Consider the following 54,276-nt stretch of genomic DNA (forward strand, 5'->3'; position numbering starts at 1 on the left):
GTCCGGGCGATGGGGGGCGTGAGACTGTCCTGCTGTGGTTGTACACCGCAATCAGCTGACAAACGCGAACCCTGTGGGAGTGAGCTTGCTCACGAAGAGGTCTGCCCATTTAACGTATCTTCATCGCCTGTAACCCGGCATTCGCGAGCAAGCTCGCTCCCACTGGGGCCAGGGGTGTCAGACAGCCTACTTGTATAGAACATGACCCTTTCCCGCCTCGCGCTCGCCTTCTCCCTCATCCCCGCCACCCAAGCCTTCGCCGATCAGCCTGATCGCGAAAGCGCCTTGAAGCTGGACAGCGTGGTGATCAGCGCCAATCGCCAAGTCGAGCAGCGTGATGCCAGCACTGCGGCGAGCACCGTATTCACCCGTGCCGACATCGAGCGGCTGCAACCCAGCAGCGTCACTGACCTGCTGAGTCGCGTGCCCGGCGTGCAAGTGGCGCCCAGCGGCGGCCGGGGCAGTTTGCCGGGGATTTTCATTCGCGGGACCAAAGCTGCGCAGAGCCTGGTGCTGGTCGATGGGCAGCGCATTGCCAATGCGACGTCGGCGGACAGTAACCTGCAATACCTCAACGTCGAGCAGATCGAGCGAGTGGAAGTGCTGCGCGGATCACGCTCGGTCATCTACGGCGCAGACGCCATTGGCGGGGTGATTCAGATCTTCACTCGACGGGGCGCCGAGCAAGGCCTCCAGGCCCGCCTGCATACGAGTTTCGGCAATCGAGGCACGCAGCAGCAGAGCCTCGGCGTGTCGGGCGGTGATCAGCAAACGCATTTCAACCTCAGCACCAGCCTGGATGAAACGGCAGGCATCGACCGCACCGGCCCGTCCTTCTCCAGCGATGACGATCACGACGCCTACCGCAATAAATCCCTGAGCCTGAACCTCAGCCACTGGCTCAGCGACGACGTGGAAATGGGCCTCAACGCTCTGGATAATCGGGGCAAGACCGAGTTCGACAACCCGTTCGGTCTGTTCGACCCGGTCACGTTCAACACGGTGGGTCAGCAGCAATACAGCAAGTTTGACCTGAGCAGCCTCGGCACCTACGTCGACGCCCGCATCAACCAGACCTGGAAAACCCGTCTGGAGCTGGGCCACAGCGAGAATCGCGAAAAGACGGTGGATAAGCTGAGCAACGATCACTACGAGTTCAACACCTACCGCGACTCGTTCAATTGGCAGAACGACCTGACCCTGGACGAGCGCAACAGCCTGATGCTGGGAGCCGACTGGTACGAAGACCGCGTCAACAGCAGCACGCCGTTCGACGAGGACAGCCGCTGGAACCGCGCGGCGTTCATCCAGCATCGTTTCAAAGGCGAGCACTTCTCGACCGAGCTCGGCCTGCGCCATGATCAGAACGAGCAGTTCGGCAGCCAGAACACCTGGAGCGGCACCCTCACCGTTCCGCTCAATGACGCCAACGACGTGCTGCTGTCCTACAGCGAAGGCTTCCGCGCGCCGACGTTCAACGACCTGTATTACCCGGACTTCAGCAACCCGAATCTCAAACCCGAGCACTCCAAAAGCTACGAGCTGCAATGGCGCAGTCGCCTGAGCGAAACCGCCCGCCTTGAGGCCTCGCTGTATCGCACTGATCTGCAGGACGCGATTGCCCTCGACAGCGACTTTCGCCCCCAAAACATCGGCTCGGCACGGATCAAGGGTGTCGAAGCGTCCCTTGAGCAGCAATTGTTCGGCTGGACCGGCAAGCTCGGCGCGTCGGTCATCGACCCGCGTGACCGTGACACTGGGCACACGCTCAACCGTCGCGCTCGCCGCACCCTGAACCTCGATCTTGATCGGCAGTTCGATCGCCTCGGTGTCGGCGCCAGTTGGCAGGCCGTCAGCGACAGCTACAACGACGAGGCCAACACCCAGCACATCGGCGGCTATTCGTTGTTTGGATTGCGCAGCAGCTGGAAAGCCAGCGACGAAGTGAAGCTTGAGTTCAAACTGGATAACGCCCTGGACAAACGCTACAGCCGCACGCTGTACAGTTTTGATGGCAGCAACTACGGCTATCGCGAAGAGGCTCGAACGTGGATGTTTGGCGTGACCTGGACGCCTGAGCTGTAGATTTGCAGCCCGACTGTTCAGCGTTCCGGCGCTATTACGCTGCACACCTTCGCCACCGCTTCCACCATCTGCCCGCTTGCTCGTTCGAAGCCTTTATCGGGCACGGCAAAAAGGCGACCGGCTTTTACGGCCTTCAACTGCGACCAGCTTTTCCATGCCGGCAACAATGCAGCGTCGCTGGCGAGAATCACGTCCGGATCTCGCTGCAGCACTGACTCGATACTCACCTGCGGCGCCGGCAGGGTCAGGTCTTCAAACACGTTGCGTGCGCCGCAGACGGTCAGTGCATCGCTGATGATCTGGCCGCCGCCTACGGTGTAAAGCGGCTGATCCCACACTTGGTAAAAGACTCTCAGCGAGACATCGCGGCGATAACGCTCACGCAATCCGGCCAATCGCTGACGGAAATCCCCCGCTACTTGTCGTCCACGATCGGCGAGGCCAAGGCGTTCGCCCATCTGCTCGATCTGATCAGCCAGTTCTTTCAGCGTGTGAGGCTCGGCGGTGTAGGTAGGAATATTCAGGCGCCTCAGTTGGTCGCGCTGGGTTGCACTGACGCTGCCGGGCCATAGCAGCAAAAGATCGGGCTGCAAACTGAGCAGGCGCTCGATGTCGAGCTGCCCGTAGCGACCCACCGAAGGCAGGCGTGCCACCTTTGTCGGACGTGGACCGCCGTCGACCACACCGACCAGCAGATCGGCGGCATCCAGTTCGATAACAATTTCAGTAAGAGAGGGTGCGAGGCTAACGACCCGCTGCGCAGCGCCGGCCTGAAAAGCAACCAGCAACAGGAGAAAGGCAACCCAGCGGCGCATCAAGCGCGTCCAGCCTGCGCCAGACGACGGCGCAGACTGCAAAGCATCACGCCGGATCGACTTCGCTCTGATGCTCGTTACCCATCATGTGACCCAGCTTGCCGGCCTTGGTCGCCAGATAGAGCTTGTTGTGCGGATTGTGGCCGGTGTGCAGCGGCACACGCTCGGCGACAGTGATGCCCATGTCTGTCAGCGCTTTGACTTTGCGGGGGTTATTGGTCATCAAACGCAGGGACTGGATGCCCAGATGCTCCAGCATCGGCAGGCAAATGCCGTAATCACGCTGGTCAGCGGCGAAGCCCAGACGCTCGTTCGCTTCAACGGTGTCGGCACCGCCGTCCTGCAATTCATACGCGCGGATCTTATTCATCAAGCCTATGCCGCGGCCTTCCTGGCGCAGGTACAACAGCACGCCGCGGCCTTCGGCGGCGATGGCGCGCAACGCCGCCTCAAGCTGGGAACCGCAGTCGCATCGCTGACTGAACAGCGCATCACCGGTCAGGCATTCGGAATGCACACGGCCGAGTACCGGGGCCCCGTCTGACACATCGCCGAGGGTCAGCACGACATGCTCGCGACCGTTTTCCTGCTCGAGAAAGCCGTTCATCTTGAAAGTGGCAAAAGGGGTAGGCAGCTTGGAAGCCGCGACAAATACGACGGGCACCGGGTGCTCCTGATCAGTATGAGGGTTGGAAATTCGCAACATTGTAACAGCAGGTTCCGGCAGACGCTTAGGCTGAATTGTCGGCCAATCAGATCAACAAGTTTGATCAGTGGGCAGCGTCATTACCGGATTGACGACCGTCTGTGTCGAACGGATACGCATGCTTCCAGCGTGCAAAGATCGGCCGCAGCTTGCCGCTGTGCACAAGTTCGCCCATCCGTATGTCAAACAGATCCCGCAGCGCGTGCCCTCGCGGGGTATCGGCAAAGCTCAGGTACAACGGAATGGAGGTGAGATAGGTCAGCCGATAACGCTGAGGATCGTCGCTTTGGGCAAGGACAAAGTCCATTTCCGGTTTGGCATCGATATACAGATCTGCGCGCCCGTATTCGAGCATCGGCAGAACGTGATCGCGCCGGGCGACCTCGTTGAAGTGCGTCACGTTGGGCAGATAGTGCTGATACTCGTAGCCACGCACCCAGGCCAAACGGTATTTGCCCAACGTCTGCAGAGAAGGAAGCGGCTTGGAGGCCAGACCCAGCGTGTAAATCTCGTCGGTGTCGTAGTTCCACTTCGAGTAGAGCGTGCCCTCGACCTCATCCTTGTAGGCGGCAATCCACGCGTCGGCCTCGCCCCGCTGCACCAGCCCGACCGCGCGGGTGTACGGCTCGATGCGCTGCTCAACCCTGACGCCGGCCGGCTCGAAGATCTCCCGCATCAAATCCCAACCCAGCCCCGTGCCGTCGGTTTCGGTGTAACCAATCCAGTGCTCGCTGACCAGCTGGATGTCATTAGGCTTGTCAGACATCGGCGCAGGAGTTGCCCCATCGGCAGTCGCCCAGACACTTGTCATCAGCAACCACACAGCGAGCAGCCATCCCACCCCTGAACGCCTCATGAGCGTAGCCCCTACATCACGGCCCACAGCCAGACCAGCCCTTGCATCGCCAGCCATGCGAACACACCGGCCAGGACATCATCCAGCATGATGCCGACGCCGCCGTGCACGTGCTTGTCGATCCAGTGAATGGGCCAAGGCTTGAGGATGTCGAAAAAGCGGAACACCAGAAAACCCACCAGCAGCCAAGGCCAGCCTTCAGGTACCAGCCACAAAGTGATCCACATCCCGACCATCTCGTCCCAGACGATGCCTTCATGGTCGTGAACGCGCAGGTCGTCCGCCACTTTGCCGCACAGCCAGAAGCCGAACAGTATCGTCAGGCCGAGCACCAGCCAGTAGCCCCAGTCCGGCAGCATCTGCCACAGGGGAATAAACGGCACTGCGACCATTGAGCCCCATGTGCCGGGCGCTTTGGGCAATGTGCCGGAGCCGAAGCCGAAAGCCAGGAAATGCCACGGATTGGTCCAAACGGACGGAGGAACGTTCTCCGCCGGGACCTGATTAGGATGATCTGTCACCGTGTCTCCTGAAAATGTTGATAGCCCCGAATCAACGGGGTGACGTCCTGCCCAAGTGCGTCGATCAGCGCCACGCCGTGGCCTTCGACCACCCGACCCAGAACGAAAACAGGCAAGCCGGCGGCCTGCAGTTCAGCCAGCCATGATGGCGGCAACGTGAAAGCCAGTCTGTAGTCATCGCCCCCACTGAGCGCCGCATTCAACGCCGCATCAGGCCCGAAAAAACTCAGCAGCGCGTCAGACATCGGCACTTTTTCGCGCTCAACGAGCAAGCGCACGCCCGAGGCGGTGGCGATATGTCCGCAGTCGGCGAGCAGTCCGTCAGAGATGTCCAGCGCCGCGCTGGCCTTGCCGCGCAACGCGATGCCCAGCTCGAACTGCGGCTGCGGCGACCAGTAACGCGCCAGCAAGGCCTGAGTGGTAGACGCCTCGGTGCTGCGCTGGTTCAACACCAACGGCAGCGCTCCGGCCGCGTCGCCCAGCGGACCGCCCACGCACAACAAATCGCCGGGCCGTGCGCCGCTTCTGGTCAGGGCCTGCCCGTTGGGGACCGTGCCGAAAACGGTGACCGTCAGGCTGAACGGCCCGCGCGTGGTGTCGCCACCGATCAGGCGCAGGCCGCAGCCTTGGGCCATGGTGTTCAAACCACGGGCGAACGCTTCCAGCCAGTCGGCGGAAACCTGCGGCAGGGTCAGAGCAAGGGTAAAAGCGAGAGGACTGGCGCCCATGGCAGCCAGGTCGCTGGCCGACACGCCGAGAGCGCGCTGGCCGAGCAGAAAAGGATCGCAGACGTCGGGGAAATGCACCCCGGCGACCAGCGTGTCAGTGGAGACGGCGAGTTGCTCGCCAGCGGCCACCGACAACAGGGCGCAGTCGTCGCCGATCCCCAAGGCAACGCCTTCGCCGGGCCGCGCGCAGGGCGCGGCGGCAAAGTAATTGCGGATCAGCTCGAACTCGCCCATGGCGGAGACGCTCAGGTTCTGGAGAAACCCAGAAGCCTCAGCGCTTGTGCGCCTTCACTTCGACTTCGCGCAGACGCGGAGCCAGCTTGTCGAGCACGCCGTTGACGAACTTGTGGCCGTCGGTCGAACCGTAGACTTTCGCCAGCTCGATACCTTCGTTGATGACCACGCGGTACGGCACGTCGACGCGCTCCAGCAGCTCCCAGGTCGACAGACGCAGAACCGCCAGCTCAACCGGGTCCAGCTCGTCGATGGTCAGGTCCAGACATGGCGCCAGCGCTGCGTCGATCTTGTCCTGATTGCCCGGAACACCGTGGAGGATGTCGTGGAAGTAAGCGGCATCGACGGAGGTGAAGTCATTGTCGACGCGAAATTGTGCTTCGATTTCGTTCAGCGACTGGCCAGCCATGTGGCGCTGGTAAAGGGCCTGCATCGCCATCTGGCGAGCGGCACGACGCTTTTCGCTTTTCGATGGCTTGCCAGCGTCTGCCGCACGTGGATCACGCGGGTTGAACTGATCGCTTTCGTCGTTAATCACTTGGCCTCCAACTGCGCCAACAGGCTGACCATCTCGATGGCGGACAAGGCAGCTTCAGCGCCTTTGTTGCCGGCCTTGGTGCCGGAACGCTCGATCGCCTGCTCGATGGAATCGACAGTCAGGACGCCGAACGCGACCGGTACGCCGAACTCCATGGACACCTGGGACAGGCCCTTGGTGCATTCGCCAGCGACGTATTCGAAGTGCGGGGTGCCGCCACGAATGACGGCGCCGAGGGCGATGATGGCGGCGAATTCGCTGCGTTGAGCGACCTTCTGCACGACCAGCGGGATTTCGAACGCGCCCGGTGCGCGGATGATGGTGATGTCGCTTTCGCTCACGCCATGGCGAACCAGGGCATCAACGGCACCGCTCACCAGGCTTTCGACGACGAAGCTGTTGAAGCGGCCAACCACCAGGGCATAGCGACCTTGGGGGGCGATGAAGGTACCTTCGATGGTCTTCAGGGTCATTCGGCTGAGTCTCGTGTTCTCGTATTAAAGAGCATGAAAGCGCGCATCGGGCGCGCGCTTTCAGGGATTTTAGGCCACGAATGGGCGACTGCAGGGACCAGAACCACCCACGGCTGAACGCTGTCGGGGCCTGTCACCTGCCGGTCTTTATTCGGAGGGCACGTATTCTACAACTTCCAGATCGAAACCGGATATCGCATTGAACTTCATTGGCGAACTCATCAGGCGCATTTTGCGCACGCCGAGGTCACGAAGGATCTGCGAACCGGCACCGACGGTGCTGTAAGTGGTCGGCGTCTTGATCGGTGTGCCGCCAGCGGTTTCACGCACATGGGCCAGAACCGTGTCGCCATCGAGCGGGTGACCGAGCAGCAGCACGACGCCGCTGCCGGCCTCGGCCACGGTCTTCATGGCAGCGCGCAGGCTCCAGCGGCCGGGCTGCTTGACCATCAGCAGGTCGCGCAGCGGGTCCATGTTATGCACGCGAACCAGTGTGGCTTCTTCCGCGCAGATCTTGCCCAGCGTCAGCGCCAGGTGCACGTCACCTTCGACGGAATCGCGGTAGGTCACCAGATTGAAATGGCCCAGTTCGCTGTCGAGAGGCTGCTCGGCGATCCGCTGAACGGTACGTTCGTGGATCATCCGGTAATGAATCAGGTCGGCAATGGTACCGATCTTGATGTTGTGCTCGGCCGCGAAAGCTTCCAGTTCAGTACGACGGGACATGGTGCCGTCGTCGTTCATGACTTCGCAGATCACGCCGGTCGGCTCGAAACCGGCCATGCGCGCCAAGTCGCATGCCGCTTCGGTATGGCCTGCGCGGGACAGTGTGCCGCCGGCCTGGGCCATCAGCGGGAAGATGTGGCCCGGGCTGACGATGTCTTCGGCCTTTGCATCCTTGGCAGCAGCGGCCTGAACGGTGCGCGCGCGGTCGGCGGCGGAAATCCCGGTGGTCACACCCTCGGCGGCTTCAATGGACACGGTGAACTTGGTGCCGAAGCCCGAGCCATTGCGCGGCGCCATCAACGGCAGTTTCAGGGTTTCGCAGCGCTCGCGGGTCATCGGCATGCAGATCAGGCCACGGGCGTAACGCGCCATAAAATTGATGTGCTCGGCCTTGACGCACTCGGAGGCCATGATCAGATCGCCTTCGTTCTCGCGGTCTTCGTCATCCATGAGGATGACCATCTTGCCTTGGCGAATGTCTTCAACCAGTTCTTCGATGCTGTTGAGCGCCACGCGGCACCCCCTTCGATTCAGGATTTGAGGTAGCCGTTGGCGGCCAGAAAGCTTTCGCTGATGTTGCCGCCCTGGGCTGGGGTCGGATCGGCCGCTTTGTCACCGAGCAGCAAACGCTCGAGGTAACGCGCCAGCAGGTCGACTTCCAGGTTGATCTTACGGCCGGGGCGGTAGTCGCCCATGATGGTTTCGGCGAGCGTGTGCGGCACGATGGTCAGCTCGAACTCGGCGCCGTTGACGGCGTTCACGGTCAGGCTAGTGCCGTCGACAGTGATCGAGCCCTTGTGGGAGATGTACTTGGCCAGCTCGCGGGGGGCGCGCATGCGGAACTGGATCGCACGGGCGTTTTCTTCTCGGGACAGTACTTCGCCGACGCCGTCGACGTGGCCGCTGACCAGATGGCCGCCCAGGCGCGTGGTCGGGGTCAGGGCTTTTTCCAGATTGACCCGGCTGCCGGTTTTCAGATCGACGAACGCAGTGACGTTCAGGGTTTCGCGGCTGACGTCGGCCCAGAAGCCGTCGCCTGGCAATTCAACGGCTGTCAGACAGACGCCGTTGACGGCGATGCTGTCGCCCAGTTTGACGTCGGAAAGGTCGAGCTTGCCGGTCTCTACGTAAACGCGGACGTCGCCGCCTTTCGGAGTGATGGCGCGGATGCTGCCGATGGATTCGATGATGCCGGTAAACATGGGTGCTCCTGGAAAACAGGGCCAGCGCTGAGCGCGGAAGCCGGAATTATACGCCGGGGTGCGACGCGGGTATCGCAATGACTCGCCAGTCATTGCCGACCGCGCGCATTTCGACGATCTTGAGTTCGAGCGCCTCGCTCATCTGCGCCAGCGGCAGGTCCAGCAACGGTCGCGCCGACGAGCCCATGAACTTGCCCGCCACGAAGATCTGAAATTCATCCACCAGGCCCAGTCGGGTAAACGCGCCGGCCAGTTTGGGACCGGCTTCGACCAAAACGTCATTGACGCCCCGGGCCGCCAGTTCAACCAGCAGTTTGCGCAGGTCGACATGCCCGCCGCTGCTGGGCAGTGCCAGCAGTTCGTGGCCTTCGTCGTGGTAGCGCTCGCGGGCCGATGCAGCGGCGCAGGTCACCACCAGCGCGTTGCCCGCTGTAAAGAACGGCGCGTCGAGAGGCACACGCAAACGGCCGTCGATCAACACGCGCAACGGCGGTCGGGTCGCGGCCAGGGCGCTGAGTTCGGCGTTCAGGCCCAACTCGTCAGGGCGCACGGTGAGCCGCGCGTTGTCGGCGAGCACGGTATCGGCGCCGGTCAGCACCACGCTCGACTGCGCACGCAGGCGCTGCACGGCAGATCGCGCTTCAGGGCCGGTGATCCACTGGCTTTCGCCGCTGGCCATGGCCGTGCGTCCGTCGAGGCTCATCGCCAGCTTGACCCGCACGTAGGGCAGGCCGTGTTCCATGCGCTTTAGAAAGCCTTTGTTCAGCGCTCGCGCTTCGCTCTCAAGCACGCCGCTCTGCACCGCGATCCCGGCGTTCATCAGGCGCAACAGGCCACGGCCGGCCACATCGGGATTGGGGTCTTGCATGGCAGCGACCACACGCGCCACGCCGGCGTTGACCAGCGCGTCGGCGCACGGCGGGGTGCGGCCATGATGACTGCAGGGTTCGAGGGTGACGTAAGCGGTGGCGCCCTTCGCCTTGTCGCCCGCCTGGCGCAGCGCATGCACTTCAGCGTGGGGCTCGCCGGCGCGGACGTGCCAGCCTTCGCCGACAATGGCGCCATCACGCACGATCACGCAGCCAACACGCGGGTTGGGATGCGTCGAGTAGACGCCTTTGCGCGCCAGTTCCAGCGCCCGCGCCATGTAGGCTGCGTCGAGCACGCCTTGCTCTGTCGAGGTCATGCTCACTCTTTAACCGGCTCGCGGGCCAGTCGGTCGATTTCTTCGCGGAATTCGTTGAGGTCCTGAAACCGCCGATAAACAGAAGCAAAGCGGATGTAGGCCACTTCGTCGAGCTTCTGCAATTCGCCCATGACCAGCTCACCCACGATCAGCGATTTGACCTCGCGCTCGCCGGTCGCACGCAGTTTGCTTTTGATATGGGCCAGGGCCGCTTCGAGACGCTCGACGCTGACCGGGCGCTTCTCCAGCGCGCGCTGCATGCCGGCGCGCAGCTTCTCTTCGTCGAAGGGCTGACGGCTGCCGTCCTGCTTGATCAGCCGGGGCAGAACCAGTTCAGCGGTTTCGAATGTGGTGAAGCGTTCTTCGCAGGCGACGCATTCGCGGCGGCGGCGAACCTGATCGCCTTCAGCAACGAGGCGCGAGTCAATGACTTTGGTGTCGTTGGCACCGCAAAAGGGACAGTGCATGGTGGCAGGCAACAAAAAAAGGGAGGGCCATGGTAGCGCATCTCGCTGGCAAGACAAGTCCGGGGCTTTAAGGTATATAGACGCGCATTCAGTGCGGTGAAACCCGTCGCACTCAGCGATACTGCGCCATCCCGTGCGTATCTCGCCCGCATTCTGCTTTGTCTGGAGCTGTTCATGACGCTACGTACGCTTGCTGTAATCAGCCTTGTGGGCCTGCTCGCTGCCTGCAGCACGGCCGAAGCGCCAAAACCTGCGGCGCCCGCCAAACCTGCGCCCAACGCCATTACGCTGCCGGAAGGACAAGGTCCGTTGCAGCCGTTCCAGCGCGAATTGAGCGGCCAGTTGCTGGGCGTGCCAGCCGGCGCGGAAGTCGAGCTGGCGCTGCTGGTGATCGACGATCGCAATCGCCCGCAGAAACTGCTGGCCAGCACCAAGCTGCTGGGGAACAACCAGTCGCTGCCGTTTCAGCTGCGCTTCAATCCTGAGGCCTTTCCGGTGGGCGCGCGCGTTGAACTGCGCGGCCGCGCCAGCAAGTCGGGGCAGCTGATTCTGCATCTGCCGTCCGTGCTGATCACCCAGCCCACCACTCAGGCGCTGGGTCAGCTGCAATTCGCTCCCGCGCCGTGACCGCTCCGTTTCACCTGCAAGCCGCATTGGGCGAACTGTTGGGCGATGCGCAACTGGTTGCCGAAGCGCTGCCGGGGACGGACCTGAAGCTGTGGCTGATCGACGCGAACAATATGGATCGCGCGTTCAGCCCCGAGGAAACCCGGCGCATTCTCGAAGACCCGCCCTACTGGAGTTTCTGTTGGGCCAGTGGCCTGGCGCTGGCGCGCTTTCTCGCCGAGCAGCCGCAGTGGGTTGCGGGCAAGCGCGTGCTGGATTTCGGCGCGGGCTCGGGTGTCGCAGGCATCGCGGCGATGAAGGCCGGGGCGCTCGAAGTCGTCGCCTGTGATCTCGATCCGCTGGCGATCGAGGCCTGCCGAGCCAACGCTGAGCTGAACGGCGTGACGCTTCAGTATTCGGGGGACTTCTTCGCCGAAGACGATCGTTTCGATCTGATCCTCGTGGCGGACGTGCTGTACGACCGCGCCAACCTGCCGTTGCTGGATCAGTTTCTCAGTCGTGGCAAACAAGCGTTGGTGGCCGATTCCCGGGTGCGGGACTTTCAGCACCCCTTGTATCAGCGACTGGGAATTCTGGAGGCGCTGACGCTGCCCGATCTGGCCGAGCCGTGGCAGTTTCGCAAGGTGAGTCTTTATCACGCGGTCAGGTGATGAGCCGCTAGGCGTCTGCAATTTGACGACAGGCATCAACCCCGCTTCCGACAATCCCCCCAGCCCTTTATAGTTCGCGCCATCAAGCCTTCTTTCGAGACCCGCGATGAGCCAGGACACGCCGTACATCTTTGATGCGACCACCGCCACTTTCGATCAGATGGTCATCGAGAATTCCTTTCACAAACCCGTGCTGGTGGATTTCTGGGCCGAGTGGTGCGCGCCGTGCAAGGTGCTGATGCCGCTGCTGCAACAGATTGCCGAGAGTTATCAGGGCGAGTTGCTGCTGGCGAAGGTCGACTGCGACGCTGAACAGGACATCGTGGCCCGCTTCGGCATTCGCAGCCTGCCCACCGTGGTGCTGTTCAAGGACGGCCAGCCGGTGGATGGGTTCTCCGGCGCCCAGCCTGAATCGCAAATCCGCGCACTGCTTGAGCCCCATGTGCAAATGCCACCGCCGGCCGCCGCCGACCCGCTGAAAACCGCGCAGGCGATGTTCGCCGAGAGCCATTTCGCCGAAGCCGAAGCGGTTCTGCAGACCATCCTCGCCGAGGACAACACCAACGCTGCCGCGCTGATTTTGTATGCGCGCTGCCTGGCCGAACGTGGCGAGCTGACGGAAGCGCGCACGGTGCTGGACGCGGTGAAGAGCGATGAGCACAAAGCCGCGCTGGCCGGGGCGAAGGCGCAATTGACGTTTCTGGCTGAAGCCGCCGCGTTGCCTGACGTCGCCGAGCTGAAGTCGCGCTTGGCGCAGAACCCGCAGGACGACGAAGCCGCGCACCAACTGGCGATCCAGCAATTGTCCCGTCAGCAATACGAAGCCGCGCTGGAAGGACTGCTCAAGCTGTTCATCCGCAACCGCAGCTACAACGAAGGCCAGCCGCACAAGACGCTGCTGCAGGTGTTTGACTTGCTGGGGAATGATCATCCGCTGGTCACGACCTACCGTCGTCGGCTGTTTGCGGCGCTTTACTAGCCTTCCCTGCTGAAGCCGGTCTTTTAATGGACCGAGCCAGTTCCAAGGAATGTACGCGGTCTACTTGTGGGACCGGCTTTAGCCGGGAAGAGGCCCGCACCAGCACCCTCAATTTTGTGGTGTGACGGCTGAAGCATTCCCGGCTAAAGCCGGTCCTACACGGGTCCAAAAACGGTTGTGTGTATCATTCGATCCAGTGATACACCGGCGTGTCGCCCTGGCTTTCCACTTTCACGTTGGCGCTGTGGCGCATCCGCACCATCAGGCGTTTGCCCGCAGCGGTGCTACCCGACAAACCTTCCAGCTGACCGAGTAGATCCGGCCCGGTCAGATGGCCCGCTTTGCGCAACAGCTCTTGAGCGATATCCCAGACAGCATCGTTGCGACTGGCCGCAGGCTTGACGGACGTATCAACCGGCGCCGACGTTGCCTGCACCTGCGCGCCTGACTGAATGCCCAGCCGTGCCCAGTCGGCGTCGTCCATTTCCACAGTCAGATCCACCGGCAGATCGCCGACGGTTCCACGGATTCGCAGCATGGGGTGTGTCCTCTGATAGGGCGGACCGGCATGGTCCCACAGGAATTGTCGACCTGCACGTGATCCCTGAAAGCTCACCCTCCCACAAGGCTGATTGAAAAAGTTAAGAAACAGCGCAACGCATTGTTATAAGATCACATAACAAATTTCAGACTCGCCCCCGGAGCTTCCCCATGCGTCGTTTGCTACTCGCCCTGCCCTTCGCCTTGCTGCCCCTCGCTGCTGCTCAAGCGGCTGATGAACATGACCACGATCATGAGCACGGCAGTCTCGGCGCGCATGTGCATGGTGTCGCGCGGCTGGATATGGCGCTGGACGGTCGCACTCTGGAACTGGAACTCGACACGCCGGCGATGAACATCGTCGGCTTCGAGCACCCGGCAACCACGGACGCTGACAAGATGACCTTGGCCCTGGCCAAGGAAACCCTGCTCAAACCCCACGCCCTGTTCAGTCTCCCGGAGGCAGCCGGATGCACCGCGACCAAACAGCGGGTGGAAAGCACGCTGTTCGGCGACAAGGATGACGACGATCACGACCACGCCGATGGCGACGCGGCTGAACACGAGCACAGCGAAATTCACGGCCACTATCAGTTCACCTGCAGCGCGCCGAACGTGCTCAACAAGCTCGATCTGACCCAGCTGTTCAAAAGCTTCCCGGCCACCCAGACCATTCAGGTGCAGCTGGTGACACCGAAACGCCAGATGGGCGCTGAAGTGCGTCCGAGCAATCCGGTGGTCAAGTTTTAACCAACGCCACTCCATCAGCGACCGGGCTTCCCGGTCGATCACTTTTCAAACGCACGTGTGGCCATGACTCAAGCGCTCATTGAATTGTCCGAACTCGGCTTCAGCTGGCCGGGGCATCCGCAGCTGCTGGACATTCAGGCGTTTCGCCTCGATGCCGGCGAAACCCTGTTTCTCAAAGGCCCCAGCGGCAGTGGCAAAACCACGCTGCTCGGTCTGCTGGGCGGTGTGCAGCGCCCCAACCGCGGCAGCGTTCGCCTGCTCGGCCAAGAACTGACACAGCTCTCGGCCGGCGCCCGGGACAGGTTTCGTGTCGACCACACCGGCTACATCTTTCAGCAATTCAATTTGCTGCCGTTTTTGTCGGTGCGCGAGAACGTCGAGCTGCCGTGCCGCTTTTCCAAATTACGCACCCAGCGGGCCACCCAACGCCACGGCAGCGTCGACATAGCGGCCGAAACCCTGCTCGCTCACTTGGGTTTGAAAGACCCCGAAATGCTCAGCCGCCGCGCCGATTCGCTGTCCATCGGTCAGCAGCAACGGGTTGCTGCCGCTCGCGCCCTGATCGGCCAGCCGGAGCTGGTGATCGCTGACGAACCCACCTCGGCGCTGGATGCCGACGCCCGCGAAGCGTTCATTCAGTTGCTGTTCGCCGAGTGCCGCGAGGCCGGCGCCAGCCTCTTATTCGTCAGCCACGATCAAAGCCTGGCGCCGCTGTTCGACCGCAACCTGTCGCTGGCCGAACTCAATCGCGCCGCCGTCGCTGCAGAGGTTTGAGATGTATCTTCTTCGTCTGGCGCTGGCCAGCCTCGCCAACCGCCGCTTCACTGCCTTCCTCACCGCATTCGCCATCGCCCTCTCCGTCTGCCTGCTGCTGGCGGTCGAACGGGTGCGCACCGAAGCACGCGCCAGTTTTGCCAGCACCATCAGCGGCACGGACCTGATCGTCGGCGCGCGCTCGGGATCGGTCAACCTGCTGCTGTACTCGGTGTTCCGCATCGGCAACGCCACCAACAACATTCGCTGGGACAGTTTCGAGCACTTCGCCAACAGCAAGCAGGTGAAGTGGGCGATTCCGATTTCCCTCGGCGACAGCCATCGCGGCTATCGGGTGATGGGCACCAACGAATCGTATTTCGAGCATTACCAGTACGGCCGTCAGCAGCACCTGGAGCTGGCCGACGGCCGGCCGTTCGCCACCGACCCGTTCGAGGTGGTGCTCGGCGCGGAAGTGGCGGACGCGCTGCATTACACGCTGGGCGACAAGCTGGTGCTGGCCCACGGCGTCGCGACGGTGAGTCTGGTCAAGCATGACGACAAGCCGTTCACCGTCGTCGGCATTCTCAAACGCACCGGCACGCCGGTGGACCGCACGCTGCACATTAGCCTCGGCGGCATGGAAGCGATTCACATCGACTGGCACAACGGCGTGCCCGCCCAAGGCGCCGGGCGTATCAGTGCCGACCAGGCCCGCAACATGGACCTCACGCCCACCGCCATCACTGCATTCATGCTCGGGCTGAACAGCAAGATCGCCACCTTCGCTGTGCAGCGCGACATCAACGAGTTCCGGGGCGAGCCGATGCTGGCGATTCTGCCGGGGGTGGCGTTGCAGGAGCTGTGGAGCCTGATGGGCACGGCTGAAAAAGCGCTGTTGGTGATTTCGCTGTTTGTGGTGCTCACCGGGCTGATCGGCATGCTGACGGCGATTCTCACCAGCCTCAACGAGCGGCGTCGGGAGATGGCGATTCTGCGCTCGGTGGGCGCACGCCCTTGGCACATCGCCAGTCTGCTGGTGCTGGAAGCGTTTGCCCTGGCGCTGGGAGGATCGGTTTGCGGACTGGCGCTGCTTTACATCGGCATTGCCTCTGCGCAGGGTTACGTGCAGGCCAATTACGGTTTGTACCTGCCGCTGTCCCTGCCAAGCACCTACGAATGGACGCTGCTGGCAGGCATTCTCGGCGCTGCCGTGTTGATGGGCACCGTTCCCGCGTGGCGTGCCTATCGCCAGTCGTTGGCAGACGGGTTGTCGATTCGTTTATGAGGTCGTTGTGATGCGAATGGGTTGGCTGCTGTGGTTGATGATCGTCGCAACGCCGTTGTGGGCCCAGGACCTGCGCGTGCTGACGTGGCAGGAAATGATCCCGCCCGACGCGCCACCGGTGAAGCTGATCACCGCGCCGATCCATAACCTGTCGAGCATGGCAGACACCCTGTCCGTCGAGTCCGCGCCGGCCGCCCATCAACTGGCGCCCCATGCACCGGTGGTCAAGTCGCTGGACGGCGAGCGAGTGCGTCTGCCGGGTTACATCGTGCCGCTGGAAGTCAGCGAGGAAGGCCGGGTGACGGAGTTTCTGTTGGTCCCATATTTCGGCGCCTGCATTCATGTGCCTCCACCGCCGCCGAATCAGATCGTCCACGTGACCAGCGAACTGGGCGTCAAGGTGGACGAGCTGTACCAGCCCTACTGGATCGAAGGCCCGATGCAGGTCAAATCCTCGACCACCGAACTGGCCGACGCGGGTTACCAGATGGAAGCGGACAAGATTCTGGTGTACGAAATGCCAGATGAGCAGTGAGGGTCGTTAGCAGGCACACCCTAATTGCACTTTCATTGAGCCAGGTCAAAAACCGCGAAACAGACGCTTCGTAACATACGGCATCTCTTTTTATGCCCTTACGGAGCCCCCATGCACAAGTCCCTGCTCAGCGTGCCCCTGCTCGCGCTTGCACTCGGTGTCCCTCTCGCCGCTCACGCCCACCAGGCCGGTGACTTCATCATTCGCGCCGGTGCTGCCACGACGGCGCCCAACGAAGAAAGCGGAAACCTGAAGCTGGACGGCACCAAAGTCCCGGGTACCAAAGCGACGCTGGACAGCGACACCCAACTGGGGCTGGCCTTCGCCTACATGCTCACCGATCACGTGGGCCTTGAGTTGCTGGCGGCAACGCCCTTCCAGCACACTGTCGCGGTTAAAGGCCTGGGCCCGGGTCTGGATGGCAAGCTGGCGGACGTGAAACAGCTGCCGCCAACCCTGTCGCTGCAGTACTACCCGATGGACGCGACGTCGAAATTCCAGCCATACGCCGGTGTCGGCGTGAACTACACCTGGTTCTACGACGAAAACCTGAGCAGCGAACGCAAAGGACAGGGCATGAACAACCTGCACATCAAGAATTCGTGGGGCTGGGCCGGTCAGATCGGCGCGGACTACATGCTGACGGACAAGATCATGCTCAACGCCGCCGTCTGGTACGTGGACATCGACACCCAAGCCACGCTGGACGGTCCGTCGGCGCTGGGCGTCGGCCGAACCAAAGTGAACGTGGACGTCGATCCATGGGTGTACATGGTCGGCGTGGGCTACAAGTTCTAAGCGCTTGAAGTTCGAAGCGTTTGCGCCCGAACCAGCAGGCACAAAAAAGGCACCTCCTCGGTGCCTTTTTGCTGCGCGGGTTTCAGCGCCCCAGCAGCCGCGCCAGCCCGACTTTCAGCGGCGTCGGCTCGGGCACCTTAAAGCGCTCAAGCAGACGCTGATTGCTGGCACGTGAATGCTTGATGTCACCCGAACGTGCCGGCAGGTAGCTCACCGGCGGCAGATCTCCCACCACCTCGGCAAGGGCGCTCAGCAGCTCATTCAACGAAGTCGTCGCGTTCAGCCCGACATTGACTGCGCCCTCTGCCACCGTCGGCATCTCGATGCCCTGCACCACAAGGTCCACCAGGTCCTCGACGTAGAAGAAGTCCCGGGTCTGCTCGCCGTCGCCGAACACCGCAATCGGCAGACCGTTTACCGCCCGCTCTGCGAAAATGCTGATCACGCCGGAGTACGGCGAAGAAGGGTCCTGACGCGGGCCGAAGATGTTGAAGAAGCGGAAAATCACGGGCTCGAAACCGTGCTGGCGACGATAGAAATCGAAGTAGTGCTCACCGGCCAGTTTGTCCGACGCGTAGGGGGTCAGCGGCGCTTTCGGCGTGTCTTCGGTGATGGCCTCGCCTTCACCGTTATTGCCGTAAACCGCAGCGCTGGAAGCAAACACCACGCGTTTGATACCGGCCTCGCGCATCGCTTCACAGACATTTAGCGTGCCGATGAAATTGCTCTGGTGCGTCTTCACCGGATCATCCACCGAGGCCTGCACCGACGCGACGGCAGCCAGGTGCGCCACGGCCTGACAACCCACCGCCGCCCGGGCCACCAGCGCGGCATCGGCGACATCACCTTCGATCAACTCGACACGGGGATTGTCCAGAGGCAGGTTGCTGCGTTTGCCGGTGGAAAGATCGTCGAGGATGCGTACCGCGTAGCCCTTGGCGAGCAGCGCGTCGGTCAGGTGCGAACCGATGAAACCGGCGCCGCCGGTGATGAGGACAGGAGCATCAGACATGGCGGTAATAGCGGTCCAGTAGGTTGGGCAAACCAGCACGCCAGGCGCGTGGCTTGATACCGAAAGTGTGGAGAATTTTCTTGCAGGCGAGCACGGCGTTCTGCGGCTCTTCGCTGGCGTCCGGGCGCGCGGCGTGGGCCTGGGCGGTCGGCGTTTCGATTGCCAGCGGGCGCAGCAGACGTGCTTCGGTCAATACGGCCTGACCGAACGCCAATGGCGTGGTCGCTTCGTGCCCGGCGTAGTGGTAAGTGCCCCACAGCGGCGCGGCGCAATCGAGCTGTTTGAGCACCGAAATGATGACCCTTGCGGCGTCATCGACCGGGGTCGGATTGCCACGACGGTCGTCCGCCAGCAGCAATTCACCGGGGGATTCGGCGCGGCTGAGAAAGCGCCCGAGCACGCCTTCGGCGCTGTCGTCGAGCAGCCAGCCGAACCGAAGCAGCACGTGCTGCGGGCAGGTGGCGCGCACGCTTTGCTCGATGCGCCACAAGGCCTGGCCACGGGAACCCAGCGGCACGGGCTCGTCTTTTTCGCTGTAAGCCGTCGCCCGCGAACCGTCGAACACGCGGTAGCTGGACGGTTGGACGAGGACGATATTGTGGTGCTGGCACAGTTCAGCGAGACGCTCGACGGAGCGTTCCTGATTGTCCAGCCTGTCAGCGCTCACCCGCTCCGCCTGAAACCAGTCGAAGTAGTAAGCGAGATTGATCAAGGCATCCGGGCGGGTGTCATCGAGCAGTTGCGTCAGGCTTGCCGCGTCCCAACCGTCTTGGGGTGGACGCGGCGCGAGGAAACCAATGTTCTCCTCGGCACCTAGACGAATCAACGCCTGCCCGAGGGCATTCCCGCCGCCCAACAGCATAAGGCGCATTCGCATAGAGTCAGCAGGCTCAGTCTTCAGGTCGATTAAAAATAGGTGAAAAACGTCCGCAAACATAACACGTCATCGGGCAAGTCCCAACAACGGCGGGCATGCGCGCGTGCGGCGCCCTGAAACGCGTCTCCGATCACTCGCCCTTGTGTCTTCCCCTGAGCATCTGACCCTTGCATCTACCCGCCGGCGCCCGCATTAATTGCGCATGAACCTTCCCCAGACGCCCGACCCGGTGCTCGACGCCTTTCATCCGGCGGTCAGCGCGTGGTTTCGCTCCACGTTCCCGGCCATTACCGCGGCCCAGGCCCAGGCGTGGCCGCTGATCAAACGACGCGAGTCCACATTGATTGCCGCGCCCACCGGCTCCGGGAAAACCCTGACGGCGTTTCTGGCAGTCATCGATGATCTGGTGCATCAAGGACTGGAGCACGGCGGCGAGCTGCCGAATGAGACCTTCGTGGTCTACGTCTCGCCCCTGAAAGCGCTGTCCAACGACATCCAGATCAACCTGCAGAATCCGTTGGCGGGCATCACCGATCAATTGGTTCAGCAAGGCCTGCCGGGGCTGCGCATCACCACCGCCGTGCGCACCGGTGACACGCCGCAGAAAGAACGTACGGCCATGCGCAAAACCGCGCCGAATATTTTGGTCACGACGCCGGAATCGCTTTATGTGCTGCTGGGATCCGACTCCGGCCGGCGCATGTTGTCGAGCACGCAGACCGTCATCGTTGATGAGATTCACGCCATCGCTGCGGGTAAGCGCGGCAGTCATCTCGCACTGACCCTCGAGCGTTTGCAGGCGCTGTGTGCAAAGCCGCTGCTGCGCATCGGGCTGTCGGCGACGCAAAAGCCCATCGAGCGGGTGTCACGCTTTCTGGTCGGCAGCGATCCGCTCAGCCGTCCCTGCGCCATCGTTGACATCGGTCACGCGCGTCCTCGGGATCTGGCCATCGAAGTGCCGCCGGTTGCCTTGAGCGCCGTGATGTCCAGTGACGTCTGGCAACTGGTCTATGACCGGCTCGCGGTGCTGGCGCGCGAACACCGCACCACTCTCATCTTCGTCAACACCCGGCGGCTGGCTGAGCGCATGGCGCGGCATCTGAGTGAGCGACTGGGCAAAGAGGCGGTAGCGGCCCACCACGGCAGCATGGCAAAAGAGCAACGACTCGACGCCGAGCAGCGCCTCAAGCGCGGTGACCTGCAGGTGTTGATCGCCACGGCTTCGCTGGAGCTGGGGATTGATATCGGTGACGTCGATCTGGTTTGCCAGATCAGTTCGCCCCGATCCATCGCTTCCTTCTTGCAGCGGGTCGGTCGTTCCGGGCACCACGTAGGCGGGACGCCCAAGGGACGGCTGTTTGCTGTTTCCCGGGATGATCTGATCGAGTGCGCGGCGCTGCTGGATTGCGTGCGTCGCGGCGAGCTCGACACACTGGTCATTCCCGAGGCGCCGCTGGATGTGCTGGCGCAGCAGATCATTGCCGAGGTCAGCTGTCAGGAATGGCAGGAGCAGGACCTGCTGGCGCTGTTCCGCAAGGCCTCGCCCTACGCCGAAGTCGACGAAACCCATTATCAGGCGCTGCTCAGCATGCTCGCCGAGGGTTACAGCGGGCGTCAGGGCGTGCGCGCGGCGTACCTGCATCGCGACGCGGTAACCCGCACGTTGCGTGGTCGGCGCGGCAGCAAACTCACCGCGGTCACCAGCGGCGGCACGATTCCGGACAATGCCGATTACAGCGTGGTCCTCGAACCCCAGGCGCTCAACATCGGCACCGTCAACGAAGACTTCGCCGTGGAAAGCGCGGCGGGTGACATCTTCCAGCTGGGCAACACGTCCTACCGCATTCTGCGGATCGAGTCCGGCCGCGTGCGGGTCGAGGACGCCCACGGCATGCCGCCGAACATCCCGTTCTGGATGGGCGAGGCCCCGGGGCGCAGCGATGAATTGTCTTTTGCCGTCGCACGTTTGCAGGCCGACATCGATGAGCAGCTCAGCGCCCATCCCGGCAACCTTCTGGCCTGCACGGACTGGCTGATGAAAAGCCTGGGCCTGGATCTCGCGAGCGCCGAGCAGATCATTGAATACCTCGCCCGCGCGCACTCGGCCCTGGGTGCGCTGCCGTCACAGGACACGCTGGTCATTGAGCGCTTTTTCGATCAGTCCGGCGGCACGCAGCTGGTGATTCATTCCCCGTTCGGCAGCCGGGTCAATCGTGCGTGGGGCCTGGCGCTGCGCAAGCGCTTCTGCCGCACCTTCAACTTCGAGCTGCAAGCCGCCGCCAGCGAGGACGCCATCGTGCTGTCGCTGTCCACGGCGCACAGTTTTGCGCTCGATGAAGTCTGGCGTTATCTCAACTCCGCCACTGCCGAGCATTTACTGATTCAGGCAGTGCTGGATGCGCCGCTGTTCGGCGTGCGCTGGCGCTGGAACGCCGGTGTCGCACTGGCCCTGCCGCGTTACACCGGCGGGCGAAAAGTGGCGCCGCAGCTGCAGCGGATCAAGAGCGATGACCTGATCGCCACGGTGTTTCCGGACCAGATCGCCTGCCTGGAAAATCTGGTGGGCGAGCGCGACGTGCCCGAGCATCCACTGATCGAGCAAACTCTGGACGATTGCCTGCACGAAGCCATGGACGCCGAAGGCTGGCTCAAACTGCTGCGCCGCATGGAGAGCGGCGAAGTGCGTCTGGTCAGTCGCGATCTGCCCGCGCCCTCTCCACTCGCAGCGGAAATTCTCAACGCCAAGCCGTATGCGTTTCTCGACAACGCGCCGCTGGAAGAACGTCGCACCCAGGCGGTGCTGAATCGGCGCTGGAGCGATCCGGAATCCACCGATGATCTCGGCGCGCTGGATGTCGATGCGATCAAAGCGGTGGCCGATGAAGCCTGGCCGCAGCCGCAAAGCGTGGATGAGATGCACGAGGCGCTGATGACCCTGGGCTGCATCACCGGCGTTGAGGCCCGCGAGCACGGCGACTGGATGAAATGGCTGGAAAGTTTGGCCCGCTCAGGCCGGGGCACGCGCTTGCAGGTCACCCCGGAGCAGGCGTTGTGGATTCCGCTGGAGCGGCTGACCTGTTTGCAGGCGATCTATCCCGCCGCCGAAATGCACCCGCCCTTGGCGGCATTGGCCGGGTTCGATGAAACGTGGAGCGAGGACGAAGCGCGCGTAGAAATCGTGCGGGCGCGGCTTGGCGGTTTCGGCCCGCTGACGGTTCCCGCCATTGCCGAGCCGTTGGCGCTGACGCACAGCGAAGTCGCACAGGCGCTGGCCCAGCTGGAGAACGAAGGTTATGTGCTGCGCGGCCAGTTCAACCCTGACGCCCGCGAGGAACAATGGTGCGAGCGGCATCTGCTGTCGCGTATCCACCGGTATACGGTCAAACGCCTGCGCCGGGAAATCGAGCCGGTGTCGCTGCAGGACTTCACCCGCTTCCTGTTCGACTGGCAGCATCTGTCCGCCACGACCCAGAGTCAGGGCAAAGCCGCCTTGCCGGAAGTCGTCGCGCAACTGGAGGGTTTTTCGTCGGCGGCAGGCGCCTGGGACAGTGATCTGCTTCCAGCCCGCTTGAAGGACTATTCATCGATCTGGCTGGATGACCTGTGTCGGTCCGGCAAGGTGGTGTGGATGCGCCTGACCAGCCGCAACAAGGTCGGCAGCGCTGCGTTGCGCAGTACGCCGATTGTGCTGCTGCCGCGACCGCAGGTTCGCCTGTGGACCGGGCTGACCGAACAGCCGGCGCCGATCGAGTTATCACTGCGCGCGCAGAAGGTCCATGAAGTGTTGTCCAGCCAGGGCGCGATGTTTTTCGATGAGCTGACCTCCGAAGCTCACTTGCTGCGGGCTGAACTGGAAACGGCGCTGCAGGAATTGGTCGGCGCAGGGCTGGTCAATGCCGACAGCTTCGCCGGGCTGCGCGCGCTGATCACCCCGGCGAGCAAACGCAGCAGCCACACCAGCCGACGCAATCGCGGCGCCTTCATTGGCGGCATGGACGATGCCGGGCGCTGGGCGTTGTTGCGTCGCGCGCCGGCGAAGGAAGAAGGCGTGTCGCAACGGATCGACAGCGACACACTGGAGCATGTCGCCATGACCTTGCTGCGTCGATACGGCGTGGTGTTCTGGCGCCTGTTGGAGCGCGAGGCGTACTGGCTGCCGACGTGGCGCGAGTTGCTGCGCACGTTCCATCGGCTTGAAGCTCGCGGAGAGATTCGCGGCGGGCGCTTCGTTGCCGGCCTGGCCGGTGAGCAATTCGCGCTGCCCGAAGCCATCCCGTTGTTGCGCGAAGTCCGCAACCGCCCGCTGGACGGCAGCTTGATTGCCGTCAGCGGGGTCGACCCGCTCAACCTCGCCGGGACGCTGCTGCCCGGCGCGAAAGTCCCGGCGATTGTCGGCAACAAGCTGGTTTACCGCGACGGCATTCCCATCGCCGCCATCATCGCCGGCAAGCCCCAGTACTGGGGCGAGGTGGATGAGGCGCTGATGTTGCAGGTGCGTGATCGGCTGTTCCGGTAGATCTCAAGCCGGGCTTTCGGACCCGTCCTTGTTCACCACCGATGTCTTGCCGGGCAGCGCTTGTTGCTCTGCACCTTCTTCCCCCTCAGGTGCCTGACGATTGTGCGGGCTCATTACCAGTTGTGGATAAGTTTGCGCGAAGCGCACATCAGCTGACTTATCCACAAGCCGCTTGAGCCGGTCGTTGAATGCACGGCTCACCGCGTACTGCCCACCCGAAGAGGTGCGGAACTGCGCCGTGATGACAATGCCGTTCATGTCCATGCGGTCCAGCCCGAACACCTCCAGCGGCCCCTGCAGTTTGCTCGCCAGCAGCAAATCGTCGCTGATCGACTGGCCCGCTTCACGAATCAGCGAGGTCGCCGCGTCAACGTCCGTGTCGTAAGTGAACTGGAACGAGAAGAACGCATAAGCGAACTGCCGGGACTGGTTGGTGACGGCCTTGATCTGTCCGAACGGCACCGAATGCACGAAGCCCTTGCCGTCGCGCAGACGCAGGGTGCGGATGGTCAGGCTCTCGACTGTGCCGGCGTGGCCCGAATCCAGCACCACCCAGTCGCCGATGGAGATGGTGTCCTCGATGATGATGAACAGTCCGGTAATGACGTCCTGCACCAACTGCTGCGAACCGAAACCGATCGCCAGCCCGACTACCCCGGCACCGGCCAGCAGTGGCGCGACGTTGATGCCCAGATTGGCCATGGTTGTGATGGTGCAGATCACCACCAGGATGATCTTCATCGCGTTGCGCAACAGCGGCAGGATGGTCTTCACCCGCGTGCTCGGCTGACGCGCGGAACGTCCATTGGCCGGAGGCTTCAGGGCTTCCTGAATGGCCGTGTCCATTACCACCCACAGCAGCCAGGTCACCAGCAGAATTAGACCGATGCTGCTCAGCGAATCGCTGATCACTTTGCCCAGCGCATTGCGTTGGGCAAATTCAAACAGCGAGAAACCCCAGATCCGACCCAGCAACTCGATGAAGCCAATCGCCAGCGCGATACGCATGACGGCGTGCAACAGGCTCAGCAAACGCTCCTTGTAAACACTGTCGGTCCGCGCCTCGGTGGGCTTGAACACGTGCTGGAACAAGGTGCTGAGAAACACCGCGCCGATCAACAGGACCGTCGTCAGCAACGCGCAACGCAAGGCTTCCTGGCTGCCTTCGCCGGCGCCGATCAGATTCACCGCCGAGACCAGAATCATCAGCAGGATCGGCAAGTGCCACAGGCTGGAGAAAATCTTCAGCGTCTGTTGCACCGCGGGCCGCGCCAGCCGGGCGCCGAGGGAACGGTTGCGGATCAGATGGGCGATCGGCCGACGCATGCGGATGACGACCATGCCAAACATGACCGACGCCATCAGCCCGGTGAACGCGGCGATGCTGGTGGTCACGTTGCCGCCGAACAGCCTGGCAATCTGCGGACTGGTCAGCGCGTCGCTCAACGCCGCGAGAAAGCCGATGATGAACAACGGGTGCGGCGCGTAGTGACGAATGATGCGCACCGCCGGCCGTTTGTGGCCCGAATTGAACAGCACGATCAGCGACAACAGCACGGATGTGGAGAAAATCCCGCTGCTGGTCGAGTACGCCAGACACAGCGCCAGCGCGCGCCCCACCGACGTCGGCATGAAGTGACTGACGTAGAGCGTCAGCGGCAGGCAGATCAGCGCCGGCACCATGTAAGGCAACACATAGCCCAGCACACCGACCACGCGATCGCGGCGAATCAGGAACCGATGCCGTGATAACCGATTGACCAGAAACGCGCCGATTCGGTTGAGCAGCAGGAACGCGCCCGCCCACACCAGGGACAGCATCACGAAATCGCCGGCAATCCGCCACGCTGACCGCGACTGCGGTTTGTTGACCAGCGCGTCGATCTCGTCAGCGGCTCGGTCGGCGCGCAGGCGCCAGGAGTCGAGCAAGTGGCCATCTACATCGAGCTTGTCTTGCACGCTGTCGATGCTGGAACTGATGGCGCCGAGCAATCCGCCTTTGACCAGAATCTCCGCTTTGGCAGGATCCTCTGGCGCCGGGTCGGCAGGTGCGGCAGCGCCAGCAGTGGCAGCGGCGGGGGCGTCGGCGGCTTGAACATTGACGCTGAAAACGCTTAACAGCAGGCACAGCAACAGAAAGGGTTTGAAATTCGGCAAAACGCGAGTCACTCCTTCGGTCAGGGAACCGTGGAAAAATAGGCCTTCTGGAACTGATCGAATTTCATCCGGCAAGTTCGTTTCCTAGGCGCAATCGTCATGTTGGCCGTTGACGGTCCGCCCGCCAGCAAATGTAACGAACCTTTACCGAGCCGCTTCGTCGTAGCCTTAACGAGGGCGACTGTCTCCAGTGCGCCCGCTCCGCCGAGGATCAACTCCATGTCGCTCATCCATCCCAAAGCTCATTTCCGTCCCTACACGTCTGCCGCCGGCGGCTGGGGCTCGGCAAAGTCGGTGATGGAGATCCTCTGGCGCGAGCAGGCGCCGATTCGAGCAGGCCTGCCGCTGATCAAGCAAAACAAACCGGGCGGATTCGCCTGCGTCAGCTGCGCGTGGGCCAAGCCCGGCAAACCCCACAGCCTCGAGTTTTGCGAAAACGGCGCGAAGGCCACGGCCTGGGAGCTGACGTCGCGCAAGACCGACCCGGCCTTTTTCGCCCGGCACACGCTCACCGAACTGCGCCAGTGGCCCGATTACGACCTGGAGCAACAGGGCCGCCTCACGCACCCCATGCGGTACAACGCTGCGACCGATCGCTATCAGGAAACCACGTGGGAGGAAGCCTACCGTGACATTGGCGCGCAGCTGAAAAGCATGACGCCCGACAGCGTGGTTTTTTATGCATCGGGCCGGGCCTCGCTGGAAACATCGTTCATGTACCAGCTCATCGCCCGCGCCTACGGCAACAACAATTTGCCCGACAGCTCGAACATGTGCCACGAGAGCACCTCGGTGGGCTTGCAGGAAAGTATCGGGGTGCCTGTAGGAACGGTGACCCTGGATGACTTCGAGCACACCGACTGCATCCTGTTTTTCGGCCAGAACGTAGGCAGCAACAGCCCACGGATGCTGCATCAACTGCGTGAAGCCCGGCAGCGTGACGTGCCGATCATCACGTTCAACCCGATCCGCGAGCGCGGCCTCGAGCGCTTCGTCAATCCGCAGTCCCCCGTGGAAATGCTCGGGCCGAAGTCGACGGTCATCAGCACCCAATACCATCAGTTGGCAATCGGTGGCGACACGGCGGTTGTGCTAGGCATCGCCAAGTCGCTGTTTGAGATGGACGAGGCGGCGCTGGCAAAGGGTCAGCCTGCGATCATCGATCAGGCGTTTATCGCCCAGCACACTGAAGGGTTCGCCGAGTTCTGCAACTGCGTGCTCGAAACACCGTGGGAAACCATCGAGCGTCAGGCAGGACTCAGCCGTAGCGCGCTGGAGGCAGTGGCGACGGTGTACGCCAGACACGAGCGCGTGATGCTGGTTTACGGCATGGGCATCACCCAACACCGGCGCGGGGTGACCAACGTGCAAATGTTGGTGAATTTGCTCCTGCTGCGCGGCAACATCGGCAAGCGCGGCGCCGGGATTTGCCCGGTGCGGGGTCACTCCAATGTGCAGGGGCAGCGCACGGTTGGCATTACCGAAGACCCGAAAAAAATTCCTGTGGATAAGATTGAGGCGCTGTATGGCTTCTCGGTCCCGTCGAAAAAAGGCTTGAACACCGTTGAGACCTGCGAAGGACTGCTGGACGGGAGCGTGCGCGGATTCATCGGGCTCGGCGGGAATTTTCTGCGGGCGATCCCGGACACGTCCCGCATGGAGCCGGCCTGGAACACGTTGGACCTGAACGTCCAGATCGCGACCAAGCTGAACCGCACACATCTGGTTCCGGGGAAAAACGCGTGGATCCTGCCCTGCCTCGGGCGCATCGAAAAGGATGTGCAAAATGGCGTCGAGCAGGTCTATACCACTGAAGACAGTACGGGCTGCGTGCGGGCCTGGCAGGGTAATAGCGAACCGGCCAGCGCCCATCTCCGCGCCGAAATCGCCATCCTCGCGGGCATCGCCGAGGCAACGTTACCTGGAACCACTCAAATCGACTGGGACGCCTGGCGCCGCGATTACGCGCTGATTCGTCAGGGCATCGCTCAGGTCTACCCCGAGATTTTCCACGACATGGAAACCCGCATGTGGGAAACCGGCGGTTTTCATCGCCCCATTGCCGCAGCGAAGCGTGAATGGAAAACCGAGAGCGGTCGCGCAATGTTCATTACGCCCGAGCTGCTTGAAGAAGACGATGACGTGTACCCGAACCATACTCGCCGCGACGTGCTGCAACTGATGACGCTGCGCAGCAACGACCAGTTCAACACCACGATCTACGGCTACGAAGATCGCTTCCGTGGCGTCAGCGGCACCCGCGCGGTCATCTTCATGAACCGTAATGATGTCCTGCGAATGGGCTTCAAACCGGGAGACTGGGTCAACGTCACCACCGCCATCGAGCCGCAGGTCACGCGTGCGGTAGGGCCTCTACAGATCATCGCTTACGACATCCCCGAAAACTGCTGCGCAGCGTACTACCCTGAGTGCAACCCACTCGTTCCGTTGTGGCACCACGCTGAACGCAGCAAGGTGCCTGCGGCCAAATCTATCCCCGTTACGCTGGCCAAGGCCTCACCCAGCGCAGCCGATTTGAAACGTGCGCTGCCGGACTCCGATCAGGTGCGTTGAGCCTGTTTTTGAATGAGTGGCTTGACGCAGGAGAACGTACGTTCTACCTTCTGCGTCATGAATACATCAACGAACCTCACTCGCGAGAAAATCCTCGCGACTGCCGAGCAGCTCATTTACCAAAACGGCATCCAGGCCACCGGCATGGACCTTCTGGTAAAGACGTCGGGCGTCGCGAGGAAAAGCATCTATCGCTATTTCGCCACTAAAGACGATGTGGCCGCCGCTGCACTCAACGCCCGTGACGTGCGCTGGATGGACTGGTTCCGGACTGAATCAAACAAGGCCGACACCCCTGAAGCGCGCATCCTGAATATGTTTGACGTGCTCAAAGGCTGGTTCGAGTCCGAAAGCTTTCGCGGCTGCGCGTTCATCAATACCGCAGGCGAAGTGGGCGACCCGCAAAACCCCATCCGTCTGATCGCCAAACTGCACAAACAGAAGCTGCTTGATTACGCGCTGGAGCTCTGCGAACAGCTTGGGATTTCCGATCCGCGCGCTCTTGCCAAACAGCTGCTCATCCTCATGGAAGGCGCGATCACCGTCGCCCGCGTCATGGGTGACTACAGTGCTGCTGAAAACGCCAAGGCGGTTGCGCAACTGATGCTGGAGCAGCGTTTGCGTTCCAGTTCCTAGCCTTAAACGTCCCACCCACCACCGAATCATCACCGCCTGGAGGTCCACCATGTCGTCCAATGCCCAGACTCGTCCGCCACTTCCCCCTTTCACCCGCGAATCCGCCATCGAGAAGGTTCGCCTGGCTGAGGATGGCTGGAACAGCCGGGACGCTGAAAAGGTTTCGCTGGCCTACACACTCGACACCAAGTGGCGCAACCGCGCCGATTTCGCCGAGAACCGTGAAGAGGCGAAAAATTTCCTGATCCGCAAGTGGAACAAGGAGCTCGACTACCGCCTGATCAAAGAACTCTGGGCGTTCACCGATAACCGCATCGCGGTGCGTTACGCGTACGAATGGCACGACGACTCAGGCAATTGGTTCCGCTCGTATGGCAACGAGAATTGGGAATTCAATGAAGACGGCTTGATGGCGCGGCGATTCGCTTGCATCAATGACATGCCGATCAAAGAAGCGGATCGCAAGTTTCACTGGCCGCTGGGCCGTCGTCCTGACGATCATCCCGGGTTGTCCGATCTGGGTTTGTAATCCTCGAACGCGACCCAAAACAAAGCCCCCGACAGCTGAGCTGTGCGGGGGCTTTTGTTTGCAGCGTTACTGCGTTTGGGTAACGCGCTGCTTAGAACGGGATGTCGTCATCGAAGCTGTCGAAATCCGGTGCCGGCTGCGGCGCTTGTTGCGGCGCGGGACGCGACTCGCGCTGTGGCTGAGGAGCGGACTGCTGCGGGCGGGCCTGCTGCTGCGGACGCGGCGCGGCGTTCTGGGAGTTCTGATAACCGCCACCACCCTGGCCCTGAGGAGCACCGTCGCCCTGAGGACGGCCACCGAGCAACTGCATGGTGCCTTGCATGTCGACGACGATTTCAGTCGTGTAACGCTTGATGCCGTCTTTCTCCCACTCGCGGGTCTGCAGCTTGCCTTCGATGTAAACCTGCGAACCCTTGCGCAGGTACTCGCCGGCGATTTCGGCGACTTTGCCGAACATCGATACGCGGTGCCATTCGGTCTTCTCGACCTTCTGACCGGTTTGCTTGTCGGTCCACTGTTCGCTTGTCGCCAGACTCAGGTTGGTCACGGCATTACCGTTAGGCATGTAGCGGACTTCGGGATCCTGGCCGCATGTGCCGACCAATATGACTTTGTTTACCCCACGGGCCATAACGTTCTCCTAGGCTTCACACGTTTCCGACGCTGGATTGACCACTTCGTCGAAAGACGCCCGATCCAACAGTTCTTTGTCAAATTTGATATAGATGGCAGCCTCGTCGGCCACCACTACTGCATCTGTTACTCCACGTACGGCCAACACGCGATCGGCAAGGCCTGTGTCGCGTTGAGCCTCGGGCGACAACGGCAAGCGAAGGCTGGTTACGTAGGGAGGTTCGCGCATGGTAACAGCAAACGTTAGCCAGAGGGCGGCCAGCCCGGCGCCTCCCAGGAACACCACATCCAGTCCGCCGTGCTGGAAAAGCCACCCACCGAGGATGCCCCCCGCTGCCGAACCCAGGAACTGACTGGTGGAATAAATCCCCATCGCCGTGCCCTTCCCGCCCGCCGGAGACACTTTGCTGATCAGCGACGGCAGCGACGCTTCGAGCAAATTGAATGCGGTGAAAAAAACCACGGTGCCGATGACCAGTGCTCGCAGCGTGTCGCCGAACTCCCAGAAGAATAGCTCAGTGAGCATCAGCACCAGTACGGCGCCGAGTAACACGCGCTTCATCTGACGCTTCTTCTCGCCGTAGATGATGAAAGGGATCATTGCGAAGAACGAAATCAGCAGTGCGGTCAGATACACCCACCAGTGCTGCTCTTTGGGCAGGCCGGCTTTCTCGACGAGCGCCAGCGGCAATGCCACGAAACTGGACATCAGCATGGCGTGCAACGCGAAGATACCCAAGTCCAGACGCAACAGGTCAGGATGACGAAGCGTCGCGCCCAATGCCTGTCGCGCCAGACCGGACTCCCGGTGCTGCAGGGTTACCGTGGACTTGGGCACGACGAAGGCGACGATTGCCACGCCCACCAGCGCCATCGCGCCGGTCGCCAGAAACAGGCCGGACAATCCGAAAGCACTGGTCAGAATGGGGCCGACCACCATCGCAACGGCGAAGGACACACCAATAGTCATGCCGATCATCGCCATGGCTTTGGTGCGATGCTGCTCGCGGGTCAGATCGGACAGCAACGCCATGACCGCAGCGGAGATAGCGCCCGCGCCTTGCAGAACCCGACCGGCGATCACGCCCCAGATCGAGGTCGACTGAGCGGCCAGCACGCTGCCGAGCGCAAACACGATCAGTCCCAGATAAATGACGGGACGACGGCCGATGCGATCAGAAATAATGCCAAACGGAATCTGCAGCACCGCTTGTGTCAGGCCGTAAGCGCCGATCGCCAGACCGATGAGTGCCGGGCTGGCGCCCGCAAGGTCCATCCCGTAAGTGGCGAGGACGGGCAGCACCATGAACATGCCAAGCATACGGAAGGCGAACACCAGCGCCAGACCGCCCGCGGCGCGGGTTTCGCTGCCGCTCATGCGCTCGCTGTGAGAATCGTGCATGAAGGAACCTCGTATGAACCGGCGGCGATTCTACCAGTCCCATCGTTTAGAGCACATACGACGGTTTGCCGCGCATCGCAGGAATTTTCTTTTTTCCAGGTGAGGCGGCGCGATCCTCAATAGTGTGTATCCATCCAGTATTTCCCCGTATACTTCCACGTTTTACACGCCCGCCGTGCGAGGCCAGCTTTGGACAAGATCTTGATTCGTGGGGCTCGAACCCACAACCTGAAGAACATCGACCTGACCCTTCCACGCGACAAGCTGATCGTCATCACCGGATTGTCCGGCTCGGGAAAATCGTCCCTTGCGTTCGATACGCTCTACGCCGAGGGCCAGCGCCGCTACGTCGAGTCGCTTTCCGCCTACGCGCGTCAGTTCCTGTCGATGATGGAGAAGCCGGACGTCGACACGATCGAAGGCCTGTCGCCGGCCATTTCCATCGAGCAGAAGTCCACGTCCCATAACCCGCGCTCGACCGTGGGCACCATCACCGAGATCTACGACTACCTGCGTCTGCTGTATGCGCGTGTGGGGCAGCCGCGTTGCCCGGATCACGACATTCCTCTGGAGGCGCAAACCGTCAGCCAGATGGTCGACCTGGTCCTGGCCCAGCCGGAAGGCGCCAAACTGATGCTGCTTGCCCCCGTGGTACGGGAGCGCAAAGGCGAGCATTTGGCCGTCTTCGAAGAGCTTCGCGCTCAGGGTTTCGTCCGCGCTCGGGTGAACGGTCGGCTGTGCGAGCTGGACGAACTTCCCAAGCTCGATAAACAGAAGAAGCACTCGATCGATGTCGTCGTTGACCGCTTCAAGGTGCGCTCGGACTTGCAACAGCGCTTGGCTGAGTCCTTCGAGACCGCGCTGAAGCTGGCCGACGGCATCGCGCTGGTTGCGCCGATGGACGACGAGCCCGGCGAAGAGATCATTTTCTCCGCGCGATTCGCTTGCCCAATCTGTGGCCATGCGATCAGCGAGCTTGAGCCAAAGCTGTTTTCGTTCAACAACCCCGCCGGCGCATGCCCAACCTGCGACGGGCTGGGCGTGAAACAGTTTTTCGACACCAAGCGCCTTGTCAATGGCGAGCTCACGCTGGCGGAAGGCGCGATTCGTGGCTGGGACCGGCGAAACGTCTATTACTTCCAGATGCTCGGCTCGTTGGCGAAGCATTACGGCTTCAGCCTGGAGGTGCCGTTCAAGGAACTGCCGGCCGATTTGCAGAAGGTCCTGCTGGGCGGCAGCGGTAAGGACAGCGTTGATTTCCGCTACCTGAACGACCGCGGCGACATCGTCAAACGTGCGCACCCGTTCGAAGGCATTGTCCCGAATCTTGAGCGCCGGTACCGGGAAACCGAATCGACAACGGTTCGCGAGGAGCTGGCGAAGTTTCTCAGTACCCAACCCTGCCCCGAATGTCGTGGCACGCGGTTGCGCCGAGAGGCCCGTCATGTGTGGGTTGGCGAGAAGACACTTCCCGCCGTCACCAACATGCCGATTGGCGACGCAACCAATTATTTTGGTGAGCTGAAGCTCACGGGGCGACGCGGCGAAATCGCTGACAAAATTCTCAAGGAAATTCGCGAGCGTCTGCAGTTCCTCGTCAACGTCGGGCTCGACTATCTGACACTGGACCGCAGCGCCGATACGCTCTCCGGCGGTGAGGCTCAGCGGATTCGTCTGGCCAGCCAGATCGGTGCAGGCCTGGTCGGCGTGATGTACATCCTCGACGAGCCTTCAATCGGCTTGCACCAGCGCGATAACGATCGGCTGCTGGACACGTTGCGGCACCTGCGAGACATCGGCAACACGGTGATTGTGGTGGAGCACGACGAGGACGCCATCCGACTGGCCGACTACGTGGTCGACATCGGGCCGGGCGCAGGCGTGCATGGCGGCAAGATTGTCGCGGAGGGCACACCACAGGAGGTGATGGATCATCCGGACTCGCTGACCGGTAAATACCTGTCGGGCCGGGTGAAGATCGCGGTCCCTGCCAAGCGGACGCCTCGCAATAAAAAGCTCTCGCTCAAACTCAAAGGCGCGCGTGGCAATAACCTGCGCAACGTCGATCTGGAAATTCCAATCGGCTTGCTGACCTGCGTGACCGGTGTATCGGGATCGGGCAAATCTACGCTGATCAACAACACGCTGTTCCCTCTCAGCGCTACTGCGCTCAATGGCGCAACGACGCTTGAGGCTTCGGCACACGACAGCATTGACGGCCTGCAGCATCTGGATAAAGTCGTTGATATTGACCAGAGCCCAATCGGGCGTACCCCACGGTCAAATCCTGCGACCTATACCGGGCTCTTCACGCCAATCCGTGAGCTATTCGCCGGCGTGCCTGAGTCAAGGTCTCGTGGCTACGGCCCTGGCCGATTCTCTTTCAACGTCAAGGGTGGTCGCTGCGAAGCGTGCCAGGGCGACGGCTTGATCAAGGTTGAGATGCATTTCCTGCCTGACATCTACGTTCCTTGCGATGTGTGCAAGAGCAAGCGATACAACCGTGAGACGCTCGAGGTTAAGTACAAGGGCAAAAACGTCCACGAGGTCCTGGAAATGACGATCGAGGAAGCGCGGACATTCTTCGACGCCGTGCCTGCCCTTGCCCGGAAGCTGCAGACGCTGATGGATGTGGGGCTGTCCTATATCAAACTGGGCCAGTCAGCGACCACGCTTTCTGGTGGTGAAGCGCAGCGGGTGAAGCTGTCGCGCGAGCTGTCCAAGCGTGACACCGGCAAGACCCTGTACATCCTCGACGAGCCCACCACCGGCCTGCACTTCGCGGATATTCAGCAATTGCTGGATGTTTTGCATCGACTTCGCGACCACGGCAACACGGTCGTTGTGATCGAGCACAACCTGGATGTGATCAAGACCGCCGATTGGCTGGTCGACCTGGGCCCTGAAGGGGGTTCGAAAGGCGGACAGATCATCGCGACCGGTACGCCAGAGCAGGTGGCGGACATGAAACAGTCTTACACTGGCCACTATCTGAAGCCGCTTCTGGAGCGCGATCGCGCCTGATTGCATGGGCTTAACAAAAAGCCCTTGTCGCAATATGCGGCAAGGGCTTTTTTTGTAGCGGCGGTCTGAGCAATCAGAACTGCGACTGAAGATAGTTTTCGAGTCCGATGGACTTGATCAGGCCTAATTGCTTCTCAAGCCAGTAGGTATGGTCTTCTTCGGTGTCGGCGAGTTGAATGCGGAGGATGTCGCGGCTGACGTAGTCTCTGTGCTGCTCACAGAGCGCAATACCTTTGCACAGTGCGGCTCGCACCTTGTATTCCAGGCGAAGATCGCTGGCGAGCATCTCCGGTACCGTAGTGCCCACATCCAGATCGTCAGGACGCATACGCGGAGTGCCTTCGAGCATCAGAATCCGGCGCATCAACGCATCTGCGTGTTGAGCCTCTTCTTCCATCTCGTGATTGATACGTTCGTACAGCTTGCTAAAACCCCAATCTTCGTACATCCGCGAGTGAACGAAATACTGGTCGCGCGCAGCCAGTTCGCCAGTCAACAGCGTGTTGAGGTAATCAATTACATCCGGGTGGCCTTGCATCGCCGTCCATCTCCACGTGAAAGGCGTTAGTTTGAACCAACCAGACTGGTTGGTCACCCTGCGGCATAGCAAATAAACATAGAAATCCGGCGAAATTCGGACATTTGGTAGCGAAAAGACGGGTAAATGAGGAGGGTTCCGTTTATCACTTAGAATCACCCCGAATTGCGCTGAGCCTAGCGCTCCGGGAGGCTTTGGTGCGGACAACAAAAAACCGGGCGCTAGGCCCGGTTCTTTGTATTGACTGATGTCTTATTCAGCGGCTTCTACAGAGCCACCGACAGGACGATCAACCAGTTCGACGTACGCCATAGGCGCGTTGTCGCCAGCGCGGAAGCCGCACTTGAGGATGCGCAGGTAGCCACCCTCACGAGTTGCATAACGCTTGCCCAAATCGTTAAACAGTTTGCCGACCATTTCTTTCGAACGGGTACGGTCAAATGCCAGACGACGGTTAGCAACGCTGTCAATCTTGGCCAAGGTGATCAGCGGCTCAGCAACGCGACGCAGTTCTTTGGCTTTCGGCAGGGTAGTTTTGATCAGCTCGTGCTCGAACAGCGACACCGCCATGTTTTGGAACATGGCCTTACGGTGAGAGCTGGTACGGCTCAGGTGACGTCCACTTTTACGATGACGCATGGTTCATTCCTTACCAAACAGTACGTTCGGTGATTACGACGATCAGGCAGTCGCCTTGTCGTCCTTCTTAAGACTTGCAGGCGGCCAGTTGTCGAGGCGCATGCCGAGGGAGAGACCACGAGAAGCCAGAACGTCCTTGATCTCGGTCAAGGATTTCTTGCCCAGGTTCGGAGTCTTCAACAGTTCTACTTCGGTGCGCTGAATCAGGTCGCCGATGTAGTAAATGTTCTCCGCCTTAAGGCAGTTGGCCGAACGTACGGTCAGTTCCAAATCGTCAACCGGACGAAGCAGGATCGGATCGATCTCGTCTTCCTGTTCGACTACAACGGGTTCGCTATCACCTTTGAGGTCGACGAACGCAGCCAACTGCTGTTGCAGAATGGTTGCTGCACGACGGATAGCCTCTTCAGGATCCAGAGTACCGTTGGTTTCCAGATCGATAACCAGCTTGTCCAGGTTGGTACGTTGCTCGACACGGGCGTTTTCCACCACGTATGCAATGCGACGAACCGGGCTGAACGAAGAGTCGAGCTGCAAGCGACCAATGCTGCGGCTTTCGTCTTCATCGCTCTGACGCGAGTCTGCTGGTTCATAACCGCGACCACGAGCTACAACGAGCTTCATGTTCAGGGCGCCGTTAGACGCCAGGTTAGCGATTACGTGATCGGGGTTAACGATCTCGACATCATGATCCAGCTGAATATCGGCAGCGGTAACCACCCCCGAACCCTTCTTCGACAAGGTCAGCGTAACTTCGTCTCGACCGTGCAGCTTGATAGCCAGACCTTTCAGGTTCAACAGGATTTCAATGACATCTTCCTGTACACCTTCGATTGCGCTGTACTCATGGAGTACACCATCAATCTCGGCCTCGACTACTGCACAGCCGGGCATGGAGGACAACAGGATGCGGCGCAGCGCGTTGCCCAGGGTATGGCCGAAACCACGCTCGAGAGGCTCGAGAGTGATTTTGGCGCGGGTCGGACTGACAACCTGCACATCAATGTGGCGGGGTGTCAGGAACTCATTTACCGAAATCTGCATGGATGCACCTATTTTCTAGCCCTTACTTGGAGTAGAGCTCGACAATCAGGCTTTCGTTGATGTCGGCGGACAGATCACTGCGAGCTGGGACGCTTTTGAAGACGCCAGACTTTTTCTCAGTGTCTACTTCTACCCATTCTACGCGGCCACGTTGGGCACACAGATCGAGAGCCTGGACAATACGCAGCTGGTTTTTCGCTTTTTCGCGAATTGCCACTACGTCACCAGCACGGACCTGGTAGGACGGAACGTTAACGGTTTTGCCGTTTACGCTGACCGACTTGTGCGATACCAGCTGACGCGATTCGGCACGAGTCGAACCAAAGCCCATGCGGTATACAACGTTGTCCAGACGGCATTCGAGCAGTTGCAGCAGGTTCTCACCAGTTGCGCCTTTCTTGCCGGCAGCTTCTTTGTAGTAACCGCTGAACTGACGCTCGAGAACGCCATAAATACGACGGACTTTCTGCTTTTCACGCAGTTGGGTGCCGTAGTCGGACTGGCGACCGCGGCGTTGGCCGTGGATACCAGGTGCTGCTTCGATGTTGCACTTCGATTCGATCGCGCGCACGCCGCTCTTCAGAAAGAGATCGGTGCCTTCGCGACGAGCGAGTTTGCATTTTGGACCAATGTAACGAGCCATTCTTTACAATCTCCTGGATTACACGCGGCGCTTCTTCGGCGGACGGCACCCGTTGTGCGGGATTGGCGTCACGTCGGTGATGCTGGCGATCTTGTAGCCGCAGCCGTTCAAAGCACGGACAGCAGATTCACGACCTGGACCTGGACCTTTGACGTTGACGTCGAGGTTTTTCAGGCCGTATTCCAGCGCAGCTTGACCAGCACGTTCGGCAGCTACTTGAGCAGCAAACGGCGTGGACTTGCGGGAACCGCGGAAACCCGAACCACCGGAGGTTGCCCAGGACAGAGCGTTACCTTGACGGTCGGTGATGGTCACGATTGTGTTGTTAAAAGATGCATGGATGTGGGCGATGCCATCAACCACTGTCTTTTTAACTTTTTTACGAGGACGAGCAGCAGGTTTTGCCATGATTTAATTCCTGTCGATTCGCTGGGGCGATTACTTGCGGATCGGCTTACGCGGACCTTTACGGGTACGCGCGTTAGTCTTGGTACGCTGACCGCGTACTGGAAGACCACGACGATGACGCAGACCGCGATAGCAACCGAGGTCCATCAAGCGCTTGATTTTCATGTTGATTTCGCGACGCAGATCACCTTCAGTGGTGAACTTCGCGACTTCGCCACGCAGCTGTTCAATCTGCTCGTCGCTCAGATCTTTGATCTTTACCGCCGGGTTAACCCCGGTAGTAGCACAGATTTTGTGTGCAGTTGTGCGACCAACACCATAGATGTAGGTCAGCGAGATAACAGTATGCTTGTTATCTGGAATGTTAACGCCTGCAATACGGGCCATTCAGTGGGACTCCAATTGACAGCTACCTACGCCCCGGAAGCCAAGAAATAGGGCGCGAGATAATATCGCTGTAATAACAAATAATCAACCCAGCAGCGCACTAGCTGCTGGGCTTTTAGCACAGATCACATTTAGCCTTGGCGCTGCTTGTGACGTGGTTCCGCGCTGCAAATTACTCGAACAACACCTTCGCGGCGAATAATCTTGCAGTTGCGGCACAGCTTTTTCACCGATGCACGAACTTTCATCACCAACTCCTCGAACCTTATGGGTGCTTCAGCGCAGCATGCCGCTGCCGTAGCCCTTCAGGTTGGCTTTCTTCATCAGGGATTCATACTGGTGCGAAACGAGGTGCGATTGCACTTGGGACATGAAGTCCATCACAACCACGACCACGATCAGCAACGAGGTCCCGCCAAGGTAAAACGGCACGTTTGCAGCGACCACGAGAAACTGTGGAAGCAAGCACACGGCCATCATATAGAGAGCACCGAACATGGTCAGACGAGTCAGAACGCCATCAATATAGCGCGCAGACTGCTCACCAGGACGAATGCCCGGAATAAAGGCACCGGACTTCTTCAGGTTTTCCGCTACGTCTTTCGGATTGAACATCAGCGCCGTATAGAAGAAGCAGAAGAAAATAATCCCTGCACTAAACAGCAGAATATTCAACGGCTGACCAGGTGCGATCGACTGCGAGATGTCCTGCAACCAGCCCATACCTTCAGACTGACCGAACCAGGCACCCAGCGAAGCCGGAAACAGCAAGATGCTGCTAGCGAAGATGGCAGGAATAACGCCCGCCATGTTCACTTTCAACGGCAAGTGGCTCGTCTGCGCAGCGAAGACCTTGCGGCCCTGCTGACGTTTGGCGTAGTGAACAGCAATACGACGCTGACCACGCTCGATGAACACCACGAAACCGATGATCGCTACTGCCAGCAAACCGATGGCGACCAAGGCGAAGATATTGATATCACCCTGACGTGCAGACTCGAAAGACTGCCCGATCGCTCTCGGAAGACCGGCGACGATACCCGAAAAAATCAACATCGAGATACCGTTGCCAACACCTCGCTCAGTGATCTGCTCGCCCAGCCACATCATGAACAGCGCACCAGCAACAAAGGTGGTGACTGCAACGAAGTGGAAGCCGATATCTGCTGAGAACGCAACGCCCTGACCGGCCAAACCAATGGACATGCCAATAGCTTGAACCAGAGCCAGGACGACGGTGCCATAGCGGGTGTACTGGCTGATCTTACGACGACCAGCCTCACCTTCCTTCTTCAACTGCTCCAGCTGCGGGCTGACCGCGGTCATGAGCTGCATGATGATCGATGCCGAGATATACGGCATGATCCCCAGTGCAAAAATGCTCATGCGCTCCAGCGCACCACCTGAAAACATGTTGAACAAGCTAAGAATGGTCCCCTCATTCTGTCGAAACAGGTCCGCCAGACGGTCAGGGTTGATACCCGGAACTGGGATATGCGCACCGATCCGATAGACGATAATCGCCAGGAACAGGAAACGCAGACGAGCCCAGAGTTCGGACAACCCGCCGCTTTTGCCTAGCGCTGAGAGAGCACCTTGCTTAGCCATTTATTCCTCGAACTTGCCGCCAGCTGCTTCGATAGCCGCACGCGCACCTTTGGTGGCTGCGATACCTTTGAGGGTGACTGCGCGAGTAACCTCACCGGACAGCATGATTTTCACACGCTGTACGTTTTGGTTGATCACGTTGGCATCCTTCAGGGACTGCACAGTGACGACGCCTTCTACTTTAGCCAGCTCGGAGGTGCGAACTTCAGCACGATCCATAGCTTTCAAAGAGACGAAGCCGAACTTGGGCAGACGACGATGCAACGGCTGTTGGCCGCCTTCGAAGCCCGGAGCAATGGTGCCACCGGAGCGGGAGGTCTGACCTTTGTGGCCACGGCCACCGGTCTTGCCCAAACCACTACCGATACCACGGCCCGGACGATGCTTTTCGCGACGGGAACCCGGCGCTGGACTCAGATCATTGAGTTTCATCGATTAACCCTCGACTCGCAGCATGTAGTAAGCCTTGTTGATCATCCCACGGTTTTCCGGGGTATCAACGACTTCTACAGTGTGACCGATGCGACGCAGACCCAAACCCTTAACGCACAATTTGTGGTTAGGGATGCGGCCGGTCATGCTTTTGATCAGCGTTACTTTAACGGTAGCCATGATCAGAAGATCTCCTGGACGTTCAGGCCGCGTTTAGCAGCGATGGACTCAGGGGACTGCATGGTCTTCAAACCCTTGAACGTTGCGTGAACAACGTTGACCGGGTTAGTCGAACCGTAGCACTTGGCCAGAACGTTGTGGACGCCAGCAACTTCGAGAACGGCGCGCATTGCGCCGCCAGCGATGATGCCAGTACCTTCCGACGCAGGCTGCATGTAGACCTTCGAAGCCCCATGAGCGGACTTAATAGCGTACTGCAGCGTGGTACCGTTCAGATCGACCTGGATCATGTTGCGGCGAGCAGCTTCCATTGCCTTCTGGATCGCAGCAGGCACTTCACGTGACTTGCCACGGCCGAAGCCAACACGCCCTTTACCATCACCAACCACGGTCAACGCGGTGAAAGTGAAGATACGGCCGCCTTTAACGGTTTTTGCTACGCGATTAACTTGTACCAGCTTCTCGATGTAGCCTTCGTCGCGTTTTTGGTCGTTATTTGACATAACTTAGAACTCCAGCCCGCCTTCACGAGCAGCATCAGCCAGCGCCTTAACGCGACCGTGGTACTTGAAGCCAGAACGATCAAAAGCCACTTGCGATACACCGGCGGCTTTCGCACGCTCAGCGATCAGCTGGCCAACTTTAGTGGCCGCGTCGATGTTGCCAGTGGCGCCATCACGCAGTTCTTTGTCCAAAGTCGAGGCGTTTGCCAGGACTTTGCTGCCGTCGGCCGAGATGACCTGGGCATAAATGTGCTGCGAAGAGCGGTACACGCAGAGACGCACGACTTCGAGTTCGTGCATTTTCAGGCGTGCTTTGCGAGCGCGACGCAGTCGGGTAACTTTTTTGACGGTCATTTGCTATGCCCTACTTCTTCTTGGCTTCTTTACGACGGACGACTTCGTCCGCGTAACGCACGCCTTTGCCTTTGTACGGCTCTGGACGGCGGAAGTCGCGGATCTCAGCGGCCACTTGACCAACCAACTGCTTGTCGATACCGCGAATAACGATATCGGTTTGGTTGGGAGTCTCAGCGGTGATGCCTTCCGGCAATTCGTAGTCCACTGGGTGCGAGAAGCCAAGGGCCAGGTTCAGTACCGTGCCTTTTGCTTGCGCTTTGTAACCAACACCGACCAGCTGGAGCTTGCGCTCGAAGCCTTGGCTTACGCCTTGGACCATGTTGTTTACCAACGCACGAGTGGTACCGGCCATTGCGCGAGTTTGTTGATCGCCGTTGCGAGCAGCAAAACGCAGCTCACCGGACTCTTCAACAATTTCAACGGACGAATGAATGTTCAGGTCTAGAGTGCCCTTGGCACCCTTCACCGAAAGCTGCTGGCCGACGAGCTTGACTTCGACGCCTGCTGGCAACTTAACGGGGTTCTTAGCTACGCGTGACATGCTTATCCCCCCTTAGAACACAGTGCAAAGCACTTCGCCGCCGACACCGGCAGCGCGCGCAGCACGATCCGTCATCACACCTTTGTTGGTGGAGACGATAGACACACCGAGGCCGCCACGAACTTTTGGCAACTCATCGACGGACTTGTACTGACGCAGGCCTGGACGGCTAACGCGCTTCACTTCCTCGATGACCGGACGGCCTTCGAAGTACTTCAGCTCGATGGATAGCAACGGCTTTGTTTCGCTGCTGATCTGATAACCCGCAATGTAACCTTCGTCCTTCAAGACTTTGGCTACAGCCACCTTCAACGTGGAGGATGGCATGCTTACGACGGGCTTTTCAGCCATCTGGGCATTACGGATACGAGTTAGCATGTCCGCTAACGGGTCCTGCATACTCATGGGCTAGACGCTCCTGATACAAAAAAATGAGCCTTACGGCTACAACCTGTCGCCTTAAAATTCCGGGCACGTGCGAGCACGGGCTCTGGCGAGCCGGCAATTCTAGGCGCACCCCAGAAATGAATCAAGCCCCAAAAGGGGCTTGATTCAAATTCAGGCTCTACGCCCATCGGTTCGACGTGAACACAATGGGCGTACTGCGTGAATAACTGCTTACCAGCTGGCTTTAACCAGACCTGGTACGTCGCCACGCATTGCTGCTTGACGCAGCATGTTACGGCCGAGGCCGAACTTGCGGTACACGCCGTGCGGACGACCTGTCAGGCGGCAACGATTACGCATGCGCGAGGCACTTGCATCACGTGGCTGCTTCTGCAGTGCGACCGTAGCTTCCCAACGTGCTTCTGGACTTGCGTTCAGATCCACGATGATCGCTTTCAGCGCAGCACGCTTGGTAGCGTACTTGGCAACGGTGAGCTGACGCTTCAGCTCACGGTTTTTCATGCTCTTCTTGGCCATGGTCCTACTCCAATCAGTTGCGGAACGGGAACTTGAAAGCACGCAGCAATGCGCGACCTTCTTCGTCCGTACGAGCAGTGGTGGTCAGGGTAATGTCCAGACCGCGCAGGGCATCGATCTTGTCGTAGTCGATTTCCGGGAAAATGATCTGCTCTTTAACGCCCATGCTGTAGTTACCACGTCCATCGAAGGACTTGGCATTCAGGCCGCGGAAGTCGCGGACCCGAGGCAGGGAGATCGACAGCAGACGATCCAGGAATTCATACATACGCTCACGGCGCAGAGTCACTTTGACGCCGATCGGCCAACCTTCACGGACTTTAAAGCCAGCGATAGATTTGCGAGCGTAGGTCACGACGACTTTTTGGCCGGTGATTTTTTCCAGATCTGCAACAGCGTGCTCGATGACTTTTTTGTCGCCGATCGCTTCGCCCAGACCCATGTTCAGGGTGATCTTGGTAACGCGTGGAACTTCCATCACGTTCGAAAGCTTAAGTTCTTCCTTAAGCTTCGGTGCGATTTCTTTCCAGTAAATCTCTTTTAGTCGTGCCATGGTCTTCTACCTAGCAGTGTTCAAGCATCAACCGCTTTTTGGGTCGACTTGAAGACACGAATTTTCTTGCCGTCTTCAACCTTGAAACCAACGCGGTCAGCCTTGTTGGTTGCGCCGTTGAAAATGGCGACGTTAGAAGCGTGCAATGGCGCTTCTTTCTCGACGATACCGCCCTGTACGCCCGACATCGGGTTTGGCTTGGTATGACGCTTCACCAGGTTGATCCCACCAACGACCAAGCGGTCGTCAGCGAGAACCTTGAGCACCTTACCGCGCTTACCTTTGTCTTTGCCGGCGATCACGATGATCTCGTCGTCACGACGAATCTTTTGCATGTCGGATCTCCTTACAGCACTTCTGGGGCGAGCGAGACGATCTTCATGAACTTCTCAGTACGAAGTTCACGGGTCACTGGCCCAAAGATACGGGTGCCGATCGGCTCTTGCTTGTTGTTCAACAGAACAGCAGCGTTGCCATCAAAGCGGATGATGGAGCCGTCTGCGCGACGAACACCATGGCGAGTGCGGACTACTACTGCAGTCATCACTTGGCCTTTTTTCACCTTACCGCGCGGAATTGCTTCCTTGACGGTAACTTTGATGATGTCACCGATACCAGCGTAACGACGATGAGAGCCACCAAGCACCTTGATGCACATAACGCGGCGTGCGCCGCTGTTATCGGCCACATCGAGCATGGATTGAGTCTGAATCATATAATTTCTCCGACCCCTAGCCCTTAGACTTCCACAGCGCGTTCGAGAACATCAACCAGTGCCCAGGACTTAGTCTTGGCCATCGGACGAGTTTCACGAATAGTGACCTTGTCGCCGATGTGGCACTGATTGGTTTCGTCGTGCGCGTGCAGCTTAGTCGAACGCTTAACGTATTTACCGTAGATTGGGTGCTTGACGCGACGCTCGATCAGTACGGTGATGGTCTTGTCCATCTTGTCGCTGACGACACGGCCAGTCAGCGTACGGACGGTTTTTTCGGCTTCAGCCATGATTACTTACCTGCCTGCTGGTTGAGCACAGTCTTCACGCGAGCGATGTCACGCTTAACTTGCGAGAGCAGGTGAGACTGCCCCAACTGGCCAGTTGCTTTCTGCATGCGCAGATTGAACTGGTCGCGCAGCAAGCCGAGCAGTTGCTCGTTCAGTTGCTGTGCTGATTTTTCACGAAGTTCATTCGCTTTCATCACATCACCGTCCGCTTAACAAAGGAGGTGGCGAGCGGCAGCTTTGCAGCAGCCAGGGCGAAAGCCTCACGCGCCAACTCTTCGGAAACACCCTCGATTTCATACAGGACTTTGCCTGGCTGAATCTGGGCAACCCAGTACTCCACGTTACCCTTACCTTTACCCATCCGAACTTCGAGTGGCTTTTTGGTGACAGGCTTGTCCGGGAATACACGGATCCAGATCTTGCCGCCACGTTTAACGTGACGGGTCAGTGCACGACGCGCTGACTCGATCTGACGAGCGGTGAGACGACCACGAGCAACAGACTTCAGCGCGAACTCGCCGAAGCTGACTTTGCTACCGCGCAATGCCAGACCACGGTTGTGGCCGGTCATCTGCTTGCGGAACTTCGTACGCTTAGGTTGCAACATTTGGCGTACCCCTTACTTAGCAGCTTTTTTACGAGGCGCTGGTGCTTGCGGTTTCAGCTCTTCTTGGCGACCACCAATTACTTCGCCTTTGAAGATCCAAACCTTTACACCGATCACACCGTAAGTGGTGTGAGCTTCGTAGTTGGCATAGTCGATGTCGGCACGCAGGGTGTGCAATGGCACACGACCTTCGCGATACCATTCAGTACGTGCAATTTCAGCACCGCCGAGACGACCGCTCACTTGGATTTTGATGCCTTTGGCACCAATGCGCATGGCGTTCTGCACTGCACGCTTCATAGCGCGACGGAACATTACGCGACGCTCCAGCTGCTGAGCTACGCTCTGCGCAACCAGCATACCGTCGAGCTCCGGCTTACGGATCTCTTCGATATTGATGTGCACAGGCACACCCATTTGCTTGGTCAGGTCCTGACGCAGCTTCTCAACATCCTCACCTTTCTTCCCGATAACGATACCTGGACGAGCGGTGTGGATGGTGATGCGTGCAGTCTGCGCCGGACGATGGATATCGATACGGCTTACGGACGCGCTTTTTAGTTTGTCTTGGAGATACTCTCGCACCTTCAGATCAGCGAACAAATAGTCCGCATAAGTCCGACCGTCTGCGTACCAGACGGAGGTGTGCTCCTTGACGATTCCCAGGCGAATGCCAATGGGATGTACTTTCTGACCCATCTCTTCGACTCCGTTACTTGTCAGCAACCTTGACAGTGATATGGCAAGACCGCTTGACGATGCGATCAGCACGGCCTTTGGCACGTGGCATGATGCGCTTCAGCGAACGCCCTTCGTTGACGAAAACGGTGGAGACCTTGAGGTCATCAACGTCTGCGCCTTCGTTATGCTCGGCGTTGGCTACGGCCGACTCCAGCACTTTCTTCATGATCTCGGCGGCTTTCTTACTGCTGAAAGCCAACAGGTTGAGCGCTTCGCCCACCTTCTTCCCGCGGATCTGGTCGGCGACCAAGCGGGCTTTCTGGGCGGAGATTCGAGCGCCCGACAACTTAGCGGCTACTTCCATCGTTCCTTACCCCTTAACGCTTGGCTTTCTTGTCTGCCACGTGCCCACGATAAGTGCGGGTACCGGCAAACTCGCCTAGTTTGTGGCCGACCATGTCTTCGTTCACGAGAACAGGAACATGCTGACGACCGTTATGCACAGCAATGGTCAAACCGACCATTTGTGGCAGGATCATAGAACGACGCGACCAGGTCTTAACTGGTTTGCGATCGTTCTTTTCCGCCGCCACTTCGATCTTCTTCAGTAGGTGAAGATCAATAAAAGGACCTTTTTTCAGAGAACGTGGCACTGTCGTATCCCTCTATTTACTTGCGACGACGGACGATCATTTTGTCGGTACGCTTATTACCACGAGTCTTCGCGCCCTTAGTCGGGAAGCCCCACGGCGATACCGGATGACGACCACCAGAGGTACGACCTTCACCACCACCATGTGGGTGGTCAACCGGGTTCATGGCAACACCACGAACGGTTGGGCGAACGCCACGCCAGCGTTTGGCACCAGCTTTACCCAGCGAACGCAGGCTGTGCTCGGAGTTCGAGACCTCACCCAGAGTCGCACGGCATTCAGCCAGAACTTTACGCATCTCACCGGAGCGAAGACGCAGAGTCACGTAGACACCTTCACGAGCGATCAGCTGTGCAGACGCACCAGCAGAACGAGCGATCTGAGCACCTTTACCCGGCTTCAGTTCGATGCCGTGAACGGTAGAACCCACTGGGATGTTGCGCAGCTGCAGAGCGTTGCCTGGCTTGATTGGAGCCAAAGCGCCCGCGATCAGCTGGTCGCCAGCACTCACGCCTTTAGGCGCGATGATGTAACGACGCTCGCCGTCTGCGTACAGCAGCAGTGCGATGTGAGCAGTACGGTTTGGATCGTATTCAATACGCTCGACGGTGGCAGCAATGCCATCCTTGTCGTTGCGACGGAAATCGACCAGACGATAATGCTGCTTATGACCACCACCGATGTGACGAGTAGTGATGCGGCCATTGTTGTTACGACCACCAGTCTTCGATTTTTTCTCGAGCAGCGGTGCGTGAGGAGCGCCTTTATGCAGCTCCTGGTTGACCACCTTGACCACAAAACGGCGGCCAGGGGAAGTCGGTTTGCATTTAACGATTGCCATGATGCACCCCTTCCTTACTCAGCACTGCTGCTGAAATCGAGATCTTGGCCTGGCTGAAGGGAGATAACCGCCTTCTTCCAGTCATTACGCTTGCCCAGACCGCGAGCAGTGCGCTTGGTCTTACCCATAACATTCAGGGTAGTGACACGCTCTACTTTCACGCTGAACAGGCTTTCGACGGCCTTCTTGATTTCCAGCTTGGTTGCATCAGTAGCAACCTTGAAAACGAACTGACCTTTTTTGTCTGCCAGAACCGTAGCCTTCTCGGAAACGTGCGGGCCAAGCAGAACTTTAAATACGCGTTCCTGGTTCATCCCAGCAGCTCCTCGAATTTCTTCACGGCCGACACAGTGATCAACACTTTGTCGTATGCGATCAGACTAACTGGATCGGAACCTTGAACATCACGTACATCAACGTGCGGCAGGTTACGAGCAGCCAGGTACAGGTTCTGATCAACAGCGTCCGACACGATCAAAACGTCGGTCAGGCTCATGTCATTCAGCTTGCCCAGCAGATCTTTGGTTTTCGGCGATTCAACAGCGAAATCCTGAACCACGACCAGACGATCAGTACGGACTAGTTCAGCAAGGATGGAGCGCAGTGCAGCGCGATACATCTTCTTGTTGAGCTTCTGAGAGTGATCCTGAGGACGTGCTGCGAAAGTGGTACCGCCGCCGCGCCAGATCGGGCTACGGATAGTACCGGCACGAGCACGGCCAGTACCCTTTTGACGCCAAGGGCGCTTACCGCCACCGGATACGTCAGAACGGGTCTTTTGCTGCTTGCTACCCTGACGACCGCCAGCCATGTAGGCCACGACTGCCTGGTGAACCAGCGTCTCGTTGAATTCGCCGCCAAATGTCAGTTCGGAAACTTCGATCGCTTGAGCGTCATTTACATTTAATTGCATGTCAGCTTCCCCTTAACCGCGAGCCTTGGCTGCTGGACGTACAACCACATTGCCGCCAGTAGCGCCAGGAACAGCACCCTTGACCAACAACAGATTGCGTTCAGCGTCCACGCGCACTACTTCCAGGGACTGCACGGTCACGCGCTCAGCGCCCATATGACCGGACATTTTTTTGCCCTTGAATACACGACCAGGAGTCTGGCACTGGCCGATAGAGCCCGGGACGCGGTGGGACACGGAGTTACCGTGAGTATTATCTTGACCACGGAAATTGTGGCGCTTGATAGTACCTTGGAAGCCTTTACCCTTGGACTGACCGGTAACATCTACCATCTGGCCAGCAGCAAAGATTTCTGCATTGATCAGATCGCCAGCCTTGTATTCGCCTTCTTCAAGACGGAATTCCAGGACAGTACGACCTGCAGCAACGTTCGCTTTAGCGAAGTGACCTGCTTGAGCAGCAGTCACACGGGAAGCACGACGAACGCCGACAGTGACTTGCACTGCACGATAGCCATCGACTTCTTCGGTTTTGAACTGGGTGACGCGATTCGGCTCGATCTCAATGACCGTAACCGGAATGGAGACACCTTCTTCGGTGAAAATACGGGTCATACCGCATTTACGACCGACTACACCAATAGTCATGTTGTAAACCTCATGAGTGTACGGGGCTTTCACCCGCTATGGCCGCCCATTTCAGAGCGTTACACGACTAAGACCCGAGTCTTAGCCGAGGCTGATCTGTACTTCCACACCTGCCGCAAGATCAAGCTTCATCAGCGCATCAACGGTTTTATCCGTTGGCTGGACGATGTCCAGAACACGCTTATGAGTGCGGATCTCGTACTGGTCGCGCGCGTCTTTGTTGACGTGCGGAGAAACCAGAACGGTGAACCGCTCTTTACGGGTAGGGAGTGGAATCGGACCACGCACTTGAGCACCAGTACGTTTCGCGGTTTCCACGATTTCCTGGGTGGATTGGTCGATCAGGCGATGGTCAAAAGCCTTCAACCTGATACGGATTTGCTGATTTTGCATTGGATTTCAGACTCCAGGCTACTTCCCACCGAGCGCAATACGCCCGTTTAAAGGAGGCGCAATTCTATAGACGAGCTAACGGGGTGTCAACCCAATAAAAAAGCCCCCGCAAGCGGGGGCTCTTTTTGAAGATCATCGCTTACGCGATGATTTTGGCCACGACGCCAGCGCCGACGGTACGACCGCCTTCACGAATAGCGAAACGCAGACCGTCTTCCATTGCGATTGGCTTGATCAGGGTAACGGAAACTTTCACGTTATCGCCTGGCATAACCATCTCAACGCCTTCCGGCAGTTCGCAGCTACCAGTTACGTCGGTAGTACGGAAGTAGAACTGTGGACGGTAGCCTTTGAAGAACGGAGTGTGACGGCCGCCTTCTTCTTTGCTCAGCACGTAAATTTCAGCTTCGAACTGAGTGTGCGGCTTGACGGTGCCTGGCTTGACCAGAACCTGGCCACGCTCAACGTCGTCACGCTTGGTGCCGCGCAACAGAACGCCGCAGTTCTCGCCAGCACGACCTTCGTCGAGCAGCTTACGGAACATTTCAACACCGGTGCAGGTGGTGACAGTAGTGTCACGCAGACCAACGATTTCCAGTGGATCTTGAACCTTGACGATACCGCGCTCAACACGACCAGTCACAACAGTACCGCGACCGGAGATCGAGAATACGTCTTCGATTGGCATCAGGAACGGCTTGTCGACAGCACGCTCTGGCTGAGGAATGTAGCTGTCCAGAGTTTCAACCAACTTCTTGACGGCAGTGGTGCCCATCTCGTTGTCGTCTTTGCCTTCCAACGCCATGCGGGCAGAGCCGATGATGATTGGAGTGTCGTCGCCCGGGAAGTCGTAAGTGCTCAGCAGATCGCGCACTTCCATCTCAACCAGTTCCAGAAGCTCAGCGTCGTCTACCAGGTCAGCCTTGTTCAGGAAGACCACGATGTACGGAACGCCTACCTGACGGGACAGCAGGATGTGCTCACGAGTTTGTGGCATCGGACCATCAGCAGCCGAACAAACCAGGATAGCGCCGTCCATTTGGGCAGCACCAGTGATCATGTTCTTCACGTAGTCGGCGTGACCTGGGCAGTCAACGTGTGCGTAGTGACGCACGGACGAGTTGTACTCAACGTGAGCAGTGTTGATGGTGATACCGCGAGCCTTCTCTTCTGGTGCGCTGTCGATCTTGTCGAAGTCAACACGAGCCGAACCGAAAACTTCGGAGCAGACGCGAGTCAGAGCAGCGGTCAGCGTGGTTTTACCATGGTCAACGTGACCGATAGTGCCAACGTTGACGTGCGGAAGGGAACGATCAAATTTTTCTTTAGCCACGACAAATAACTCCTAGCCTAAAGGCGCTGAATCAGCCTTGTTTTTTGGTTACAGTTTCGACGATGTGCGACGGAGCTGTATTGTATTTTTTGAATTCCATAGAGTAGCTTGCGCGACCTTGGGACATGGAGCGAACGTCGGTCGCATAACCGAACATCTCACCCAACGGAACCTCGGCACGAATTACTTTGCCGGAGACCGTATCTTCCATACCCAGGATCATGCCGCGACGACGATTAAGGTCGCCCATCACGTCACCCATATAGTCTTCAGGCGTAACAACCTCTACAGCCATGATCGGCTCAAGCAACTCACCACCGCCCTTCTGGGCCAGTTGCTTGGTCGCCATGGAAGCAGCCACCTTAAACGCCATCTCGTTCGAGTCGACGTCGTGGTAAGAACCATCAAACACGGTAGCCTTCAGGCCGATCAGCGGATAGCCGGCAACAACGCCGTTCTTCATCTGCTCTTCGATGCCCTTCTGGATAGCCGGGATGTATTCCTTAGGAACCACACCACCCACTACTTCGTTCACGAATTGCAGACCTTCCTGACCTTCGTCAGCAGGTGCAAAACGGATCCAGCAGTGGCCGAACTGACCACGACCGCCGGACTGGCGAACGAACTTGCCTTCGATTTCACAGTTCTTCGTGATGCGCTCACGATACGAAACCTGAGGCTTACCGATGTTGGCTTCGACGTTAAACTCACGGCGCATCCGGTCAACCAGGATGTCCAGGTGCAGCTCGCCCATGCCAGAGATGATCGTCTGACCAGTCTCTTCATCAGTTTTGACGCGGAAAGACGGGTCTTCCTGAGCAAGTTTGCCCAGTGCGATACCCATTTTTTCCTGGTCATCCTTGGTTTTAGGCTCTACAGCAACCGAAATAACCGGCTCCGGGAAGTCCATCCGAACCAGGATGATTGGCTTGTCAGCGTTGCACAACGTTTCACCAGTGGTGACGTCCTTCATGCCGATCAAGGCCGCGATGTCACCAGCGCGTACTTCCTTGATCTCTTCGCGAGCGTTTGCGTGCATTTGCACCATACGACCCACGCGCTCTTTTTTGCCCTTGACCGAGTTGATCACGCCGTCGCCGGATGCCAACACGCCCGAGTAAACACGGACGAACGTCAAGGTACCCACGAATGGGTCGGTAGCGATCTTGAACGCCAGAGCCGAGAACGGCTCGTTGTCGTCTGCGTGACGCTCCATCTCTTCTTCTTCGTTATCAGGGTTGGTGCCCTTGATAGCAGGAATGTCGACTGGAGCTGGCAGGTAGTCGATAACGGCGTCGAGAACCAGGGGGACACCCTTGTTCTTGAAGGAAGAACCGCAAACAGCAAGAACGATCTCACCAGCGATAGTACGCTGACGCAGAGCAGCCTTGATTTCCTCGTTGGTGAGTTCTTCACCCTCAAGGTACTTGTTCATCAGCTCTTCATTGGCTTCGGCCGCAGCCTCTACCATGTTGCTGCGCCATTCGTTAGCCAGTTCCTGCAATTCAGCAGGGATAGGCTTGCGAACCGGGACCATACCCTTATCGGCATCGTTCCAGTAGACCGCTTCCATGGACATCAGATCGATCTGACCCTGGAAGTTGTCTTCAGCACCAATTGCCAGCTGGATCGGCACCGGAGTGTGACCCAGACGCTGCTTGATCTGAGCAATTACGCGCAGGAAGTTTGCGCCAGCACGGTCCATTTTGTTCACGTAAACGATACGTGGAACACCGTACTTGTTGGCTTGACGCCATACAGTTTCGGACTGAGGCTCAACGCCAGAAGTACCACAGAACACAACGACCGCGCCGTCGAGTACACGCAGGGAACGCTCAACTTCAATGGTGAAGTCTACGTGGCCCGGGGTGTCAATGACGTTGAAGCGGTATTGGTCTTTGTGTTGCTTCTCGGAACCCTGCCAAAAGGCAGTAATAGCAGCAGAAGTAATGGTAATACCACGCTCCTGCTCCTGAACCATCCAGTCGGTGGTCGCGGCGCCGTCATGCACCTCGCCCATCTTGTGGCTTTTACCGGTGTAAAAAAGGACGCGCTCGGTGGTGGTGGTTTTACCAGCATCCACGTGAGCAACGATACCAATGTTACGGTAACGGTTGATCGGTGTAGTACGAGCCATAAAGCCCTCGCAAAATTAGTGACGCTGAAATTAGAAGCGGTAGTGCGAGAAAGCTTTGTTGGCTTCAGCCATACGGTGCACGTCTTCACGCTTCTTGACCGCAGCACCTTTACCTTCGGCGGCGTCCAACAGTTCGCCAGCCAAACGCAGAGCCATAGACTTCTCACCGCGCTTGCGCGCGAAGTCTACCAGCCAACGCATTGCCAGAGCATTACGACGGGACGGACGAACTTCGACCGGAACCTGGTAAGTAGCACCGCCTACACGGCGCGACTTCACTTCGACCAGCGGAGCGATGGCGTCGAGAGCTTTCTCGAAGATTTCCAGGGGATCGGAGTTCTTGCGTTCTTTAACCTTTTCCAGCGCGCCATAAACGATACGCTCGGCAACGGCTTTCTTGCCGCTTTCCATAACGTGGTTCATGAACTTGGCCAGGATCTGGCTGCCGTATTTTGGATCGTCAAGCACTTCGCGCTTGGCTGCTACGCGTCTTCTTGGCATGGATAAGCCCTCAAACGGTCTTCAGGTTCGCTCGGAATCAGCACCTACTGGCGCCTCCGACCTTACTCTTATCGACTCAGAAAATAAGATGATTCAATTTTTACAAAAAGCCGCTACTACTTAGGCTTCTTGGTACCGTACTTCGAACGACCCTGGTTACGACCTTTGACACCGGAGGTATCCAACGAACCGCGAACGGTGTGGTAACGAACACCTGGCAAATCTTTTACACGGCCGCCGCGAATCAGTACGACGCTGTGCTCTTGCAGGTTGTGGCCTTCACCACCGATGTACGAGGAAACCTCGAAACCGTTGGTCAGACGCACACGGCAGACTTTACGCAATGCCGAGTTAGGTTTTTTCGGCGTAGTTGTATACACGCGAGTGCACACACCACGACGCTGCGGGCAGTTCTGCAGCGCAGGCACGTCGGATTTCTCGACGATACGCTTGCGCGGCTGACGTACCAGCTGGTTGATAGTTGCCATCTACTAGCTCCACTGTTGTCTTGCGACGCTATTGTCTTACAAGAAAAGCAAAATGGCAGGACATACGTCCCGCCAGATTTAGGGGTACAAGAGTCTAAAGAGGATCCTGCCCCCAGTCAAGGCAAAGCCCCGATGTCCACAGCCACTGGCAACCCATAGAAACCGGGTAATGCCAATGACCATGAAAATCGGGGCCCTACTCTCAATTACTGCTTGAGTTCAACGCTTCGGTCAGCGCGGCTTCAACTTCGCTCGCACTTACACGCATCGGCTTGTCGGCTTCACGACGACGCTTGCGCTCGCTGTGATATGCCAGACCGGTACCTGCAGGGATCAAACGACCCACAACCACGTTTTCTTTCAGGCCGCGCAGATAATCACGCTTGCCGGTCACTGCCGCTTCGGTCAACACGCGAGTGGTCTCCTGGAAGGAGGCCGCCGAGATGAACGATTCGGTGGACAGCGAGGCCTTGGTGATACCGAGCAACACCCGAGTAAATTT

At 59.3% G+C, this 54,276-nt stretch carries 66 protein-coding genes (1 of these 66 running past the window's edge); 14 read left to right on the forward strand and 52 right to left on the reverse strand.

Annotated elements, in window-relative coordinates; genetic code table 11:
- Nucleotides 1–201 precede the first annotated feature (201 nt).
- Nucleotides 202–2,085 (forward strand): TonB-dependent receptor domain-containing protein, encoded by a 1,884-nt coding sequence (locus AC07VF_RS15360; RefSeq protein ID WP_495009170.1) that lies wholly within the window; start codon nucleotides 202–204, stop codon nucleotides 2,083–2,085.
- Nucleotides 2,086–2,102: 17 nt separating this feature from the next.
- Here AC07VF_RS15360 and AC07VF_RS15365 read toward each other — a convergent pair whose 3' ends face one another.
- The 11 genes from AC07VF_RS15365 to nrdR all read right to left on the reverse strand — a co-directional run bounded on the left by AC07VF_RS15365 (nucleotide 2,103) and on the right by nrdR (nucleotide 10,537).
- Complete coding sequence (locus tag AC07VF_RS15365) at nucleotides 2,103–2,900, reverse strand: cobalamin-binding protein (protein WP_192173796.1); 798 nt, start codon at nucleotides 2,898–2,900, stop codon at nucleotides 2,103–2,105.
- A 46-nt stretch (nucleotides 2,901–2,946) separates the two neighbouring features.
- Entirely contained in the window at nucleotides 2,947–3,564 is a 618-nt protein-coding gene (ribA, locus tag AC07VF_RS15370) for a GTP cyclohydrolase II (RefSeq protein WP_192173797.1), read from the reverse strand.
- A gap of 106 nt (nucleotides 3,565–3,670) precedes the next feature.
- Nucleotides 3,671–4,417 carry a substrate-binding periplasmic protein gene (locus tag AC07VF_RS15375; RefSeq protein ID WP_495009169.1) on the reverse strand — a complete coding sequence of 249 codons (747 nt, stop codon included), beginning with the start codon at nucleotides 4,415–4,417 and terminating at the stop codon, nucleotides 3,671–3,673.
- Between the two features lie 56 nt (nucleotides 4,418–4,473).
- Nucleotides 4,474–4,983 carry a phosphatidylglycerophosphatase A family protein gene (locus AC07VF_RS15380; protein WP_122536850.1) on the reverse strand — a complete coding sequence of 170 codons (510 nt, stop codon included), beginning with the start codon at nucleotides 4,981–4,983 and terminating at the stop codon, nucleotides 4,474–4,476.
- Nucleotides 4,980–5,945: a thiamine-phosphate kinase gene (gene thiL / locus AC07VF_RS15385; protein ID WP_192173799.1), complete on the reverse strand. Its 966-nt coding sequence runs from the start codon at nucleotides 5,943–5,945 to the stop codon at nucleotides 4,980–4,982. The genes AC07VF_RS15380 and thiL overlap by 4 nt, the downstream gene beginning before the upstream one ends.
- Before the next feature lie 37 nt (nucleotides 5,946–5,982).
- Nucleotides 5,983–6,483 (reverse strand): transcription antitermination factor NusB, encoded by a 501-nt coding sequence (gene nusB / locus AC07VF_RS15390; protein ID WP_192173800.1) that lies wholly within the window; start codon nucleotides 6,481–6,483, stop codon nucleotides 5,983–5,985.
- A complete protein-coding gene (ribH, locus tag AC07VF_RS15395) occupies nucleotides 6,480–6,956 on the reverse strand; it encodes a 6,7-dimethyl-8-ribityllumazine synthase (RefSeq protein ID WP_037017809.1) in 477 nt (158 codons plus the stop codon). The genes nusB and ribH overlap by 4 nt, the downstream gene beginning before the upstream one ends.
- Before the next feature lie 147 nt (nucleotides 6,957–7,103).
- Entirely contained in the window at nucleotides 7,104–8,195 is a 1,092-nt protein-coding gene (gene ribBA / locus AC07VF_RS15400) for a bifunctional 3,4-dihydroxy-2-butanone-4-phosphate synthase/GTP cyclohydrolase II (RefSeq protein ID WP_192173801.1), read from the reverse strand.
- A 17-nt stretch (nucleotides 8,196–8,212) separates the two neighbouring features.
- Nucleotides 8,213–8,884, reverse strand: coding sequence for a riboflavin synthase (locus AC07VF_RS15405; RefSeq protein WP_192173802.1), 672 nt, complete (start codon nucleotides 8,882–8,884; stop codon nucleotides 8,213–8,215).
- A gap of 46 nt (nucleotides 8,885–8,930) precedes the next feature.
- Entirely contained in the window at nucleotides 8,931–10,070 is a 1,140-nt protein-coding gene (ribD, locus tag AC07VF_RS15410; protein WP_192173803.1) for a bifunctional diaminohydroxyphosphoribosylaminopyrimidine deaminase/5-amino-6-(5-phosphoribosylamino)uracil reductase RibD, read from the reverse strand.
- Between the two features lie 2 nt (nucleotides 10,071–10,072).
- Nucleotides 10,073–10,537: a transcriptional regulator NrdR gene (gene nrdR, locus AC07VF_RS15415; protein WP_065988433.1), complete on the reverse strand. Its 465-nt coding sequence runs from the start codon at nucleotides 10,535–10,537 to the stop codon at nucleotides 10,073–10,075.
- A gap of 174 nt (nucleotides 10,538–10,711) precedes the next feature.
- On the opposite strand from nrdR, the gene AC07VF_RS15420 reads away from it, so the two are divergent.
- From AC07VF_RS15420 to trxA, 3 genes are all read left to right on the forward strand, one after another.
- On the forward strand, nucleotides 10,712–11,164 hold the full coding sequence (locus tag AC07VF_RS15420; RefSeq protein ID WP_192173804.1) for a hypothetical protein: 453 nt from the start codon (nucleotides 10,712–10,714) through the stop codon (nucleotides 11,162–11,164).
- Entirely contained in the window at nucleotides 11,161–11,814 is a 654-nt protein-coding gene (locus AC07VF_RS15425) for a 50S ribosomal protein L11 methyltransferase (protein WP_192173805.1), read from the forward strand. Before AC07VF_RS15420 ends, AC07VF_RS15425 begins: the two co-directional genes overlap by 4 nt.
- A 106-nt stretch (nucleotides 11,815–11,920) precedes the next feature.
- Nucleotides 11,921–12,793: a thioredoxin gene (gene trxA, locus AC07VF_RS15430; protein WP_192173806.1), complete on the forward strand. Its 873-nt coding sequence runs from the start codon at nucleotides 11,921–11,923 to the stop codon at nucleotides 12,791–12,793.
- A gap of 184 nt (nucleotides 12,794–12,977) precedes the next feature.
- Here the strand turns inward: trxA and AC07VF_RS15435 are convergent, their stop codons facing one another.
- Entirely contained in the window at nucleotides 12,978–13,331 is a 354-nt protein-coding gene (locus AC07VF_RS15435) for a hypothetical protein (protein ID WP_192173807.1), read from the reverse strand.
- 173 nt (nucleotides 13,332–13,504) lie between these two features.
- Between AC07VF_RS15435 and AC07VF_RS15440 the strand changes: the two genes are divergently transcribed.
- From AC07VF_RS15440 to AC07VF_RS15460, 5 genes are all read left to right on the forward strand, one after another.
- Nucleotides 13,505–14,083, forward strand: coding sequence for a DUF2796 domain-containing protein (locus AC07VF_RS15440; protein ID WP_122536840.1), 579 nt, complete (start codon nucleotides 13,505–13,507; stop codon nucleotides 14,081–14,083).
- A gap of 63 nt (nucleotides 14,084–14,146) precedes the next feature.
- The gene (locus tag AC07VF_RS15445) at nucleotides 14,147–14,857 is read left to right on the forward strand and encodes an ABC transporter ATP-binding protein (RefSeq protein ID WP_192173808.1); all 711 of its coding nucleotides are present in this window, start codon (nucleotides 14,147–14,149) and stop codon (nucleotides 14,855–14,857) included.
- Between the two features lies 1 nt (nucleotide 14,858).
- Entirely contained in the window at nucleotides 14,859–16,124 is a 1,266-nt protein-coding gene (locus AC07VF_RS15450) for an ABC transporter permease (protein WP_495009168.1), read from the forward strand.
- A 10-nt stretch (nucleotides 16,125–16,134) separates the two neighbouring features.
- On the forward strand, nucleotides 16,135–16,659 hold the full coding sequence (locus tag AC07VF_RS15455; protein WP_192173810.1) for a DUF3299 domain-containing protein: 525 nt from the start codon (nucleotides 16,135–16,137) through the stop codon (nucleotides 16,657–16,659).
- Nucleotides 16,660–16,770: 111 nt separating this feature from the next.
- A complete protein-coding gene (locus tag AC07VF_RS15460) occupies nucleotides 16,771–17,457 on the forward strand; it encodes an OmpW/AlkL family protein (protein ID WP_282370151.1) in 687 nt (228 codons plus the stop codon).
- An 82-nt stretch (nucleotides 17,458–17,539) separates the two neighbouring features.
- Here the strand turns inward: AC07VF_RS15460 and AC07VF_RS15465 are convergent, their stop codons facing one another.
- Together AC07VF_RS15465 and AC07VF_RS15470 are read right to left on the reverse strand one after the other, a co-directional pair.
- The gene (locus tag AC07VF_RS15465) at nucleotides 17,540–18,469 is read right to left on the reverse strand and encodes an NAD-dependent epimerase/dehydratase family protein (RefSeq protein ID WP_192173812.1); all 930 of its coding nucleotides are present in this window, start codon (nucleotides 18,467–18,469) and stop codon (nucleotides 17,540–17,542) included.
- Nucleotides 18,462–19,346: a sugar nucleotide-binding protein gene (locus AC07VF_RS15470; RefSeq protein WP_122536834.1), complete on the reverse strand. Its 885-nt coding sequence runs from the start codon at nucleotides 19,344–19,346 to the stop codon at nucleotides 18,462–18,464. Before AC07VF_RS15470 ends, AC07VF_RS15465 begins: the two co-directional genes overlap by 8 nt.
- A 202-nt stretch (nucleotides 19,347–19,548) precedes the next feature.
- On the opposite strand from AC07VF_RS15470, the gene AC07VF_RS15475 reads away from it, so the two are divergent.
- Entirely contained in the window at nucleotides 19,549–23,862 is a 4,314-nt protein-coding gene (locus tag AC07VF_RS15475; RefSeq protein WP_495009167.1) for a DEAD/DEAH box helicase, read from the forward strand.
- Nucleotides 23,863–23,865: 3 nt separating this feature from the next.
- Here AC07VF_RS15475 and AC07VF_RS15480 read toward each other — a convergent pair whose 3' ends face one another.
- Together AC07VF_RS15480 and AC07VF_RS15485 are read right to left on the reverse strand one after the other, a co-directional pair.
- On the reverse strand, nucleotides 23,866–26,019 hold the full coding sequence (locus AC07VF_RS15480; RefSeq protein ID WP_495009166.1) for a mechanosensitive ion channel family protein: 2,154 nt from the start codon (nucleotides 26,017–26,019) through the stop codon (nucleotides 23,866–23,868).
- Between the two features lie 20 nt (nucleotides 26,020–26,039).
- Nucleotides 26,040–26,240, reverse strand: a complete 201-nt coding sequence (locus tag AC07VF_RS15485; RefSeq protein ID WP_282370161.1) for a hypothetical protein — start codon at nucleotides 26,238–26,240, stop codon at nucleotides 26,040–26,042.
- On the opposite strand from AC07VF_RS15485, the gene AC07VF_RS15490 reads away from it, so the two are divergent.
- The 3 genes from AC07VF_RS15490 to AC07VF_RS15500 are packed head-to-tail and all read left to right on the forward strand — an operon-like array spanning nucleotide 26,239 to nucleotide 29,758.
- Nucleotides 26,239–28,593, forward strand: a complete 2,355-nt coding sequence (locus tag AC07VF_RS15490; protein WP_495009165.1) for an FdhF/YdeP family oxidoreductase — start codon at nucleotides 26,239–26,241, stop codon at nucleotides 28,591–28,593. The two genes, AC07VF_RS15485 and AC07VF_RS15490, sit on opposite strands and share 2 nt — an antisense overlap.
- Nucleotides 28,594–28,650: 57 nt before the next feature.
- Nucleotides 28,651–29,229: a TetR/AcrR family transcriptional regulator gene (locus AC07VF_RS15495; protein WP_495009164.1), complete on the forward strand. Its 579-nt coding sequence runs from the start codon at nucleotides 28,651–28,653 to the stop codon at nucleotides 29,227–29,229.
- Nucleotides 29,230–29,278: 49 nt separating this feature from the next.
- Nucleotides 29,279–29,758 (forward strand): nuclear transport factor 2 family protein, encoded by a 480-nt coding sequence (locus AC07VF_RS15500; protein ID WP_282370165.1) that lies wholly within the window; start codon nucleotides 29,279–29,281, stop codon nucleotides 29,756–29,758.
- 91 nt (nucleotides 29,759–29,849) lie between these two features.
- On the opposite strand, the gene AC07VF_RS15505 is transcribed toward AC07VF_RS15500, so the two are convergent.
- Together AC07VF_RS15505 and AC07VF_RS15510 are read right to left on the reverse strand one after the other, a co-directional pair.
- The gene (locus AC07VF_RS15505) at nucleotides 29,850–30,389 is read right to left on the reverse strand and encodes a single-stranded DNA-binding protein (RefSeq protein ID WP_346627611.1); all 540 of its coding nucleotides are present in this window, start codon (nucleotides 30,387–30,389) and stop codon (nucleotides 29,850–29,852) included.
- Between the two features lie 9 nt (nucleotides 30,390–30,398).
- Nucleotides 30,399–31,793 carry an MFS transporter gene (locus AC07VF_RS15510; protein ID WP_346627610.1) on the reverse strand — a complete coding sequence of 465 codons (1,395 nt, stop codon included), beginning with the start codon at nucleotides 31,791–31,793 and terminating at the stop codon, nucleotides 30,399–30,401.
- A 189-nt stretch (nucleotides 31,794–31,982) separates the two neighbouring features.
- On the opposite strand from AC07VF_RS15510, the gene uvrA reads away from it, so the two are divergent.
- The gene (gene uvrA / locus AC07VF_RS15515; RefSeq protein ID WP_192174977.1) at nucleotides 31,983–34,817 is read left to right on the forward strand and encodes an excinuclease ABC subunit UvrA; all 2,835 of its coding nucleotides are present in this window, start codon (nucleotides 31,983–31,985) and stop codon (nucleotides 34,815–34,817) included.
- A 73-nt stretch (nucleotides 34,818–34,890) separates the two neighbouring features.
- Here the strand turns inward: uvrA and bfr are convergent, their stop codons facing one another.
- The 34 genes from bfr to rpoC all read right to left on the reverse strand — a co-directional run.
- A complete protein-coding gene (gene bfr / locus AC07VF_RS15520) occupies nucleotides 34,891–35,355 on the reverse strand; it encodes a bacterioferritin (protein WP_122623962.1) in 465 nt (154 codons plus the stop codon).
- A 252-nt stretch (nucleotides 35,356–35,607) separates the two neighbouring features.
- Nucleotides 35,608–35,994: a 50S ribosomal protein L17 gene (gene rplQ / locus AC07VF_RS15525; protein ID WP_074891753.1), complete on the reverse strand. Its 387-nt coding sequence runs from the start codon at nucleotides 35,992–35,994 to the stop codon at nucleotides 35,608–35,610.
- A 42-nt stretch (nucleotides 35,995–36,036) separates the two neighbouring features.
- Nucleotides 36,037–37,038, reverse strand: a complete 1,002-nt coding sequence (locus tag AC07VF_RS15530; protein WP_007970428.1) for a DNA-directed RNA polymerase subunit alpha — start codon at nucleotides 37,036–37,038, stop codon at nucleotides 36,037–36,039.
- Nucleotides 37,039–37,060: 22 nt separating this feature from the next.
- Nucleotides 37,061–37,681, reverse strand: coding sequence for a 30S ribosomal protein S4 (rpsD, locus tag AC07VF_RS15535; protein ID WP_037017742.1), 621 nt, complete (start codon nucleotides 37,679–37,681; stop codon nucleotides 37,061–37,063).
- An 18-nt stretch (nucleotides 37,682–37,699) separates the two neighbouring features.
- A complete protein-coding gene (rpsK, locus tag AC07VF_RS15540; protein ID WP_002555466.1) occupies nucleotides 37,700–38,089 on the reverse strand; it encodes a 30S ribosomal protein S11 in 390 nt (129 codons plus the stop codon).
- Between the two features lie 30 nt (nucleotides 38,090–38,119).
- A complete protein-coding gene (gene rpsM / locus AC07VF_RS15545; RefSeq protein WP_037017739.1) occupies nucleotides 38,120–38,476 on the reverse strand; it encodes a 30S ribosomal protein S13 in 357 nt (118 codons plus the stop codon).
- 131 nt (nucleotides 38,477–38,607) lie between these two features.
- Nucleotides 38,608–38,724, reverse strand: coding sequence for a 50S ribosomal protein L36 (gene rpmJ / locus AC07VF_RS15550; protein ID WP_002555468.1), 117 nt, complete (start codon nucleotides 38,722–38,724; stop codon nucleotides 38,608–38,610).
- Nucleotides 38,725–38,752: 28 nt separating this feature from the next.
- Entirely contained in the window at nucleotides 38,753–40,084 is a 1,332-nt protein-coding gene (gene secY, locus AC07VF_RS15555) for a preprotein translocase subunit SecY (RefSeq protein WP_065988454.1), read from the reverse strand.
- Nucleotides 40,085–40,516, reverse strand: coding sequence for a 50S ribosomal protein L15 (gene rplO / locus AC07VF_RS15560; protein WP_037017733.1), 432 nt, complete (start codon nucleotides 40,514–40,516; stop codon nucleotides 40,085–40,087). It lies immediately after the preceding gene.
- A gap of 3 nt (nucleotides 40,517–40,519) precedes the next feature.
- Complete coding sequence (gene rpmD / locus AC07VF_RS15565) at nucleotides 40,520–40,696, reverse strand: 50S ribosomal protein L30 (protein WP_028621547.1); 177 nt, start codon at nucleotides 40,694–40,696, stop codon at nucleotides 40,520–40,522.
- A 2-nt stretch (nucleotides 40,697–40,698) separates the two neighbouring features.
- Nucleotides 40,699–41,199 (reverse strand): 30S ribosomal protein S5, encoded by a 501-nt coding sequence (gene rpsE / locus AC07VF_RS15570; protein ID WP_037017729.1) that lies wholly within the window; start codon nucleotides 41,197–41,199, stop codon nucleotides 40,699–40,701.
- Nucleotides 41,200–41,202: 3 nt separating this feature from the next.
- Entirely contained in the window at nucleotides 41,203–41,553 is a 351-nt protein-coding gene (gene rplR / locus AC07VF_RS15575; protein WP_037017727.1) for a 50S ribosomal protein L18, read from the reverse strand.
- 10 nt (nucleotides 41,554–41,563) lie between these two features.
- Nucleotides 41,564–42,097 (reverse strand): 50S ribosomal protein L6, encoded by a 534-nt coding sequence (gene rplF, locus AC07VF_RS15580; protein ID WP_108121485.1) that lies wholly within the window; start codon nucleotides 42,095–42,097, stop codon nucleotides 41,564–41,566.
- A 12-nt stretch (nucleotides 42,098–42,109) separates the two neighbouring features.
- Nucleotides 42,110–42,502, reverse strand: a complete 393-nt coding sequence (gene rpsH, locus AC07VF_RS15585; RefSeq protein WP_037017722.1) for a 30S ribosomal protein S8 — start codon at nucleotides 42,500–42,502, stop codon at nucleotides 42,110–42,112.
- A gap of 213 nt (nucleotides 42,503–42,715) precedes the next feature.
- Nucleotides 42,716–43,021 carry a 30S ribosomal protein S14 gene (rpsN, locus tag AC07VF_RS15590; RefSeq protein WP_003186042.1) on the reverse strand — a complete coding sequence of 102 codons (306 nt, stop codon included), beginning with the start codon at nucleotides 43,019–43,021 and terminating at the stop codon, nucleotides 42,716–42,718.
- A 13-nt stretch (nucleotides 43,022–43,034) separates the two neighbouring features.
- Nucleotides 43,035–43,574, reverse strand: coding sequence for a 50S ribosomal protein L5 (rplE, locus tag AC07VF_RS15595; RefSeq protein ID WP_037017720.1), 540 nt, complete (start codon nucleotides 43,572–43,574; stop codon nucleotides 43,035–43,037).
- 20 nt (nucleotides 43,575–43,594) lie between these two features.
- Nucleotides 43,595–43,909, reverse strand: a complete 315-nt coding sequence (gene rplX / locus AC07VF_RS15600) for a 50S ribosomal protein L24 (protein ID WP_002555478.1) — start codon at nucleotides 43,907–43,909, stop codon at nucleotides 43,595–43,597.
- Nucleotides 43,910–43,920: 11 nt separating this feature from the next.
- Nucleotides 43,921–44,289, reverse strand: a complete 369-nt coding sequence (gene rplN, locus AC07VF_RS15605; protein ID WP_002555479.1) for a 50S ribosomal protein L14 — start codon at nucleotides 44,287–44,289, stop codon at nucleotides 43,921–43,923.
- Between the two features lie 23 nt (nucleotides 44,290–44,312).
- Nucleotides 44,313–44,579 carry a 30S ribosomal protein S17 gene (gene rpsQ, locus AC07VF_RS15610; protein ID WP_003194644.1) on the reverse strand — a complete coding sequence of 89 codons (267 nt, stop codon included), beginning with the start codon at nucleotides 44,577–44,579 and terminating at the stop codon, nucleotides 44,313–44,315.
- 2 nt (nucleotides 44,580–44,581) lie between these two features.
- A complete protein-coding gene (gene rpmC / locus AC07VF_RS15615; RefSeq protein WP_002555481.1) occupies nucleotides 44,582–44,773 on the reverse strand; it encodes a 50S ribosomal protein L29 in 192 nt (63 codons plus the stop codon).
- Nucleotides 44,773–45,186, reverse strand: a complete 414-nt coding sequence (gene rplP / locus AC07VF_RS15620) for a 50S ribosomal protein L16 (protein ID WP_003186052.1) — start codon at nucleotides 45,184–45,186, stop codon at nucleotides 44,773–44,775. The genes rpmC and rplP overlap by 1 nt, the downstream gene beginning before the upstream one ends.
- Before the next feature lie 12 nt (nucleotides 45,187–45,198).
- On the reverse strand, nucleotides 45,199–45,885 hold the full coding sequence (gene rpsC / locus AC07VF_RS15625; RefSeq protein WP_003176422.1) for a 30S ribosomal protein S3: 687 nt from the start codon (nucleotides 45,883–45,885) through the stop codon (nucleotides 45,199–45,201).
- A gap of 13 nt (nucleotides 45,886–45,898) precedes the next feature.
- Nucleotides 45,899–46,231 (reverse strand): 50S ribosomal protein L22, encoded by a 333-nt coding sequence (gene rplV / locus AC07VF_RS15630; protein WP_003103908.1) that lies wholly within the window; start codon nucleotides 46,229–46,231, stop codon nucleotides 45,899–45,901.
- 13 nt (nucleotides 46,232–46,244) lie between these two features.
- Nucleotides 46,245–46,520 (reverse strand): 30S ribosomal protein S19, encoded by a 276-nt coding sequence (gene rpsS, locus AC07VF_RS15635; RefSeq protein ID WP_002555486.1) that lies wholly within the window; start codon nucleotides 46,518–46,520, stop codon nucleotides 46,245–46,247.
- A gap of 16 nt (nucleotides 46,521–46,536) precedes the next feature.
- Nucleotides 46,537–47,361, reverse strand: a complete 825-nt coding sequence (gene rplB, locus AC07VF_RS15640) for a 50S ribosomal protein L2 (RefSeq protein WP_003210080.1) — start codon at nucleotides 47,359–47,361, stop codon at nucleotides 46,537–46,539.
- Between the two features lie 14 nt (nucleotides 47,362–47,375).
- Nucleotides 47,376–47,675 (reverse strand): 50S ribosomal protein L23, encoded by a 300-nt coding sequence (gene rplW, locus AC07VF_RS15645; protein WP_065988457.1) that lies wholly within the window; start codon nucleotides 47,673–47,675, stop codon nucleotides 47,376–47,378.
- Nucleotides 47,672–48,274, reverse strand: coding sequence for a 50S ribosomal protein L4 (gene rplD / locus AC07VF_RS15650; protein WP_037017717.1), 603 nt, complete (start codon nucleotides 48,272–48,274; stop codon nucleotides 47,672–47,674). Before rplD ends, rplW begins: the two co-directional genes overlap by 4 nt.
- A 12-nt stretch (nucleotides 48,275–48,286) precedes the next feature.
- A complete protein-coding gene (gene rplC, locus AC07VF_RS15655) occupies nucleotides 48,287–48,922 on the reverse strand; it encodes a 50S ribosomal protein L3 (protein ID WP_065988459.1) in 636 nt (211 codons plus the stop codon).
- 81 nt (nucleotides 48,923–49,003) lie between these two features.
- A complete protein-coding gene (gene rpsJ, locus AC07VF_RS15660) occupies nucleotides 49,004–49,315 on the reverse strand; it encodes a 30S ribosomal protein S10 (RefSeq protein ID WP_003186070.1) in 312 nt (103 codons plus the stop codon).
- 139 nt (nucleotides 49,316–49,454) lie between these two features.
- Complete coding sequence (gene tuf / locus AC07VF_RS15665) at nucleotides 49,455–50,648, reverse strand: elongation factor Tu (RefSeq protein ID WP_024646116.1); 1,194 nt, start codon at nucleotides 50,646–50,648, stop codon at nucleotides 49,455–49,457.
- A gap of 31 nt (nucleotides 50,649–50,679) precedes the next feature.
- Nucleotides 50,680–52,785 (reverse strand): elongation factor G, encoded by a 2,106-nt coding sequence (gene fusA / locus AC07VF_RS15670; RefSeq protein ID WP_192174976.1) that lies wholly within the window; start codon nucleotides 52,783–52,785, stop codon nucleotides 50,680–50,682.
- A 30-nt stretch (nucleotides 52,786–52,815) separates the two neighbouring features.
- The gene (gene rpsG, locus AC07VF_RS15675) at nucleotides 52,816–53,286 is read right to left on the reverse strand and encodes a 30S ribosomal protein S7 (RefSeq protein WP_002555493.1); all 471 of its coding nucleotides are present in this window, start codon (nucleotides 53,284–53,286) and stop codon (nucleotides 52,816–52,818) included.
- A gap of 116 nt (nucleotides 53,287–53,402) precedes the next feature.
- Nucleotides 53,403–53,774, reverse strand: a complete 372-nt coding sequence (gene rpsL / locus AC07VF_RS15680; protein ID WP_002555494.1) for a 30S ribosomal protein S12 — start codon at nucleotides 53,772–53,774, stop codon at nucleotides 53,403–53,405.
- A 202-nt stretch (nucleotides 53,775–53,976) separates the two neighbouring features.
- Nucleotides 53,977–54,276: the end of a DNA-directed RNA polymerase subunit beta' gene (rpoC, locus tag AC07VF_RS15685; RefSeq protein ID WP_108121483.1), read on the reverse strand. Its footprint extends 3,900 nt past the window's final position; the window shows 300 of its 4,200 coding nt (coding positions 3,901–4,200); the start codon falls outside the window, past its right edge; the stop codon is at nucleotides 53,977–53,979.

It is taken from the genome of Pseudomonas sp. GW821-FHT02H06 (assembly GCF_059421525.1).

Excerpts from the sequence above, each read along its gene's own strand:
- rplO (WP_037017733.1), bottom strand. The coding sequence starts at position 40,516 with ATGAAACTCAATGATCTGAGTCCAGCGCCGGGTTCCCGTCGCGAAAAG.
- AC07VF_RS15445 (WP_192173808.1), top strand. The coding sequence starts at position 14,147 with ATGACTCAAGCGCTCATTGAATTGTCCGAACTCGGCTTCAGCTGGCCG.
- fusA (WP_192174976.1), bottom strand. The coding sequence starts at position 52,785 with ATGGCTCGTACTACACCGATCAACCGTTACCGTAACATTGGTATCGTT.
- rplN (WP_002555479.1), bottom strand. The coding sequence starts at position 44,289 with ATGATTCAGACTCAATCCATGCTCGATGTGGCCGATAACAGCGGCGCA.
- AC07VF_RS15450 (WP_495009168.1), top strand. The coding sequence starts at position 14,859 with ATGTATCTTCTTCGTCTGGCGCTGGCCAGCCTCGCCAACCGCCGCTTC.
- rpsM (WP_037017739.1), bottom strand. The coding sequence starts at position 38,476 with ATGGCCCGTATTGCAGGCGTTAACATTCCAGATAACAAGCATACTGTT.
- rplQ (WP_074891753.1), bottom strand. The coding sequence starts at position 35,994 with ATGCGTCATCGTAAAAGTGGACGTCACCTGAGCCGTACCAGCTCTCAC.
- AC07VF_RS15530 (WP_007970428.1), bottom strand. The coding sequence starts at position 37,038 with ATGCAGATTTCGGTAAATGAGTTCCTGACACCCCGCCACATTGATGTG.
- rplV (WP_003103908.1), bottom strand. The coding sequence starts at position 46,231 with ATGGAAGTAGCCGCTAAGTTGTCGGGCGCTCGAATCTCCGCCCAGAAA.
- rpmJ (WP_002555468.1), bottom strand. The coding sequence starts at position 38,724 with ATGAAAGTTCGTGCATCGGTGAAAAAGCTGTGCCGCAACTGCAAGATT.
- rpsH (WP_037017722.1), bottom strand. The coding sequence starts at position 42,502 with ATGAGTATGCAGGACCCGTTAGCGGACATGCTAACTCGTATCCGTAAT.
- rplD (WP_037017717.1), bottom strand. The coding sequence starts at position 48,274 with ATGCAATTAAATGTAAATGACGCTCAAGCGATCGAAGTTTCCGAACTG.
- rplX (WP_002555478.1), bottom strand. The coding sequence starts at position 43,909 with ATGCAAAAGATTCGTCGTGACGACGAGATCATCGTGATCGCCGGCAAA.
- AC07VF_RS15435 (WP_192173807.1), bottom strand. The coding sequence starts at position 13,331 with ATGCTGCGAATCCGTGGAACCGTCGGCGATCTGCCGGTGGATCTGACT.
- AC07VF_RS15495 (WP_495009164.1), top strand. The coding sequence starts at position 28,651 with ATGAATACATCAACGAACCTCACTCGCGAGAAAATCCTCGCGACTGCC.
- nrdR (WP_065988433.1), bottom strand. The coding sequence starts at position 10,537 with ATGCACTGTCCCTTTTGCGGTGCCAACGACACCAAAGTCATTGACTCG.
- AC07VF_RS15360 (WP_495009170.1), top strand. The coding sequence starts at position 202 with ATGACCCTTTCCCGCCTCGCGCTCGCCTTCTCCCTCATCCCCGCCACC.
- rpsC (WP_003176422.1), bottom strand. The coding sequence starts at position 45,885 with ATGGGTCAGAAAGTACATCCCATTGGCATTCGCCTGGGAATCGTCAAG.
- AC07VF_RS15455 (WP_192173810.1), top strand. The coding sequence starts at position 16,135 with ATGCGAATGGGTTGGCTGCTGTGGTTGATGATCGTCGCAACGCCGTTG.
- rpmC (WP_002555481.1), bottom strand. The coding sequence starts at position 44,773 with ATGAAAGCGAATGAACTTCGTGAAAAATCAGCACAGCAACTGAACGAG.
- AC07VF_RS15420 (WP_192173804.1), top strand. The coding sequence starts at position 10,712 with ATGACGCTACGTACGCTTGCTGTAATCAGCCTTGTGGGCCTGCTCGCT.
- AC07VF_RS15500 (WP_282370165.1), top strand. The coding sequence starts at position 29,279 with ATGTCGTCCAATGCCCAGACTCGTCCGCCACTTCCCCCTTTCACCCGC.
- bfr (WP_122623962.1), bottom strand. The coding sequence starts at position 35,355 with ATGCAAGGCCACCCGGATGTAATTGATTACCTCAACACGCTGTTGACT.
- rpmD (WP_028621547.1), bottom strand. The coding sequence starts at position 40,696 with ATGGCTACCGTTAAAGTAACGCTGATCAAAAGCATGACCGGCCGCATC.
- rplF (WP_108121485.1), bottom strand. The coding sequence starts at position 42,097 with ATGTCACGCGTAGCTAAGAACCCCGTTAAGTTGCCAGCAGGCGTCGAA.
- rpsQ (WP_003194644.1), bottom strand. The coding sequence starts at position 44,579 with ATGGCTGAAGCCGAAAAAACCGTCCGTACGCTGACTGGCCGTGTCGTC.
- AC07VF_RS15465 (WP_192173812.1), bottom strand. The coding sequence starts at position 18,469 with ATGTCTGATGCTCCTGTCCTCATCACCGGCGGCGCCGGTTTCATCGGT.
- rpsK (WP_002555466.1), bottom strand. The coding sequence starts at position 38,089 with ATGGCAAAACCTGCTGCTCGTCCTCGTAAAAAAGTTAAAAAGACAGTG.
- AC07VF_RS15485 (WP_282370161.1), bottom strand. The coding sequence starts at position 26,240 with ATGGAGTTGATCCTCGGCGGAGCGGGCGCACTGGAGACAGTCGCCCTC.
- ribD (WP_192173803.1), bottom strand. The coding sequence starts at position 10,070 with ATGACCTCGACAGAGCAAGGCGTGCTCGACGCAGCCTACATGGCGCGG.
- rplW (WP_065988457.1), bottom strand. The coding sequence starts at position 47,675 with ATGAACCAGGAACGCGTATTTAAAGTTCTGCTTGGCCCGCACGTTTCC.
- rplE (WP_037017720.1), bottom strand. The coding sequence starts at position 43,574 with ATGGCACGACTAAAAGAGATTTACTGGAAAGAAATCGCACCGAAGCTT.
- rplP (WP_003186052.1), bottom strand. The coding sequence starts at position 45,186 with ATGTTGCAACCTAAGCGTACGAAGTTCCGCAAGCAGATGACCGGCCAC.
- AC07VF_RS15460 (WP_282370151.1), top strand. The coding sequence starts at position 16,771 with ATGCACAAGTCCCTGCTCAGCGTGCCCCTGCTCGCGCTTGCACTCGGT.
- AC07VF_RS15405 (WP_192173802.1), bottom strand. The coding sequence starts at position 8,884 with ATGTTTACCGGCATCATCGAATCCATCGGCAGCATCCGCGCCATCACT.
- AC07VF_RS15475 (WP_495009167.1), top strand. The coding sequence starts at position 19,549 with ATGAACCTTCCCCAGACGCCCGACCCGGTGCTCGACGCCTTTCATCCG.
- AC07VF_RS15365 (WP_192173796.1), bottom strand. The coding sequence starts at position 2,900 with ATGCGCCGCTGGGTTGCCTTTCTCCTGTTGCTGGTTGCTTTTCAGGCC.
- rpsL (WP_002555494.1), bottom strand. The coding sequence starts at position 53,774 with ATGGCAACTATCAACCAGCTGGTACGTCAGCCGCGCAAGCGTATCGTC.
- rpsD (WP_037017742.1), bottom strand. The coding sequence starts at position 37,681 with ATGGCTCGTTACATTGGTCCAAAATGCAAACTCGCTCGTCGCGAAGGC.
- rplC (WP_065988459.1), bottom strand. The coding sequence starts at position 48,922 with ATGACTATTGGTGTAGTCGGTCGTAAATGCGGTATGACCCGTATTTTC.
- AC07VF_RS15505 (WP_346627611.1), bottom strand. The coding sequence starts at position 30,389 with ATGGCCCGTGGGGTAAACAAAGTCATATTGGTCGGCACATGCGGCCAG.
- rplR (WP_037017727.1), bottom strand. The coding sequence starts at position 41,553 with ATGACCGTCAAAAAAGTTACCCGACTGCGTCGCGCTCGCAAAGCACGC.
- thiL (WP_192173799.1), bottom strand. The coding sequence starts at position 5,945 with ATGGGCGAGTTCGAGCTGATCCGCAATTACTTTGCCGCCGCGCCCTGC.
- AC07VF_RS15375 (WP_495009169.1), bottom strand. The coding sequence starts at position 4,417 with ATGACAAGTGTCTGGGCGACTGCCGATGGGGCAACTCCTGCGCCGATG.
- trxA (WP_192173806.1), top strand. The coding sequence starts at position 11,921 with ATGAGCCAGGACACGCCGTACATCTTTGATGCGACCACCGCCACTTTC.
- AC07VF_RS15490 (WP_495009165.1), top strand. The coding sequence starts at position 26,239 with ATGTCGCTCATCCATCCCAAAGCTCATTTCCGTCCCTACACGTCTGCC.
- rpsE (WP_037017729.1), bottom strand. The coding sequence starts at position 41,199 with ATGTCAAATAACGACCAAAAACGCGACGAAGGCTACATCGAGAAGCTG.
- rplB (WP_003210080.1), bottom strand. The coding sequence starts at position 47,361 with ATGGCAATCGTTAAATGCAAACCGACTTCCCCTGGCCGCCGTTTTGTG.
- AC07VF_RS15470 (WP_122536834.1), bottom strand. The coding sequence starts at position 19,346 with ATGCGAATGCGCCTTATGCTGTTGGGCGGCGGGAATGCCCTCGGGCAG.
- AC07VF_RS15440 (WP_122536840.1), top strand. The coding sequence starts at position 13,505 with ATGCGTCGTTTGCTACTCGCCCTGCCCTTCGCCTTGCTGCCCCTCGCT.
- rpsN (WP_003186042.1), bottom strand. The coding sequence starts at position 43,021 with ATGGCCAAGAAGAGCATGAAAAACCGTGAGCTGAAGCGTCAGCTCACC.
- ribH (WP_037017809.1), bottom strand. The coding sequence starts at position 6,956 with ATGACCCTGAAGACCATCGAAGGTACCTTCATCGCCCCCCAAGGTCGC.
- rpsJ (WP_003186070.1), bottom strand. The coding sequence starts at position 49,315 with ATGCAAAATCAGCAAATCCGTATCAGGTTGAAGGCTTTTGACCATCGC.
- AC07VF_RS15510 (WP_346627610.1), bottom strand. The coding sequence starts at position 31,793 with ATGCACGATTCTCACAGCGAGCGCATGAGCGGCAGCGAAACCCGCGCC.
- rpsG (WP_002555493.1), bottom strand. The coding sequence starts at position 53,286 with ATGCCAAGAAGACGCGTAGCAGCCAAGCGCGAAGTGCTTGACGATCCA.
- secY (WP_065988454.1), bottom strand. The coding sequence starts at position 40,084 with ATGGCTAAGCAAGGTGCTCTCTCAGCGCTAGGCAAAAGCGGCGGGTTG.